The sequence below is a fragment of the Arthrobacter cryoconiti genome (assembly GCF_020905375.1).
Lineage (GTDB): Bacteria > Actinomycetota > Actinomycetes > Actinomycetales > Micrococcaceae > Specibacter > Specibacter cryoconiti.
In genome coordinates this window covers 1-49774 of sequence record NZ_JAJJBU010000011.1, presented here as the reverse complement: position 1 = coordinate 49774, position 49774 = coordinate 1, and the positions used below count along the sequence as shown (strand labels likewise).

Genomic DNA, 49774 nt, shown 5'->3' with positions numbered 1-49774 from the left:
TCCAACAGCTCGGGTGGATCTCGCGCAGGTGGAGCCCGCTCCGGTGGTCCGCGTAGGGCTTCGGCACCGGCGTCGAACCAGCGCCGCGGCCGCTAAGTAACCCTTACGAACTGTCCCGCAGTTGTTGTTGTAAATCCGGCTAATTAGCCGGATTTACAACAACAACTGCGGGACAGTTCGTAAGGGTTACTTAGCGGCCGCGGCGCTGGTTCGACGCCGGTGCCGAAGCCCTACGCGGACCACCGGAGCGGGCTCCACCTGCGCGAGATCCACCCGAGCTGTTGGAGTTGAAACTGCCACCCGAGGTACCGCCGGTGTTTGAGGACCATACAGCACCGGAGCCACTGCCTCGCGAAGCAGAACGTGGGGCGTCATTGCTGTGCGAAGAACCACGGGAACCGGCTCCTTGTGGTGAACGCTTGCCACGGGCGACGTCGCCGTCACGTGCCGGACGTCCGTCACGTGCCGGGCGGCCCTCGCCTGAAGAGCGGCCCTCGCCTGCGGGACGACGTCCCTCTGCGCTAAAGCGAGCCGACTGAGGCGCAGCCTCACGGCGTTCCGAACGATTGCCGTGCGCTGCTGCACTTGAACGGTCATTGGAATCGGCGGAGACACGACCGCGTCCACCCCGGCCACCACGACCGCCAGCCGTAGGGGCAGCACCGGTACGGGCACGCTTACGCTGGGCATTGGCACCGGTGGAGGACCCACCACCTTGAGCTGGTTGTTTTGCGGCGAGCAATGCTGCACGGGTGCGCGGATCAACCTTCTGGGCAACCTCGCCCACCAACGATGCAATCACCGGCGAACTGGCAGTGACGCGCTCAAAGCTCACATCAACACCGGCGGCCTTCATCAGCTTCTTCACGTCGCTCTGCTGCTCCGGCAGAGTCAAGGTGACCACAACGCCGTCGTGCCCGGCGCGGGCGGTACGGCCCGAACGGTGCAGGTACGCCTTGTGTTCCGTCGGCGGATCAACGTGGATAACCAGTTCAATGTCATCAACGTGCACGCCGCGGGCGGCAACGTCAGTGGCGACCAGGACGCGAACCCCGCCGGTGGAGAATTCAGCCAGGTTCCGGTCACGGGCATTCTGTGAGAGGTTTCCATGCAGATCTACTGCGGGGATGCCGGCGTCGGTCAGGGTCTTGGCCAGTTTGCGGGCGTGGTGCTTGGTGCGCATGAAGAGAATGCGTCGGCCGTCGCCCGACGCCAGCTCCACAATGACCTGCTTCTTCACCGTCTGGTCGTTGACCACCAAGACGTGGTGCTCCATGGTGGAGACGGCGGCCTTGGCCTCATCTACTGAATGAGTGAGCTGGTTGGAGAGGTAACGCTGGACGATTTTGTCCACACCGTTGTCCAAGGTCGCGGAGAAGAGCATGCGCTGGCCCTGGGTAGGAGTGGTGTCCAGAAGGCGCTTGACTACCGGCAAGAAACCGAGATCAGCCATGTGATCCGCTTCGTCCAGCACTGTGATCTCAACGTTTTCGAGTGAGATAATGCGCTGCTTCATAAGGTCTTCAAGACGGCCCGGGCAGGCAATAACAATATCGACGCCAGCGCGCAGGGCCTTTTCCTGACGTGCCTGGGAGACCCCGCCGTAAATGACCGTGGTGTTCAAACCCATTGCTTTGGCGAGGGGCTCGATGGTGTTGTTGAGCTGTGTTGCCAACTCACGGGTGGGTGCCAACACCAGGCCCATGGGGCGGCCAGGCTTGCGGAAGTATGGTGCTTCACGCTCGGCCAGTCGGGCTACGAGCGGAATGGCAAAAGCGATGGTCTTACCAGAGCCAGTGCGGCCGCGGCCCAGAACGTCGCGTCCTGCCAGCGTATCCGGCAAGGTCTTGACCTGGATCGGGAATGCTTCCTCGATACCGTTGGCGGCAAGCGAAGCAACAATTTCCTTGGGCGCACCAAGGGCAGCAAAAGTTGTCATGTAAAGAGAGAATCTTTCTTCAAGGCGGTTCAACGTCCCACGGCCAGTTTTGACCACGGGTTCGCCGATTCAATGCCAGAGCGTGTCAACCACCACCCGAAGAGCGGGTCCGAATGCGGAAACGGTGGGACAAGTTGAATGCGTTCATCGACGCAGAATGCGCAATACACGCATTAAGTATTCTCAGCCTACCAGTGGTACGACGCCGGACGGGCACCTTGGTGTCATATCTCACCTTCAAAATGTGGCTGGGGCGCGCTGCAGTGCCCGCCTCGATCGGTCACGGCGTGCCGTATTGGCGACGGCGTGTGAACTTTCATGCCATCCCGCCAGTTCGGCACGCCGTCGGACGAAAGCGGCGCGCGACGACGGGCCGGCACGCGGCGGGTCCGGAATGAGGCGCCGTCCCGAGCGGGCACAGCAGGTCCGCCGTCGACGTAGACCGGCCAGAAACCACCGGTACCCTTAAGGTGATGAGTGAAACCCCAGCTTCCGGACCCGCAGGTCCCGCGTCCCCCGCAGAACAACGAGCTCCACGGACCACAGATGGCACGGCCCGCGAGGTCACCCCCGGCAGTCAGGCAGCCGAAGGCACTTATCGGGCTCAGCCCGTCTCCTTCGTGCGCCGCGGCACTCGCTTACAGGGTCGTCGCCAAAAGGCCTGGGATGATCATTCTGACACCCTCGCCGTGGACGTACCCCGCCACATTTCCGATACCTCGGTACACCCCGACTACGTTTTCGACGCACAGGAGGAGTTTGGCCGCACTGCCCCCCTGGTGGTTGAGATAGGTTCCGGGCTAGGTGACGCGGTGGTCTTCGCGGCAAAGGAAAATCCGGACAAGGACTTCTTGGCCGTGGAGGTCTACACGCCAGGGCTCGCCCAAACCATCCAAAAGATCGTCGCCAACGATCTCAGCAATGTCCGCGTGGTCCAAGCCAACGCCCCGGAAGTCCTCTCCACCATGTTAGAAAAAGCTTCCGTCAGCCAAGTGTGGGTGTTTTTCCCGGATCCATGGCACAAGACAAAACACAATAAACGCCGCATGGTCAAGGACACTTTTGCCCCTCTCGTGGCTCGCGTCCTTGAACCGGGTGGAGTGTGGCGCCTGGCAACTGACTGGTCCACCTACGCCGAACAAATGCGAGATGTCGGCACGGATTCAGAGCTGTTCACCAACGCCCACGAAGGTGAACTGGTGGGCGCACAGAGCCCGCTCACGCAGGCGCGCCTAAGTGGCGTGGACTGCGAACTAAGCGAAGATCCGGACAGTGTTGGTGGTTGGTCCCCCCGCTTCGAGGGGCGTATTCTCACCAGCTTTGAAAACAAGGCACACAAAGCCGGACGCGTCATTTTTGATCTGACATTTAGACGCCTCTAGGCTCACGGGGGCGGGACAAGAAAACTATTTTTTTGCCGGAGTGAACGCAAAGTTCCCGAAAATTGGCATATTTCAAGCAAGAATTAGCGCACCCCTTTGTTGACTATTCTTTTTCTGGTAGAAAACGTGAGAAATGCCCCCTAGTCTGGTGCCATGACTGCTGAACCTTTTGTTGCCGGAGTCGATGGTCCGGCGTCGGACGCGATGTTGAAACTGGGCCGCTTTTTCACCAAATGGGACGAGACCGCCGATTCCCGGGCCGTGTTTCGCGAAGGTGGACGAAAGGGCGATATCTTCTACCGTGACCGGTGGAGTCATGACAAAGTGGTGCGCTCCACCCACGGTGTGAACTGCACGGGTTCTTGCTCGTGGAAGGTGTACGTCAAGGACGGCATCATCACGTGGGAATCGCAGCAGACGGACTACCCGTCAGTTGGTCCGGATAGCCCTGAATATGAGCCCCGTGGCTGTCCCCGCGGCGCAGCGTTCTCTTGGTACACCTATTCCCCCACCCGCGTGCGGTTCCCCTACGCCCGTGGCGTGCTGGTGGAAATGTACCGGGAGGCGAAAAAGCGCCTTGGCGACCCCGTCCTTGCCTTCGCCGAAGTGGCCGGAGATCCGCAAAAGCGCCGCCGCTACCAGAACGCCCGCGGTAAGGGCGGTTTGGTGCGCACCACGTGGGCTGAGGCCTTGGAAATCGCGGCTGCCGCACACGTGAACACCATCAAAACTTACGGCCCCGACCGGGTTTCAGGGTTCTCGCCTATCCCAGCCATGTCTATTGTCAGCCACGCCATCGGCACTCGCTTTGTGCAGTTGATCGGCGGCGTCATGACCTCTTTCTACGACTGGTATGCGGACCTTCCCGTGGCCAGCCCGCAGGTCTTTGGCGACCAGACGGACGTGCCCGAATCTGGCGACTGGTGGGATGCCACCTATCTGATGATGTGGGGCTCCAATGTCCCTGTGACCCGCACCCCGGATGCCCATTGGATGACGGAGGTGCGCTACCGAGGCACCAAGGTCATTGCCATCAGCCCGGACTATGCCGACAACACCAAGTTTGCCGATGAATGGCTTCCCGCCCAGGCAGGTACAGACGCCGCACTGGCCATGGGTATGGGGCATGTGACACTCAAGGAATTCTTTGTGGACCGGCAGGTGCCGTTCTTCCAGAGCTACGTCCGTCAGTTCACAGACCTACCGTTCCTGGTGCGCTTGGTGAAGAACGACGACGGCACGTACAACGCCGGAAAATTCCTCACCGCTGCCTTCGTCCCCGGTCATGAGAACGAAGAGGATGCCGCATTCAAGACGATGCTCTTCGACAAGGTCTCGGGGCAAGCGATCATCCCCAACGGGACCCTAGGTCACAGGTATTCCAAGACTGGTGAAGGCAAGTGGAACCTTGATTTGACCGGGATCGAACCGGCCTTGAGCATGGATGAGGTCACAACTGAATCCGTGGAAATCTTGCTGCCCTGCTTTGAGGATCCAACGGGAACAGGTTCGGTGCTACACCGTGGCGTTCCCACAACAAGGGTGGGCGAGCACTTGGTCACCACCGTGTACGACCTCATGCTGGCCCAATATGGCGTGGGCCGGGACGGCCTACCCGGAGACTGGGCCAAAGACTATAACGACACCAGCACCCCGTACACCCCTGCATGGCAGGAAGAAGTCACCTCGGTTCCGGCGCAGGCCTGTATCCGCGTGGCGCGCGAATTTGCTCGCAACGCAGAACAATCCAAGGGCCGCTCCATGATCATCATGGGCGCCGGGATCTGCCAGTGGTTCCACGGCGACACCACCTACCGTGCTGTCCTGGCCCTGGTCATGTTGACAGGCTGCATGGGCCGCAACGGTGGCGGTTGGGCTCATTATGTGGGCCAGGAGAAGACGCGCCCGCTTACCGGTTGGGTATCGCTAGCCAACGCTTTGGACTGGTCACGTCCACCGCGGACCATGATCGGTACCGGCTACTGGTATATGCACACAGACCAGTGGCGCCAGGACGGATACTCAGCAGATGCACTGAAGTCTCCTCTGTCCACGGGCAGCCTTGACGGCATGCACACAGCGGACGCCCTGGCGCAGTCCGCAAGGTTGGGCTGGATGCCGTTCTACCCGTTCTTCGATAAGAACCCATTGGACATCGCTGATCAAGCGATCGCGGCAGTGGCGGCTGGCGAGGCCCCTGATGAGAAAACATGGGTCGCACAGGCGCTGAAGAACCGCGATCTGGACCTTGCCATCGAGGACATCGACGCACCCGAGAACTGGCCACGCACCCTGATCCTGTGGCGCTCGAACCTCTTTGGTTCCTCTGCCAAGGGAAACGAATATTTCCTACGCAATTTGCTGGGCACACACAACAACGTAATGGGCCAGGACAGCGAGTCCTCGCTGAAGCCAAAAACGGTCAAGTGGCGTGAAAAAGGGCCGGAGGGGAAGCTTGATTTCCTGATGTCCGCGGACTTCCGCATGACCAGCACCACTTTGCTCTCCGACGTCGTCTTCCCCGCAGCCACGTGGTACGAGAAACACGACCTCTCCTCTACAGACATGCACCCGTTTGTGCACGCCTTTACCCCGGCGATTGACCCGCCTTGGGAAACCAAGACTGACTTTGAAATGTTCCATCTACTGGCCGAGGAATTCTCCCGGCAAGCGGCCAAACATTTGGGTACCCGCAAGGACCTGGTGAGCGTGCCGATGATCCACGACACCGTGGGCCAGATCGCCCAACCCGGCGGCGTGGTCCGCGACTGGCGCGAGGACGGCATTGAAGGCGTACCAGGGGCGAACATGCCCAACTTCACTGTTGTGGAGCGGGACTACACGGCGATCGCCCACAAGCTGGCCGCCGTCGGACCTCTGGCAGACAAACTCGGCTTCACGGTCAAGGACGTCAACTACAAACTGGATAAAGCACTCGCACACCTAGCCAAGGCGAACGGCGTCATGATGGGCGGCTTTGCCCACGGGCGCCCGGCGATCGACACCGACGCGAAAATGGCCGAGGCAGTCCTGACGTTCTCCGGAACTTGCAATGGTCAGCTGGCCGTGAGCGGATTCAAGGAACTGGAAAAGCGCACGGGGGTGAAGTTGGCGGATCTGGCGGAAGGATCCGAGGAGAAGATCATTTCGTTCGCCATGACTCAAGCCGGGCCGGTTCCTGTCATCACCTCCCCTGAATGGTCCGGCTCAGAGACGGGCGGGCGGCGCTATTCACCGTTCACGCAGAACATTGAGCGGCTCAAGCCATTCCACACGCTGACCGGGCGCATGCATTTTTTCTTGGATCACGACTGGATCATCGACATTGGCGAGGCCTTGCCGATCTACCGCCCGCCGCTGGATATGCAGCGCCTATTTGGGGAACCGAAGTTCGGTCCCAACGGGGAAAAGGAGGTGGTGGTCCGCTACCTCACCCCGCACTCCAAATGGTCCATTCACTCCGAATATCAGGACAACTTGCTCATGCTCTCGCTTTCACGCGGCGGCCCTACCGTGTGGATGAGTCCGCAGGACGCCAAGTCCATCCAGGTCATGGACAACGACTGGGTGGAAGCCGTGAACATGAACGGCGTATTGGTTGCCCGCGCAGTGGTCAGCCACCGTATGCCAGAGGGTGTGGTGTTCGTTTACCACGCACAGGAACGCACCATCGACGTGCCCAAGTCTGAAGCTACGGGACGTCGCGGCGGCATTCACAACTCCTTGACACGCCTATTGGTTAAGCCCTCCCACTTGATTGGCGCCTACGGGCAGCTGACCTATGCCTTCAATTATCTTGGCCCCACAGGAAACCAGAGAGACAACGTTTCCACCATCCGTCGCCGTTCCCAGGAGGTGCAGTACTAATGCGTGTTATGGCTCAAATGGGCATGGTCATGAACTTGGACAAATGCATTGGCTGCCACACGTGCTCAGTCACGTGCAAGCAGGCATGGACCAACAGGGCCGGGGTGGAATACGTCTGGTTCAACAACGTTGAGACCCGTCCCGGCCAAGGATATCCGCGCCGCTACGAGGACCAAGAGAAGTGGAAGGGCGGCTGGGAGCTGAACAAGCGTGGCCGCCTCAAGCTCAAGGCTGGCGGACGCGTGAAGAAGCTGTTCGGTCTCTTTGCCAACCCCATCCAACCTGAGCTCAAGGACTACTACGAGCCCTGGACCTATGACTACAAGACCCTTGTTGACGCGCCCTTGGGCGATGACTTCCCGGTCGCCAGGCCCAAGTCATTGATCACCGGCAAGGACACGAAGATCACGTGGAGCGCCAACTGGGACGATGACCTGGGTGGCACCGAGCAAATGGGACACTTGGACCCGATCGTGGAGAAGGTGCGCCGCGAGTCCGAGGACAAGATCAAATTTGAATTTGAGCAGACGTTCATGTTCTACCTGCCACGTATTTGCGAGCACTGCCTGAATCCTTCCTGCATGGCTTCCTGCCCATCCGGAGCCATTTACAAACGCGTCGAAGACGGCATTGTTCTGGTTGATCAGGACCAGTGCCGTGGTTGGCGACAGTGCATGACCGGCTGCCCGTACAAGAAGATCTACTTCAACCACAAGACCGGCAAAGCCGAGAAGTGTACGTTCTGCTACCCGCGCATTGAGGTGGGTCTGCCCACCGTGTGCTCGGAGACCTGCGTGGGCCGGCTGCGGTACTTGGGGCTTTTCCTGTACGACGCCGATGCTGTCACCGCAGCTGCCTCCGTCACCGATCCCAAGGATCTGTATCAGGCGCAGATGGATGTGCTGCTGGATCCGAACGATCCGGCCGTCATGGCAGCCGCCCGCGAGCAGGGCATCGCCGAAGACTGGATCGATGCCGCGCAAAAGTCACCCGTGTACGCCCTGACAAAGGTCTACAAGCTGGCTCTTCCGCTGCACCCTGAATACCGCACCATGCCGATGGTTTGGTACATCCCCCCGCTCTCCCCCGTGGTTGATCTGCTCCGCGAGCAGGGCCACGACGCCGAGAATCAGGACGTGCTCTTTGGCGCCATCGATGCCCTGCGTATCCCGGTTGAGTACCTGGCGGAGTTGTTTACGGCGGGGGACACCGAATTGGTCACGGAGGTTCTGCGCAAGCTCGCCGCCATGCGGGCCTACATGCGTGGTATCTCCTTGGGTAACGATCCCGATGAGTCCATTCCCGCCTCAGTAGGCATGGATGGGGCCACCATGTATGAGATGTATCGCCTCATGGCGATCGCCAAGTACGAGGAACGCTATGTGATTCCAAAGGCGCACGCCGAGCAGGCCCATGACTTGGAGGAGATGGGTTGTTCCCTGGACTTCGACGGCGGACCCGGGATGGGTTCCATGGGCAGCTCCCCCTTCGGCGAAGCCAGCGGACGGCCCACCCCCGTTGCCGTGGAAACCTTCAACGCGTTGAAGGACCGTCAAACTTCAGATTCAGTGGCCGGTGCGGATACGTTGAAGGGCCGGGTAAATTTGCTCAACTGGGATGGAAACGGCGCTCCTGCCGGCCTGTTCCCACAACACCACCCAACGGAGCCGCCAGTTGAGGCAAGCGCGGCAACCTCCGAAGGCGGGGGCGGTTCATGAGCCGCGCCGATCAGGTGACATTTCTGGCTGCCGCTTGGTGCCTGTCCTACCCCGACGAACAGCTTGTGGAACGCGTACCGCTCATGCGGGCAGCCCTCGGCGAGTTTGCCGGGGCACTGGCCGCATTTGCCCCCGTTCTCGATGCCCTCGAGAGCAAAGATTTAATGGCGTTGCAGTCTGTGTACGTGAAGGAGTTCGATCTCGGCAAGCGCCACGCCCTCCATCTTTCCTATTGGACCGATGGGGACACCCGTCGGCGCGGCGAAGTGCTAGGCGCTTTCAAGAAGGTGTACCGCGGTTCCGATACCTTGGTCGACACACGCGGGGAACTACCCGATTACTTGCCCATGGTCCTTGAGTACACGGCCACAGTGGACCTGAACGCTGGCAAGGAGTTGCTGCAGCAGTACCGGCCCAGCCTTGAGCTGATCAAGTTCGGTCTCCAACGCGACGACTTGGCGCATTCCGCTATTCTGCAAGCCATCTGCAATACGCTGCCTGGGGCTTCCCCGGCGGATGAACAAGCTGTCATGCGCATGGCTGGCTACGGTCCGCCCACAGAATCCGTAGGGCTTGACCCCTATGACCCGCGCCTGCTGCCGATGAAAGGGGCCTAAAAGTGGACATCTTGTTGTGGGGTGTTTTGCCGTACGTCATGGTTGTCATTCTGGTCGGCGGCTCTATCTGGCGCTATAAATATGACCAATTTGGCTGGACCACCAGATCCTCCCAGCTCTACGAGTCGAAGTTGCTGCGGATCGGCTCTCCCATCTTTCACTTTGGACTTCTAGCTGTCATCGCCGGGCACGTCTTTGGTCTGATCATCCCCAAATCGTGGACTGCAGCTGTCGGAATGAGCGAGGACCTGTACCATTTCAATGCGCTTTTCGTGGGCAGTGTTGCCGGGCTCGGAACTCTTGGCGGAATCATGATCCTCATCTACCGCCGTCGGAAGACTGGTCCGGTCTTCATGGCCACCACCAACAACGACAAGCTCATGTACGTGGTGCTGGTTGCGGCAATCATTTTCGGCCTGTGGACCACCTTGGCGAGCGTATTCTTCGACGAGCACGGACTCACCTACCGCGACACGGTGTCCCCATGGTTCCGCTCGCTGTTCATTTTCTCACCGAACATCACCTCCATGGCAGCCGCACCGTTGTCCTTCCACATCCATACTCTGGTGGGGATGCTGCTGTTCATGGTGTGGCCGTTTACCCGACTGGTGCACGCTTTTACCGCACCTCTGCACTACTTGTTCCGCCCTTATATTGTCTACCGCTCCCGTGACAAGGGACCCAGCGTCCGCAACCGGGCGGGATGGTCCGATGTAGGCACGCACGACCGCGACACACGGCAGCGCTAGCCGCTCGCCAAATACCATCACCGTGGGCACGTCTTAGAGGGAGAGACCATGTCAGAGAAGACCGCGCAAGCGGCAGTAAAAAAGTCGGTCGTCAAAGGCCAAGCCCTAAATCTTACGTTGGCCACGTGTGCCTCCGTGGTGGGATTTTGGGCATGGAACCTCATTGCCACACTGAGTACGTTTTACGCCACCAACATGCACCTTTCCGCAGGAACAATGGGTGCTCTGGTGGCAATGCCAATCTTTGTTGGCTCGCTGGGCCGCATAGTGGTGGGCATCCTCACCGATAAGTACGGCGGACGGGCACTCTTTACGTTTGTCCTCGTTGCCACCATTCCTCCGGTGCTCCTCGTGGCGGTGGGCGGAGTCATCAATTCCTTTGTTCTGGTACTTGTAGCTGGTTTCTTGCTGGGCGTGGCGGGCACTGTATTTGCCGTTGGCATACCATTTGTCAGCTCCTGGTATCCGCCAGCCCGCCGCGGCTTCGCCACTGGCGTATTCGGCGCTGGCATGGGTGGCACCGCCCTGGCCGCTTTCTTGAATCCGCGGCTAAAGGCGTCGATCGGCTACCTGCCCACGCACCTTCTTGTTGCCGCCCTCTTAGCCGTTATGGCTGTGCTGGTCTGGTTCTTCATGAAGAATGCCCCGGGGTGGAAGCCCACTACCGAACCCGTTGTTCCAAGGCTCCTGGATGCTGCCAAGCTCGCTGTGACCTGGAAGATGTGCTTCTTATACGCCGTCGTCTTCGGTGGATTCGTCTCCTTCGCCACGTACCTGCCAACGTACCTGCGTGACGTTTATGCCTTTGATCCCAGCTCCGCCGGTGCCAGAACAGCCGGCTTTGCCCTGGCGGCAGTGATCGCCCGACCCATCGGTGGGATCATCGCGGACAAGATCGGCTCCAAGCCGGTCGTGCTTCTCTCATTGGCCGGCGTTGCCGTTTTGGGCTGGCTCGTAGCTCTAGAGCCTGCCGCGGACGTCCAAGCAGGTCCCATATTTGTTGCCTTGGCTGCGGCTCTTGGGCTCGGCGCAGGCGGCGTATTCGCTTGGGTTGGTGCGCTTTCCCCCGAAGGGAAGGTCGGTAGTGTCAGTGGCATTGTCAGTGCCGCTGGTGGAATGGGCGGTTACTTTCCGCCCCTTATTATGGGCCTGACCTATAATTCCGAGGCCACCAGCTACAAATACGCCATCGGGCTTTCCTTGCTGGTCATCACCGCGGTGGCCGCCCTGGTCTTCACACTTGTGTTTGTACGCAAACCGGCAAAAGCTCCGGTATCTAGCGCAAAATAACTCCAATATCTAGTTCGAGGGCACGGGGAAAGATATCCCCCGTGCCCTCGTTACTTTCGTTCCCGAAGCGTCGCGCACCCGTCAAGGTGAAATAGAGCGTCAATCCCGCGTAGAATTGATTGGATGTGGCCCACCGATTGGGGCCGCACAAATCCGTAAGGAAATAAGCTCTGTGACGTATTCCTCTGCCGGTACGCAATTATTGACGCGGATCGCCGAGTTCACCGAAAAATCGGTTGTGGCGGGCCTGGTCTACACTCACGAGGGCCGAGTAGGCGAGATCACGCTCGAACCTGCCACTGGCCTTCTCTCTGGAAAAGTCATGGGTACCGCGCCCTACCGTTCCACAGCAAAACTAGTGCGAGAGCACGACGGCGTGGTGGCCTGTCGCGTGGGTATCTGCAATTGTCCTGTCCGGCAGAACTGCAAGCATGTGGTGGCTTTGATCGCAGCCGCTGAAGCTGATCCTAATTTCCAGGATTTTTTCGTCCCGGAAGAGACCCCCCACGAACCTACCTACTTGGAAACTCTGCTGGCTAAGGCCAAGGGCGGGCGTGGCGTGGCCAAGTCGCCCGCTGCCAGCGCTTCCCCGGAGGTAACTGCCGGCTGGGAATCAACACTCTCCGAGCTGCTTCCCGCTGCACTATCGACACCAGCAACTGACGCCCCTGCTCTGGGGCTACAATTTGAACTCCAAGTCCCTCCGCCACGCTTTTCTTACCGCGGACACGGGGGAAAAGTACCCTCCGCCCCCGTCCTGAATGTCCGTCCGGTCGTTATGGGTACGCGCGGTAAATGGGTCAAGACTGGTATTAGCTGGAACACGCTGGGTTACCTCAGCTATGGCCGCCAGCACGATCCCGCCCAGCTGGAATGGCTCAGCGAATTCCTTTCTTCCCACAGTCCCCGCCAGTACAGCCACAGCAGCGCCGCTTCCTGGCTGGCAGTGAACGATTTCGCCGGACGCAACTTGTGGCAGCTATTGCGAGAGGCCCGCAAGCACGGCATTTCCTTGATCCAGGCTGGCACCGGCGCCCCCGTCAGGATCTCTACCGATGACGCAGCGATCGCCCTGGACGTCACCCGGGCCACTTCCGGTGGACTGGATGTGGGTCCCTTGATTGAGGCCGCCGGGGTCACCGTCAGCGAAGCGATCGTTGGCACCATCGGTTCCCCCGCACACGGTCTATTCTTTAGCGACGAGCCGGAGACCCTCCTCAATGTGGGCAGCGGCACTTCAGGGCGCAACTCGGTAGTGCGCGGAACCATCACCTTGGCACCGCTGGCGGCCGGTACGTCCTCTTCACTGCTGGACTTTGCCTTGCGCAAGGATCTGGTACATGTACCTGCCGAGGGTGAGGAGAAGTTCCTCACCCAGTTCTATCCGCAGCTAAAACAGACCGCTCCCGTAGTCTCGGCCGATCGTTCCGTAGAGCTGCCAGCTTACGTTGAGCCCACATTGTCCCTGCTGGCAGCCTACGGGGATGACCACACTCTGCGTCTGCACTGGGAATGGCATTACCAAGTGGGCTCGCGCACCAATTCACGGCCACTGTGGCCAGAACCTGGCGAGGCCCCGGTTCGTGATAGCAGCGCCGAAGAACGGATACTCACGCTCGTCGGACAGCCATGGGATGACGTATCTGCCATGGGTGCGGCGGCGAACAACGCTTGGGGTGAGCCACGTCTAGCTGCTTCAGCCACACTCACTGGCCTGGACACCATGACATTTACGCAGACCGTCATGCCGAGGCTGCGAGATCTGCCGGGTGTGAGCGTGGAGACCAGTGGCGATCCGGCCAGCTACCGGGAAGTGACCGAAGCGCCGATCGTGAAGATCTCCACACACGCCACTGACGAGCGCGACTGGTTTGACTTGGGCATCGTCATCACCGTCGAGGGACAGTTCGTCTCTTTTGCCGCCGTGTTCTCCGCTCTGGCCGCAGGAAATTCACGCATGCTCCTACCCAGCGGAGCGTATTTCTCATTGGACCGTCCTGAGCTCCACCAGCTGCGAGCCTTGATCGACGAGGCCAGGGGAATGAACGATTCCAAGGACGGCGAACTCCGGATCAGCCGCTTCCAAGCCGGTTTATGGGACGAGTTGGCCCAGTTGGGGATCGTGGATGAGCAGGCGCAGGCGTGGCGGGCTGCTGTCTCCGGACTGCTCGACGGCGGCCCAACTGACCCGCTGCCGACACCGCCGGCCCTGAACGCAACATTGCGCCCGTACCAGTTGGACGGCTTCAACTGGTTGCACTTTTTGCACTCACACGGGCTGGGCGGAGTCTTAGCCGACGACATGGGTTTGGGAAAGACTGTCCAGACGCTGGCGCTTGTCACGCAGGTCAAGGCCGACGGCGGCAATCTGTTCCCGTTCCTTGTGGTGGCACCTACATCCGTCGTGGGCAACTGGGCCAGTGAAAGCATGAAGTTTGCACCGGGCCTCAAAGTTGTCACGGTCTCTGAGACATTTGCCAAGAGTGGCTTGGATTCGGCCGCGTTCTTTGCTGGAGCGGACATCGTCATCACGTCCTATGCCCTGTTTCGGATCGATTTTGCCGAATACTCCGCCGCGGAATTTGCCGGTCTGATCTTGGACGAGGCCCAGTTCGTCAAGAACCACCAGTCCAAGGCCTACCAGTGCGCACGGAAACTGAACGCACCATTCAAGCTGGCTGTGACAGGTACTCCGCTGGAGAACAACCTCATGGAGTTGTGGACGCTGCTCTCCATTGTGGCTCCGGGCTTGTTTTCCAGCCCCAAGCGTTTTGCCGAGTTCTACCAGCGGCCCATAGAGAGAAACGGCAACTCCGAACTACTCACAAAGCTGCGCGCACGTGTGAAGCCACTCATGCTTCGACGCACTAAGGAACAAGTCATCAAGGACTTGCCCGCCAAACAGGAACAAATCCTTGAAGTGGTCCTGAACCCGCGGCACCAAAAGGTTTACCAGACGCACCTTCAGCGAGAGCGCGCCAAGATCTTAGGGTTGCTGGAGAACGTGAATAAGAATCGTTTCACTATTTTCCAGTCGCTGACTCTGCTGCGCCAGCTGAGCTTGGACGTCTCACTCGTTGACGACGACCAGGCCGGCGTGCGCTCTTCCAAACTCGATGTGCTCTTCGAACAGCTTGAGGATGTTGTCAAAGAAGGCCACCGGGCGCTGATCTTTAGCCAGTTCACGGGCTTTTTAGCTAAGGTCCGGGATCGTCTCACGGCTGAAAACATCCCCTTCACCTATCTTGACGGGTCCACCCGGAACAGGACCGCCGTCGTCGACGAGTTTAAAACTGGCACCGCCCCGCTGTTTTTGATCAGTCTCAAGGCCGGTGGATTTGGACTTAACCTCACCGAGGCTGACTACGTGTTCATCTTGGATCCATGGTGGAATCCTGCTTCTGAGGCGCAGGCTGTGGACCGGACACACCGGATCGGGCAAAAGAAGAACGTCATGGTGTACCGCTTGGTAGCTAAGGACACCATTGAAGAAAAGGTGATGGCGCTCAAAGCTAAGAAATCTCAGCTGTTCACTGACGTCATGAGCGGGGATTCTCTCTCCAGCGGAGCACTGACAGCCACGGATCTAGCAGGCCTGTTCAGCGAATAGACGAACATCTACCGGTGACGGCGTGCCAAAGTGGTGAGGGACCCTGAAATTTCAGGGTCCCTCACCACTTTGGCACGCCGTCAGCGCTGCGGGCGCCAGACGACGACGGCCTGGCTGCGGGCCCGTGGCCGCTGACCACGGGCAAGCGCCACAATGTCGTCCCCGGTCAGCCCAGCAGCGAACACCCGGCTGTTGGGGCGCGGCGGACGCGATTGGACCTCCGCAATGGCGGCTTCAAGCGCATCCCCGAGTTCCACGACCTTGGATCGGAGCGCCTCCACCTGATTCTCCAGCTGCATGATCCGCCGGATCCCTTCCAAGGACACCCCCTCCTGCGAGAGGCGCTGCACTTCACGGAGCATGTCGACGTCGTACTGTGAGTAGCGCCGTGAGCGTCCCGGAGCGCGGTTGGGCTTGACGATGCCGAGGCGATCATACTGACGCAGAGTCTGCGGGTGCATCTCCGCCAATTCTGCTGCCACGGAGATCACGAAGATGGGTGCATAGGGGTCAACTATCATTGCGATCTCCTTTCCTTGCGCTATCTAGTTCGGAAACTGGCTACTAGAGCTTGGCTTTTGCCGCGAGATGGCCGCGGGGGTCCCCGTCAGAGGTCGCTGCGGCGAAGGCCTTGACTGCCTCTTCGGCTTCCTTAGTGAGCTTTTGCGGCACCGCCACGTCAATTGTGACCAGAAGGTCACCGGCACCTTGTTTAGTCTTCACTCCGGCACCCTTGACACGCAGGGTACGCCCAGACGGAGTTCCGGTAGGGACCCGGACTCGGACCGTGTCCCCGGTCAGGGTGGGGACGCTGATGTCCGCACCGAGGGCAGCTTCGGGGAATGTGACCGGAACGTGGATACGAATATTATTGCCGTCACGGACAAAGAAGTCGTGAGGCTTGACGTGCACGCTGACCACCAGATCGCCGGAGCCACCCGAGCCGGACTGCCCTTTTCCTTTGACGCGGACCTTCTGGCCATCCTTGATACCGGCCGGAATACGCACGTCAATGGTTTCCCCACTGGGTTCACGCAGGCCTATCTTGGTTCCGTTGATGGATCCACCGAAGGAAATAGTGGTCGACGCCGTCCGGTCGGCACCCTTCGACGGCGCAGCTTGGAAGCCGCCAAAGCCGCCCCCACCGCCACCAAAGAGGTCGGCGAATTCTGGAGGTAGTCCGGAGCCGCCATATCCTGGGGAACTGCGCCGGGCACCGCCGCGTCCACCACCGAAGATGTCACCAAATACGTCCTCAAAACCCGTCGGACCACCTTGCCCGCCAGCACCTCCGGCGCTGAAACGGGCCCCGCCACCCATGGCACGGATAGCGTCGTACTGTTCGCGGTCCTCTTTATCCGAGAGCACCGAGTACGCCTCTGAAATGTTCTTAAACATTGTTTCAGCTTTGGGGTCCCCGGCGTTGGTGTCAGGGTGATGCTTGCGGGCCAATTTGCGGTACGACTTCTTGATGTCGGCGTCCGACGCATCCTTGGACACCCCAAGGATCTTGTAGAAGTCCTTCTCTGCCCAATCCTGACTTGCCAAGACGCCTCCTGTTCAATAGTTAGTAGTTTGCTGCCGGCGGTCGGGTGCCCTGTGAAAGAGCACGCGACCACCGGGGAGCGCTTGGGTGGGCCCACAGTTCCGAGGGCCCCCGAGTGAGCTTGCGACCACCTGGAACGAACTGGTGGGCCCACAGTTCCGAGGGCCCCCGAGTGAGCTTGCGAGCTCGGGGAGGAACTGGGGACTATTCCGGCACGGAGACGATTACCTGCGCAGCGCGCAGGATCCGGTCCCCAGACTTGTAGCCCTTGCGCAACACCTGACTGACAGTGTCAATCTCGACGTCGGCCGAAGCCTGCTGGATGAGAGCCTCATGGACGGTGGGGTCGAACGGGACACCAACGGCGTCGATCCGTTCTAGACCATACGTCTCTAAAGCAGTTTCCAGCTTAGTCGCGATCGAGGCAAACGGGCCCTGGACAATATCGCCATGGGTTCGCCCAGCGTCAATGTCGTCCAGAACCGGAAGCAGGGAGTTCAAAACGCCGATCACGGCCATCTGTCCGGCAACGGCCCGATCGCGCTCGACGCGCTTGCGGTAGTTGACGTACTCAGCCTGTAGGCGCAGCAGATCGTTTTTCAGTTCTGCTGCATCTCCGGCCGCTCCCTGAACCACTGAGTCCTCCGGCTGTACCTCAACACCGTTGAGGATATCTTCGGCTTGAGAAAGTGCATCGCCTTCGGCGTCGGTGTTCTTGGCAGCAGCGTCGTCGGGATTCTCTTCGGGAATCTCTTCAGAGTTTTGCGAATCAGCCATGACTACTTCTTCTCGTCTGCGTCTTCGTCGATGATCTCTGCATCTACGATGTCTTCTTCGGGAGCGCCATCCGTGGTGGCACCTTCGGTTGCATCGGTGTCAGAGCTTGCACCTTCGGCGGATGCTGCAGCGTAGATAGCCTCGCCCAGCTTCGACTGGGAGGCCTGCAACTTCTCAAACGCTGTCTTCACGGCTGCGTCATCGTCGCCGGCAAGAGCCGTCTTCAACTCGGTCACGTCAGCCTTGACAGTGTCTTTGACGTCTTCTGGCAGCTTGTCATCGTTGTCGGCAAGGATCTTATCCACCGAGTAGTGCAGTTGCTCCGCGGAGTTACGCAGATCGGCTGTCTCACGACGGGCCTTGTCTTCTGCAGCGTGCTCCTCGGCCTCCTGAACCATGCGCTCGATGTCTTCCTTGGACAAGGAAGAACCGCCGGTGATGGTCATGGACTGCTCCACACCGGTGCCCTTGTCCTTAGCGGAGACGTGCACAATTCCGTTGGCGTCGATGTCAAAGGTGACTTCAACCTGCGGGACACCGCGAGGAGCAGGCGCAATGCCTGTCAGCTCGAACGTGCCCAGCGGCTTGTTGTCCCGAGTGAACTGACGCTCACCCTGGAAGACCTGGATGGCCACTGAGGGCTGGTTGTCATCAGCGGTGGTGAAGGTCTCGGAACGCTTGGTGGGGATGGCCGTGTTGCGTTCGATCAGGTTGGTCATCACCCCGCCCTTGGTTTCAATACCTAGGGACAACGGCGTGACGTCGATGAGCAGAACGTCCTTGCGCTCGCCCTTCAGGACACCGGCCTGCAGTGCGGCACCAACGGCCACTACCTCATCCGGGTTGACGCCCTTGTTGGGCTCCTTGCCGCCGGCTAGTTCCTTGACCAATTCAACAACAGCAGGCATACGGGTGGAGCCGCCGACGAGCACGATGTGATCGATGTCAGAAACCTTGATGTTGGCTTCCTTGATGACATCGTTGAACGGCTTCTTGGTGCGCTCGAGCAGGTCCTTGGTCAGGTCCTGGAACTTGGCGCGCGTTAGTTGCTCATCCAAGTGGACCGGACCGTCGGGGGTGACGGAGAGGTACTGCAAGGAGATGTTGGTGCTGGTAGAGGAGGAGAGTTCCTTCTTGGCCTGCTCAGCTGATTCCTTCAGGCGTTGCAAGGCAATCTTGTCTTTGGAGAGGTCGATTCCCTTGACCTTGAGCTGGTTCAGCAGCCAGTCGACCACACGCTGATCCCAGTCGTCGCCGCCGAGACGGTTGTCACCGTACGTAGCGCGGACCTGAATGGTGGAGAAGTCATCTTCGTCTTTGCCAACTTCAAGCAAGGAAACATCGAACGTTCCGCCGCCCAAGTCGAAGACCAAGATGAGTTCGTCCTCTTTACCCTTGTCCAAGCCGTAAGCCAGGGCAGCCGCGGTGGGCTCGTTGACAATGCGCAGTACATTCAGTCCTGCGATCTCTCCGGCTTCCTTGGTAGCCTGACGCTCGGCATCGTTGAAGTAGGCCGGAACCGTGACCACAGCGTCGGTGACTTTCTCGCCCAGGTATGCTTCGGCGTCGTTCTTGAGCTTCATCAAGATACGTGCGGAGATTTCCTGGGGGGTGTACTTCTTCTCATCGATTCCAACGGTCCAGTCAGTGCCCATATGGCGCTTGACGGAAGAGATGGTGCGGTCGATGTTGTTGACTGCTTGGCGCTTGGCGATCTCCCCAACGAGGACGTCGCCGTTCTTGGCGAACGCGACGACGGAAGGTGTGGTGCGGCCGCCTTCAGCGTTCGCAATGACGGTGGGCTCACCACCTTCGAGCACGGAGACGACAGAGTTGGTGGTTCCGAGGTCAATACCTACGGCACGTGACATAAGTGGATCCTTTCATGGGCCGCTGCCTCAACAAGTCCTGAAGCCGGATGGCCCCAAGTTCGCCCAATCAGCGGGTTTGAGCGTTCTGCACTCAACTTTACTCAATCTCATTTCCGTGTCAAATAGAGTTGAGCGTATTCGACTCAACTTTCACGTAGAGCGAACAGCGCGCGGCATAGGGTGGGGTTTCACGTGTCAAGAACGGATGTATTTGGGCCCGCGCCCGCACGGTTCCACAGTGTGGAACCGCTGGCACGGGCTGACGGTGCAGGCGTAGGCTCCCCCCATGAACGCTCACGCCAGCAACGCTCACGCCCGCAACGGCTCCGGTGATGTCTACACACACGGACACCATGAAAGTGTTTTGAGATCCCACCTATCGCGCACAGCAGAGAACTGCGCCGCTTATCTACTCCCGTACCTCCAGCCCGGGATGCGAGTCCTGGATATTGGTTCCGGGCCGGGTACCATCACCACTGACTTTGCCCGGCTGGTGGCACCCGGGCAGGTGGTGGGCATGGACCGTTCCCCGGATGTGGTTGCCGCGGCAACACTGCTGGCCACCGATCAGCACCTGGAGAACCTGAGTTTCACTACCGGCGATGTGTACGCCATGGACTTCGCGGCAGACACCTTTGACGTGGTCCACGCCCATCAGCTTCTGCAGCACGTCAGTGATCCCGTTGCGGCGCTTAGGGAAATGCGCCGCGTTGCTAGAACCGGCGGGGTGGTGGCAGTACGCGACGCCGATTTTCACGCCATGTCCTGGTACCCGCAGCTTCCTGCCATGGATGAGTGGATGGACCTCTATCAGCAGCTGGCCCGACATAACGATGCCGAGCCCGACGCCGGACGGCGACTCATCCATTGGGCGCACGCCGCCGGATTTACTGATGTGGCTCCCTCAAGCAACAACTGGCTGTACGCAACAACTGAGCAGCGCGCATGGCTGGCAGGGGTGTGGTCGGATCGAGTGGAAAAGTCTGCGTTTGCCGAACAGGCCATCGCTTACGGGCTCGCGGACAATGCCGCCTTGGCACGGATTGCAGCGGGATGGCGGGAGTGGGGCCAGTCCCCTGATGGCTGGTTTGTCATGCCAAACGGGCAAATAATCGCTCGAGCCTAATGCGCCGTAGTGTGGCGAAAATGACGCCGTCCTGCAGACCGTAAGCTTGGCTGGTGGAATTTACCTTATGGCTGGGCCTGGTCGGTGCCGGCGCAATGATCAGTCTGACGCCGGGCGCGGGCGCCATCAACACCATGTCCAACGCGCTTTCATCCGGCTTCCGGCGCTCCTTCTGGGGCATCTTGGGCCAGCAGTTGGCCCTGGTAATCCACGTGATCATCGTGGCCGCTGGTGTGGGTCTGCTGGTATCTAGCTCGCCCTTCCTTTTTGCCTTGGTCCGCTATGTGGGCGCCGCGTATCTGGTGTATCTGGGGATTCGTAAATTATTAGCGAAGACCGAGAAGGACGACGCCGGTGACTCACCTGCCGCCGTCGAGTCGGGTTTTTCGATGTTCCGCCGCGGGCTGTGGGTGAACCTTCTCAACCCCAAGGCTATTGTTTTCTTCCTCGCGTTCATGCCTCAGTTCATCCGGCCGGAGCGGCCGTTGATGACACAGTACGTGGAGTTGACGGCCACCGTGGTCGTCATTGACATCCTTGTTATGTGGTTCATTTTTGCGGCGGGCGCCAAGCAACTTAAACACCTGACCACCAGCGATCGCGGGCAGCTGATCCTCAACCGCATCTTCGGCATTTTGTTCATTTGCGTGGGCATTTTGTTAGCACTGATCTAAGCCGGCATGAACGACAGGGCGTTTCCGGTGCTGCCCTGCTCGCAGAACTTGCACAGCTACTGCGTTTCCCGGCAGAATCCACTACGTGAACACCAACGGATTCGGCCATCCCCCCGTGCCTTCAAGTGACGCGGCCAGCCTTCGCGAACCCATGCCGTGGATGAGCCGGCGCCAGACCGGAGGTCCATACCGGCTGCCGGGCCTGCAGTATCCGCTTGGCGCTCTGATTTATGGTCTGGTTTTCGTTTCCTTGGGTATTATTGCCCTGCTCTACACGGCAGGGGCCGGTTCAGAAGGGTTGGCTGCTGGCGTCTGGATATTGCTCATCAGCGCCGGACTCGGCGTCTGGATGATCGTCATCGCGGCAGTCCGTTGGCCCTGGTACCGCAAATACGTCCAGCTACACGGCCATCCACCTTTCTAGAACCTTCGGGCCAACTCGGCTCCTGCGTCTAGATAGACTTTGTTCATGAGGACCCTGTACCGCAGCGACACGCCCTGGAACTCGGCGGCCAGCGGCGCAGCACGTTCCGCCGCCACCCCTGAGTTGCGCGAGCCCACGCGTGACTAATGCCCGCCGCCCGGTCATCATCGCCATCGATGGCCGCTCCGGCTCAGGAAAAACGACGCTCGCCGTGGAACTGGCAGCCCTGTTGCGCCGCCACCGGAGCGTGTCTCTGTTCCACCTTGAGGATATTTACCCGGGCTGGGATGGGCTCGCCGACGGCGTGGACCGCTACATCACCACCGTCTTGACCCCACTGCATCGCGGACTTAGCGCAACCTGGACGGCATGGGACTGGGCCAATGGGAAGGACGGCGCCTCCCGCACTACCGTTGCGGCCGACGTCGTACTGGTGGAAGGGGTGGGGGCTGCTCACCTCGGGGCCAGGGATCTGCTGGATGCGTTCATTTGGGTGGACGCCCCCTCCTCTGTCCGCAAGGAGCGGGCCATGGAACGTGATGGGGACACCTACGCACCGTTTTGGGACCGTTGGGCCACTGCGGAGGAGCTATTTTTTGCCCACGACGCCGCCGCTGCCGCGGACATCGTGGTGGACACCTCGCGCGGGGTTGGTGCGTCACCGGAGCGCGTACTCGCAGCACTGACGGAACTTGCCACACTGGAATCCCTGCTGGCACCGGAACTGGCACGGCGCCGTGGGTTAGAACTTAGCGTGGAGCGGATACAAAACTATCCCGAGCCCGAAGGAATGTTCGCTGCCTTGTATGGGGAATCAGGGAACGCCGTATGGCTGGATAGTTCAATCGCAGACCAGGCGGGCGCGCTCGATCAGCCCACCGGTCGCGCACGTTTTTCCATCATGGCTGATGAATCAGGAAGCTTTGGCCGCACGGCCGAGCACAGCGCTGGCGTCACGACGGTACGTTCCGGCGAAGTCACCACCCGTATCCGGGCACCATTTTTTCGTTGGCTGGATACCGTGTGGGGTAGAAAGGCCGTGCGAGCCCCTGCACACTATCCTGGCGAATTCACACTCGGCTGGCTCGGCTGGCTCGGCTACGAGCTCAAGGAAGAAAGCATGCGGAGAACGCAGAACGCCGCAGATCCTCTAGACCCGGGACCACAGTCTTCGGCAATGCTGCTGTTCGCGGGCCGGGCTCTCGTGTTCGACCACCAGGAGAGGTGTTTGTTCCTGTTGACCCTGGTGGACCCCAATAACCAATCTTCCCCGGACGAGGCAGCTCTTTGGCTGCGGCACGTTCATCGGGTGCTGGCTGCGGCACCCGCTGTCCCTGTTCCTGCCTCTGCCCCCACGCCGCGAACTACTCTGACTCCGTCACCCACTTTTACTCTGCGGGACACGGAGCGCCGCTATAAAGACATGATCGCAGCAGCCCACGAGGAGATTCGGGAGGGAAATTCCTACGAAGTGTGCTTGACCACACAGTTGCGTGCGCACTCCCTGGAACAGATCGATGCGTGGGAAACGTACCGTGCCCTGCGCCGACGCAGTCCGGCACCATTTGCTGCGTTCTTGCGCTTAGGATCGCTGAGCGTGTGCAGCACGTCGCCGGAACGGTTCCTGCGCATGGATTCGGCTGGGCTGATGCGTGCCGAGCCCATTAAGGGTACGCGTCGCCGTGACCGGGACCCAACGGTGGACGCCGCGCTGCGCCACGATCTGTGCACATCGGAAAAGGACCGGGCGGAGAACGTGATGATCGTAGATCTGCTGCGCAACGATCTCTCCCACTTTGCCTTGCCGGATACTCTCACCGTCCCACGACTGTGCGCCCTTGAAAGTTATGCGAGCGTTCATCAGCTGGTGAGCACGATCGAGGCACGGCTGGCTCCGGGGCGCTCACGCGCGCAGGCCCTGGCCGCGGCATTTCCGGCCGGGTCAATGACAGGCGCACCCAAGATACGCACCATGTCCATTTTGGAAGAATTGGAATCTGGGCCCCGCGGAGTATATTCCGGGGCAATCGGCTATTTTTCCCTCAATGCCGCCACGGATCTATCCGTCACGATCCGCACGCTCGTCCTCGTAACGGCCGACGACGGCGGCACGCACCTGTCGCTGGGAGTCGGAGGTGCCATTACGGCCGACTCCGACGACGAAGCGGAGTGGCAGGAGATCCAGGCTAAGGCTTACGGTGTTCTCTCAACGCTCGGGGCAGAGTTCCCAAGCTAGAAACGCCGTGTCCAGGACTTGGACTGTGAGCTGTGAACCGTGCGCCTACTAAGCAACCGTCGCCGTCAGTCGAGCAACGTTGTCAACGTATCTGGCCAGGATGGGCCGGTTTACCCACTCTTCCAAGTTCAGTTCCCGACAAACGCTCCGGTACTCCTCTTCAACCTCGTGCATCTGTTTGACCACATCTTTATCGATCATCATCACGGACACTTCAAGGTTGAGGGAAAAGCTACGCATGTCCATGTTGGAGGAGCCGATGATCGCCACGTCTTGATCAACAGTAAAGTGCTTAGCGTGCAGTACCAGCGGTTTGGGGTACAGGAAGATCCGCACCCCTGCCTTCAACAAGGCCTCGTAATAGGAACGCTGAGCATGATGGACCAAGAACTGATCTCCAACTTCGGACACAAATAGCTCCACGTGGACCCCGCGCTGGGCCGCCGTCGTAATCGCGTAAAGCAGGGAGTCATCCGGCACAAAATACGGGCTGGAGATAGTGACTCGTTCCTGCGCCGAATACAGCAAAGTGTTGAACAGCCGTAAATTGTTTTCAGTGACAAAACCTGGCCCGCTGGGCACAACCTGACACAGCACGCCGCCGGTGAATGAGTTCCAATGGTGCGTCGCGAGCTGCGATTCGAGGTTTTCCTCCGTCTCACTGGACCAGTCGGTGGCGAACATGACGTTCAGCGTCCCCACTATCGGACCTTCCAGCCTGGCCATGAGTTCCACCCATTGACGGCCAATCTTGGCATTGTGTTTCTTGCGATACGTCGGCTCTATGAGGTTTTGTGAACCTGTGTAGCCAACTCGCCCATCCACCACCAGAATTTTGCGGTGATTGCGCAGATCTGGGCGGCGCCATTGACCTCTTACGGGTAGTAGGGGCAGCATACGCCGCCACAAGATCTTGCTGCCTTCCAGACGGCGGATCATCCCACGGTAGCCCGGAACCCGCAGCGAACCGATATGGTCAAAGAGCACGCGGACACGCACGCCACGTTGCGCAGCCGCCTCCAATTCCCGGAACAGGTTCTCCGTTGCCGAGTCTGAGCTCATGATGTAAAACTCAGCGTTAACGTAGTCAGTGGCGGTGCGCACTTCCGCGGCCATGGCGTCCAAAGACTCTTGATAGCCGCGCACTAGCTGTACCTGGTTCCCGCCCAATGCAGGAAAGTACCCCAAGTTCCGGTTAAGTTCGACGGCGGAATTTATCCAGGCTGGACCGTCATAGGCGGGCACCTGCTTAGCAATTTCGGCGGTGCCTTCTACAATGCGGATGTTGACAGAGTCTTGAGTCTGACGCCTGTGCCGCGAAAGCCGGAAATTTCCGAACATGAGGAACAGCAAGAAGCCAATGTAGGGCAGAAAGAAGATGCACAGCAGCCATGCCATCGCTGTCGTGGGGCGGCGATTGCCGGGGATCACACCCAACACGACGATGCGAATAATGAGGTCCGCGAGCACCACCAGCACAGACACCCACGCACTGGGTGTGGGCACTGTCAACGTCGTCCAAATCAAGCAGGCCTCCTGGTCGCCAACGTGGGTGAGCCCAGCCTACCGGCTGGGCGCGATCAGCCTGGTTGTGACGCACCTGAGACACACCTGGGACACACCTGAGACACAGTATGCGCATTATGCTCGCTGTATGACTGTTTTGGTGTTTTTGGATCCCGCATTTTTTGACGGCCGCATTGTCGACGCCCACGTTCCTGCCATCATGGCCACGGATCAGGGGGTAACTCGCGGAGACGGCATCTTTGAATCGCTGCTGGCCGTCAATGGGGTCCCGCGCAAGCTCCAAGCGCATCTTGACCGCTTGGCCGGCTCTGCCCGGTCCATGCAGCTCACCCTTCCGGACGCGGATATCTGGAAGCGTGCCATTGCCACTGCTCTCACCACTTTTGTTGCAGCGTCGCCACAAGCCCCTGATGAGCACGGCAACACGAGTGTGCTCATCAAATTGATATGCACCCGTGGTCCCGAGGGCGAAGAAACCCCGACCGCCTGGGTTGCGGCCTCCGCTGTCTCGCCCGTGTTGGCGGCCCAACGCGAGAAGGGCTTGGACGTGCTGCTGCTGGACCGAGGATACGAGAGCACCATCTCCTCCCGCGCCCCATGGTTGCTGCTTGGCGCCAAGACACTCTCTTACGCTGTGAACATGGCTGCGCTGCGCCACGCACATGCCAACGGCGGCGATGACGTCATCTTCATCAGCGGTGACGGGCAGGTGTTGGAGGGGCCGACGTCGTCCGTCCTGCTGGCGCACGTCAGCAACGACGGTGGAAAAACGCTCAAGAGGCTCATCACACCGAGTCTGGATAACGGAATTTTGCCCGGCACCACCCAGGGAGCTTTGTTTGCCGCGGCAAAGGACGCTGGCTGGGAGTTAGGCTACGGTCCGCTTGAGCCGCGCGACCTTTTCGACGCCGATGCCGTGTGGTTGATTTCCAGCATCAGACTTCTGGCCCCCGTGAACACCATTGACGGGGTGGAAATTGGCACTGCCGATGTCCGGGCAGCCCTGACATCGGAACTTTCTGCGCTGCTGGCACAAACTCACTAAGACTAAGGAACTCACCCGGTGCGGGCTGGGTCCAAGGGCCTGAGGGGACGCAATTTATTTCCGGCTACCAGCAGCACAAAGCTGACAACCAAGAAAGCGAGCGCGATCCCCAAACAGGTCAGTGTTACAGCCTCATAACCCCCAATTGCAGGGTTGAGGAACGGGTAGGCATACCAGGAAGTGGCGGCACCACGGATCAGTGAATAAGCCAAGTAGGCGAGCGGAACCAACACCATAAGGCCTATGCCCCGCAGGGCGAGTGGTTTCCGGGGCGAGAAGATCAACCAGTCCAGCACCACAGCCACTGGCATGACGAAGTGCAGCCACGAATTGATCCACGGCAGCAACGAGCCTAAGTCGACGTTGCGCAAGAGGGCACTAAACACGATTCCCACCAGCGCCATGCACACCACCGAAACGCAACGCAACAGCTGCCAACCAGGACCAAGTTCCTTCCCGCGCCACGTCAGCACGGACTCCACCAGGAGTACGACGCCAGCCAAGAGGTTGGAGAGGTTCGTGAAATAGCTAAAAAAATTGAGCACGTTATAGCCAAGGCTGATGTGAATAAGCAGTTGCGTGCCCACGGCTATTAACGTCACGGCGCCAAACATGAATCGTACTGTGGCAAAGAAGCGGCGGGATCTCATGGCACTCATATTCTCACGTGAGCAAGGCAAAATGTGTCAGCTTTCCATTGCAATGTGCCGCGCCACAAACATTCTGGACATCGCGCCGTATCAGCGGCTCAATCCCAGGCGTGGATACAGGACTTCAAAGCCCTTTTCAAGGCCCCCGTTAAGGGCCCCAATCACATGGCCGCCATTGAGCACTTCGAAGTATGTGGTGTTCATACCGGCGGCTTGGGCGCCAGCGGCGACGTTCGTCGCGGCGGCCACATAGAAAGGATCGTCAGAGCCCACGGTGAAAATGGCGGTGTGGTCCTTGAAGTGTTTGCCCGCCATGATATTCAACGGCTTCTGCGCGTCATAAGCCGCTTGGTCTCCATTGAAGATTTCCGCAAGAGTGGCCCCCGGGTTTTCTGCTCCCGGAAATTCTTCCCCGGAAATATCTAGCACATTGCCGAAGACATGCGGATACTTCGCGGCTAGCGAGATGGCACATTGGCCACCGTTGGAATAGCCTGCAATGCTCCAAAATTTGGGGTCTTGGAGGATGCTCAAATTTTTCTTGGCAAAATCCACCACGTCCTTCATGAGGTACGTTTCGACGTTGCCGTACGTCGTGGTGTCCAAACACAGGGTGTCCTGTTGGTCCGGGCCAATCTGGTCCGCCACCACCACGATGGGAGCCAGTCCCTGGTGGGCGGCGGCGTACCTGTCCAAGACGGCGCCAATGAACGAGGTGTCCGGATTACCCGGTTGACCCATCAACATGATCACCAGCGGCAACCGTGGCGGATTGGCAGTCCTGGCCGCCGGAGGCAAGTAGATTCCTGCCGGCCTGGCAACGAATCCCGACTTGGTGTTGGGAATCTGTTGGACTCCCTGAAGACCCGTGACTGGCATGTCCGCCGGTGGCTTCCAACTTTTCCACAGCGGCACCTTGTCATCGGCGTCACTCTTCTTAGCAGGTTGCGGCAGAGCCATGTTCTCCGTCGTTGAGATGCCGAGCAATGCCCCCAGGTTCCGGTTCAGTCCAAACTCGGCATTGATCCCAATCCCGGCCACCAGCAAGAAAACGGGGATGGACAGAGCTGCCAACCATTTGCGCCACCTTCTGCTCCCGGTAAAACTAACTACGGTCAGCCCTAGTGCGGCAAAGGCTCCAATAAACCAAAATCTCATACCGAACTTGATCGGTACCTTGAATACGTCCCAGACATCAACCATCAGCCAGAGGAGAATCGCTCCAACGATTGCTCCCACACCGACAGCACCTAGTGCCCGCAACGTCCAGCGGCCGCTGGGTCGCATAAAGAGGACGATGAAGAGCACAATTCCGACGGCGGCTGCGCCATAGACGACTTTCGGGCCACTGATGTCAGCACCCAGTAGTGCATTTAGCATTTTCCACTCAATCCCGGGCTGGTTCTTTGTTCGTCATTTGCCGCAGAAATCCAGCGCTTTGGCGTGCTGAGAGCCCCGGCAGGTACGCAGCAGTGATAGCCAATCCGATGGCTGGCAGTGCCAGTGGATCTTGGTAATACATGTACAGCGTTTGATGCATCGGCTGGAAACGAGACTTGAAGGCAGCGAGGGATTTGAAGCCATACATGGGTTCTAGTGCGTTGCCCAGTATGACCAGTACCTTCTCTATTGCCGACGGCTCACCATCGGTCCCCAGAGAGTCAGCATTGGCCAGCGGCGAACCAGAAAGAGAAATCATGGGAACCTGCGCCTTGAAATGAGTGATGGCCGAGGCAATGAGGAATTCCATGACACCCTTAAACCCATCAGTACGCCGTCTCATGAAATCCAGCGTCCAGCCAGAAATCTCCCCCTTTGTAAAAACTGGCAGCCAGCTGGTGACCCCGTGGACCAGTCCATCGTCGTCGACCGCTACACAACATAGAACCTGATCGTCTTTGAGCTCATCAAGTCCACCGAGCGTGAAGCCCATTTCTGGCAAGGACTTATCTGACACCCATTCCTCGGAGATTTCCGCCAGCTGAGCCCGGATACCCGGAGGCATAGCAGAGTAGGCGTACCAGCGGTCTTTGATGCCAAGTTTGTCGGCCCGGTTCAGTGCAGTGCGTACGTTCTGCCATTCCTTGCCTTTGAACGTCATTGCCTCAATATTGAGCAACGTTTCCTCGGCTACCTCTAGCCGATCAAAATTCAAGCTATCCAGAGCCTCCCCCAGCTGACCCGTCGCTGAATAGAAACAGGGGATAAGTCCTTGTTCAATGCAATGAGCCACGAACTCTCCGGCTGCCCCACTTTGTCCCTCCTGCACGCCAAAAGGGCCCGCTACGCTCAGAGCCACGCCATTATGCACTTGGTAGGCCACAGCATTTCTGCCATCTGCGCTGTACCAATAGGCGTTGTTGGCCCACAGAGCCATCCAAGACAGCGAGCCGCCCCCTTCTTGGAGCAACGTGCGCACTTTCGCATCGCCGGCTGCAGTCTTTTGTGTATCGGCGCTGTAGAGACGCAGATTCTGGAAAGCTATCAGCCCAAACACCAGCCAGATGAGCGCGCCGCCAAAACCGTAAATCAGCACGCTGACCAGTCCTTGCGGAAGTTGAACTACAAACGGCAGCGGGAAAGGAATAAGAATATGCGTCAGCTGCGCCAGGAGGTCCGTAACGTTCAGACGTCCCAGATTTCCTTCCGAAAACCACATGATCACATAGAGCAGGGCCACAAGGACTGCCACCCCTACTGTTACGCGTAATAAGTTTTTGGCGGCCAAAATGCCCGATGACACTGGAAACCGCCTCCGGTGCACGAACAGGAGCACGGCGATCGCGGCTGGCACCGCGACCGCAGGCAGGATGTAGATCACCACGAACCGCTTATCCAGATCTGCAAATTCAAGATCGGGAGCTAGAAGAAATTCTACGAAGGCGAACAATGCAACCAACGCAACCAACGCGTTAATCACCAATGCCGTCCACAGTGCTAAACGGCGCCCCCGGCGCAGACCCTCAGAACACATCACCAGCAATAACAACGGAATGAAGGAGAGCACAGTGGCTCCGACACTGCTGACGCCCAGAAGTGACTGCAGCTTCATGCACGCATCATCGAAATCGCACAGTTGACTCAACTCACCTGTGTCCGGACGCGCTTGCAGCGTCAAGAGCCCCACTGTGGACAGCGGACCTACGGCAAACCCTGCCGTGATCTGAGACAAAAACGGCCCAATCGCGAACACGCCGACGATCGTGGCCAGCAGAAACCGCGTCTCACGCAAAGACGGACGAGTGAAGAGCCTGCCCGTGTGGACACGCTGTCCTGTGCCAAGAAGACGGCCAGCGAGAATTCCGAACACTGCCCCGGCCAGAAGTTGAAGTGACTCTGCATTGCCCAGGTACAGGGCGAACATCACGGAGAGCGCCAACAGCCACGTCCGAATGCGATGGCGCCACAAATTGTTCAATGATGCGGTGGCAGCCCCGAGGGCCGCCACACCTCCACCAAAAGCGCCCACCACATAGTTTCCTCCTAGAAAGGCAAGCCATGCGTCATTATTGGCAGTCCCCAACGCCACTATCACCGCCAAGACTGCCGAGCTGACCACACTTCCCAAGACGAACATCGACGCGGCGCGCCAAGAGCCGACTATTCTCTCGGCGATGCCGACGCCTATACCAATGGCGAGCAAGGAAATGATCATGCCCTGCCAGGACGCGGCAAAGAAAGCGCTGGTCAAAAGCGTCCACCACGCCACCCACACATCGTCCAGATCCAGTCCGACGGCGGTGAGCACGTCCTCGGATGGCCCCCCGCTTAGTCCCCCCGTAACTGCCGTGGCAACCATCACCAACAGCAATAGCACGAGAGTTGCCGGAGACTGCCGCGCAACAGAGCTGAGTTTCGCCATCCGCGACCTGGACTCAGCGGCGGCGAGGGGCTCGTTTGTCATCTCGTGTCCTTCGGTGTTCTGCTCGTATCAGGAGATGGCCAGAAACTACGAGCTCCACAAAAAGGATCGTTCATCAACTCTTTGCTCCCATGGCACACCGCCATCTTGGCCATTCTCCCCATCATTGAAAATGATACAGCGCAGCTGTGGGCAGCGCTCCCGCGATCACAAGACAGCCTTGACAAGGATCGATCGCGACTGGTGGATGGTGGTTCTGCGGGGCTTGGCCGCTATCTTGGCCCTGAGCAGTATATTTTCCACGATTAAAGAAAAATAGTTGAAGACCCGCAAAGGCGGGTCTTCAACTATTTATGAAAAAGTGGAGGACATACGGGTCGAACGTATCGAAGGCACCCCAGTGGTGCATCCCCCTCGGTTCTTTTCACACTGTTACGACCACTTTCAATCTGGTCCACGCGTCTAGAACACTTAGACAATAGCACATCACCCGACCCACGAAAGGATCTAGGAGACCAACGGGGCCCTCTGTCACATGGCGCCATAAACGTCTTCGTGACTTCGCTTGGACACTGACCACTGTGTTATTTTTCAAGTGAGTAATGAGCGCCAGCATTAAGCCCTGACTAGCTGGCCGGCAACCCTCTTTCCGGCGGGGTGCCTCAGGTGACTACTCGGCAACCCGGCAATCTATGGCTGTGGCTTGCAAGCGCGAACCCCGATGTGTCCTCAAAATGGGTCCAACCGCCCACGAGCGTCCGCGTGCTGCAACCTCGCCTCTGCACTCAGGAGCACGCATGTCAGCTGATCAATCCCAACTCGCTTACCGGCTCATCACTGGCCCCGATGACCAATCCTTTTGTGAACGGATATCCGCAGCCCTCGGCGAGGGCTATGTGCTCCATGGTTCTCCCGCAGTGACTTTCAACGGCACAAGCGTAATCTGCGCTCAGGCAGTTCTCTTGCCTCATCCGTTGACTTTGGCAGCAGACATTGGGCGGACCAATGAGGTGTCCGCATGAGCTACGCAGGCGATCTGACGCCGGCACAAGCCTGGGAAAAAATTGAAACGGGAGCGGTTTTGGTTGACGTGCGCACAGCTGGCGAATGGACGCACATCGGTATTCCAGATATTTCAGCCCTGGGTTCTGATCCCGTTTTCATTGCATGGAGTTTTGCCACTGGCGAACTAAACCCTGACTTTCTTACCCAGTTGGGCGCCGCGGTGGGCCCGCAGACTCCGGTGGTGCTCCTGTGCCGCTCCGGAGCACGCTCCGTTGCCGCCGCGCAGGCCGCCACGGCTGGCGGGTATACGGCATTCAACGTTCTTGAAGGCTTCGAAGGCGCACCTGACACATACGGGGATCGCGTGATCAACGGTTGGAAAAACCGTCACCTGCCTTGGAAGTAGCACTCTGGACTATCTGCGAGAGCAAAGGAAAAACCCAATTGAGCAATTTTAATGGCAACGCCGCTTCCTGGAAAGAAGATACCCAGGCGGTCCGCGGCGGGCTGGACCGCAGTAACTTCCACGAAACTTCAGAGGCCATCTTCTTGAACTCCGGATTCGTTTACGAGTCAGCGGAGGCCGCAGAAGCATCTTTCACCGGTGAGGTGGATCGGTTTGTGTATTCGCGCTATGGCAACCCGTCGGTGGCCACGTTCCAAGAACGGCTGCGCCTACTTGAAGGAAAGGAAGCCTGCTTCGCGACAGCGTCTGGCATGTCAGCTGTCTTCACGGCCTTAGGCGCGCTGCTCGCTGCCGGGGATCGTGTGGTGGCCTCACGTTCATTGTTTGGCTCCTGCTTTGTAATTCTCAACGAGCTACTCCCCCGTTGGGGCGTCGAAGCCGTGTTTGTTGACGGCGTCGATCTGGAGCAATGGCGGCAGGCACTCTCCGTTCCCACGACCGCAGTCTTTTTTGAATCCCCCTCAAATCCCATGCAGGAAATTATTGATGTGCAGGCGGTGTGCGACCTTGCCCACGCCGCAGGCGCACAGGTGGTGGCTGACAACGTGTTTGCCACGCCGCTGCTCCAACGATGCGGCGATTTCGGGGCCGACATCGTGGTGTACTCAGGTACTAAACACATTGATGGGCAGGGCCGGGTATTGGGTGGTGCCATCCTCGGCAGCAAAGAATTCATCAACGGTCCCGTCAAGAACCTGATGCGTCACACTGGCCCGGCCCTGTCAGCATTCAATGCCTGGGTGCTCACCAAGGGTTTGGAGACCATGGGCCTGCGCGTAGCCCATTCCTGTGCCAGCGCACTGGCCCTGGGCGAATTCCTGCAGTCGGCGCCACAGGTCAGCCGCGTTATCTATCCACACTTGCCTTCCCACCCCCAATACGAGCTGGCTAAGAAGCAGATGAAAGCTGGCGGCACAGTGCTCACCTTCGAGTTGGCCGAGCCTGCCAACGGAACTCGCAAGGATGCGGCGTTCGCCCTGCTCAACGCCTTGCGGATCGTAGACATCTCGAACAACCTCGGCGACACCAAGTCCTTGATCACCCACCCAGCCACCACAACTCACCGCGCCATGGGTCCACAAGGGCGCGCCGCCATCGGCCTCTCCGACGGTTTCCTGCGTCTATCCGTGGGGTTAGAGGACTTGACTGATCTTCAAGCCGATCTGACCCAAGCTCTGGCCGCCATCTGACCCTCGGTTACATCCGGGGCACTTCCACCCAACCCTCGGTTACATCCGGGGCACTTCCACCCAACCCTCGGTTACATCCGGGGCACTTCCACCCAACCCTCGGTTGCTTTTAGCGTGCGCGGAGCGCGGACTCTCGCTTGCCGCCGTCGAACTTTGCCGCCGTCGAACTTTTCAGTCTTGGAAGTACTCGATCTCTGCGCCCACGGTGTTCAGACGCTCGGCCAGGTCCTCGTAACCGCGTTCGATGACGTAGATGTTACGCAGTTCGCTGGTCCCCTTGGCTGCCAGCATCGCTAGCAGGATGCAGGCTGCCGGTCGCAGAGCCGGCGGGCAGCCGATCTCCGCTGCGCGCCACGCGGTGGGCCCCTTGATGTCGATGCGGTGGGGGTCCAGCAGTCGGACCCCGGCCCCAAGGCGGTTCAATTCCGTCAGATAGATCGCCCTGTTCTCATAGACCCAGTCATGAATAAGCGTGGTTCCTTCGGCGCAGGAGGCGATCACTGCGAAGAACGGGAGATTGTCAATGTTCAGACCCGGGAACGGCATGGGATGGATCTTGTCCGTAGCCGCACGCAGCTCGGAAGGCAGCGTCGTAATATCCACCAGTCGTGTCTTGCCATTGCGAGCCGTGTACTCCGCGGACTTGATGTATCGAAGCCCCATTTGCTCGAGGATCTTGAGCTCAATTTCCATGAATTCGATGGGAACGCGGGTAACCGTCACTTCTGACTTAGTCACAATTCCGGCCGTGATCAGGCTCATGGCCTCGATGGGATCTTCGGAGGGAAAGTACTCAATGTCAACGTCAATTCGCGCCACTCCGTGAATGGTCAAAGTTGTGGAGCCAACTCCGTCGACTTTCACGCCCAGCCCTTGGAGGTAGAAGCACAGGTCCTGAACCATGTAGTTGGGACTGGCGTTGCGGATCACAGTGCGGCCTTCGCGATGCGCGGCAGCCATGATGGCATTTTCGGTGACGGTGTCCCCGCGTTCAGTCAACACGAAAGTACGGTCTACGGAGTCGCTGAGCGGAGCTTGCACTTGGTAGAAACCGTTGTGCGCGGTGACGGCGAGACCAAACTCGCGTAGTGCCTGCATGTGTGGCTCGACAGTGCGGGTACCAAGATCGCAGCCTCCAGCGTAGGGAATGCGGTAGGCGTCCTCTTCATCCAGCAGGGGCCCCAGAAGCATGATGACGGAGCGAGTGCGCTTTGCGGCCTCCACATCCATGGCGGCTAGATTCAGGACGGCTGGACGACGGATTTGCAAGTCGTTGGCGTTGAGCCATTTACATTCGACGCCGATACTGGTCAGCAGCTCCACGATCCGGTTAACTTCTTCGATCCGCGCCAGCCGCCGCAAGGTGGTGGTCCCGCGATTGATGAGGCTGGCACATAGGAGTGCCACGCCGGCGTTTTTACTGGAGTTAACCTCCACGCTGCCGGAGAGTTCACGGCCTCCGTGGACTCGAAGGTGCGTCACCACGTTTTTGGATGAATTACCCACGTTGACAATATTGGTCCCCAAGAGGCTTTCCATGCGCTGGATCATCTTCAGGCTCAGATTCTGTTTGCCTTGCTCCATGCGAGCTACCGCGCTTTGGCTGGTGCCTAACTGCGCAGCAAGTTCAAATTGGGTCCAGCCCCTGTCATTCCGGGCATCGCGTACCAATACTCCAACAGTTTCTGCAGCCACTTGATTCATAATGTCTTTTATATCATGAGATGCATATTTCTTGGCAATTTAGACTGAGTCTAGCAAAATTGATCATTTTCTTGTGAATATATTCACTCCATGCGATACACCGATGGGTGTGATCAACAGCTGATGATCCTCCACCGTACTCCTTTTTCTAGAAGCGCCAGCGCAAAACCCGGGATGAGTTTTGCGCTAGGTACACCATGCGTCGAACTCAAGCCGGGTTTCGCGCTGGCTGAAACGCTAGGCAAACACGGGATTCCACGTGCCCAGTACGACGGCGGCCGCCACGGAAGCCGCCGCAATCAGCACTCCCCCTCCTACCACCACAGCATCGCGGGGACCATAACTTGAAACGCGTGCCCACGTACGCTCTCCGGCACCAAAACCCTTCGCTTCCATGGTGACAGCGAGTCTGGACGCCCTCCTGATGGCCTGCACCAAGAGGGCCATGGCTTGGCCAAGTGACGCCTTGAGTCCGCGGAAGAATCCAGGCTCTCCGCCCACTCCGCGTGCTCGACGCGCCATGCCCAAGGTCTGCCATTCGGCCACTAGGAGACCCACAAGCCGCATGGCGGCGAGCGCCCCCAACACAAAGCGGTGCGGTAGCCGCAGCTTTTGAGCCAACGCATCCGCCAAATCGGTGGGGTCAGTACTGGCCAAAACAATGATGCCCGGCAGCGCAATTGCGAGGCCACGCAACGCTATGGCTATGCCGGATCCCACCGAACCGGTGGTGAACAGAATCGGCCCCAGGGAAAGAAGGACCTCACCTGTTTTTGGGGCCAGCAGCGCCGTACCATATCCGCCCACCAAGGCGGCCACGAGGATCGGCCAGCCGCGGCGCAACAATAATCTGGCACCCAGACCAGCCAAGGGAAGAACCGCAATTTCCAGGACTAACGCCACGGTGGAAGATACCCAATCCACGCTGATCAGCAAGACCCCTGTGATGGCTATTCCGGCACCCAGCTTGGCCAGGGGGTTTGCCCCGGCCAACCAAGCAGAGGAGCGCGTGGTTGCCATGACATCCAGGCTCATCGTTGCACCACTTCCCCCGCTGGGATACTCGGCGTTGAGTCAGCAGCCTGCCCCGGTTCTTCACCCAAGACCAACTGTTCCCCACCCAAAACGTGAGTGAAGGCGGCGTCGTGAGTCACGGAGACCACCGCCGTGCCAGCATCAAGCAACTCCGTGAGTAGGGATGCCAACTCAGCCCACGTGTTGGCGTCCTGACCAAAGGTGGGCTCGTCAAGGACCAACACCTGAGGGCTTGCCGCCAACACCGTGGCAACAGAAAGACGCCTCTTTTCTCCGCCTGAAAGCGTGAACGGGTTGGCGTCGCCGACGTGTTCAAGCCGCAGCCGAGCTAACAATCCATCCACGGACTCCGTGCCGCGTCCCAGCAACCGAGGGGCAAAAAGCAGCTCCTCACGAACACTGCCCGCCACGAACTGGTGTTCCGGCTCTTGGAATACCGTACCTATCCGACTAATCAGCTCCCGCCCGCGCCACTTCAACGGCGAAGATCCGGCACCCCGCGCCAACGCAGCTGTGGCTTCCAAGGTCCCTCCTGCGGCTGGCAACAGTCCAGCCAGAGTGAGCGCCAAGGTGGACTTACCCACCCCGTTGGGCCCTGTCACGCTCAGTGCCTCACCCGCGCAAATTCGTACGGAGGGCACGACGGCGACCGGCTCAGCCCGGTGCCGACGGCCGCTTTTCTTTCGTGAGACAGACAGATCCGATGCTTCCAGCAGGAGACGATCGCCGACGTCGTGCTTAATCGTTGCAATGCGCTGACGAACCGCGGGTATACGTCCGGGCAACCAGACACCCGCAGCAGCGAGCATGTCCGCAGCCTGCGTAAGCACTGTGGCCGGTGGCCCGTCCAGCAGTACACCGCCAGGCTCCCCGGCTGCTGATGGAGCCAGCACCACCACCCGATCCACCACATCCAACCAGACTGAGACTCGGTGTTCGACAACCACCAGCGTGGCCCCGGAGGCATCGAGGCTGCGCCGGACGGCATCACGGACTTCCATCACACCCACAGGATCTAAGTTGGCAGTGGGTTCATCCAGAAGGAGCAGGCCGGGCATCATGGCGAGCATGCCGGCCAGACCCAGACGCTGCTTCTGTCCACCGGACAAGGCAGAACTGGAATGCTCCAGCGGGAGCTGAAGACCCACGGCATCCAAAGCGGCACCAACACGTCGCCATATCTCTTCCCGCGGTACGGATAGGTTTTCCGCGCCAAACGCGACGTCGTCACCAATGCGGGACAGAACCACCTGGGAATCGGGGTCTTGCTGCATGAGGCCCGCACGCCCCCGCGACTGCGCTGCCGGCACACCGTCGATCAGGAGCGAACCGAATTCGTCCGCTCCTTCTTCCGAGCCCAACACCCCGGCCAAAGCGTGCAACAGTGTCGATTTGCCAGCGCCGGATGGCCCCAGCAATAGCACCCGTTCACCGGGTGCTATCTCCAAGTCCAGATCATGCACGGCCTGCCCAGCCCGGCCCGCATGCTGCCAGCCCCACCCTTTCGCGCTAATCCGAGCCGGAACAACCGCCGGGATGTTGACGCCCACGGCTATACAACCGGTTCGGTGGCGGCGCCTCGGGAGGGCAAATTGGCCAGTGCCCCCGTGCGCGCCAGTCCACGTACCGCGAGCCATGACAGCAGTCCCGCAATGACCGCCCCTGACACGGCACCCAAAACGCTGTAGAGCAGCTTCCATTCCAGCGCCCACTCAACATTGGCAATCAGGGAATCGATGAGTCCCATCCCCAGGCCGGACAGTGCACCGGCTAGCATCGCCACGGGAAGTGTGAAACGACGGTAGCGCACGAGTGCGAAGATCACTTCTGCGCCCAACCCTTGAACCAAGCCGGAAAGCAACACCGTGAACCCAAAGTGCGTGCCCAGCAGGGCCTCCACCACAGCGGCAACCAACTCGCAATAAAGTGCCGCACCGGGCTTGCGGATTACCAGTCCGCCGATCACCCCAGCGATCAGCCAACCACCGCCATAAAGTCCGCCTAAGGGCGGAAACGCTGCCGTGAACGCTGCGATGAAACCATATCCGGCGGACCACAGCCAGAAGATGACACCAACTGCCACCGCCAGCACAGAGGCCACCACAATATCCACCACCCGCCAGGTGGTCTTGGCGACGGCTTTGGGATTTGCGGGCGTACCCGCGACAAAATTACTCATGTTTCCTCCTTTTCAGGAGGGGCGGCTGCAACGGTATTTCCGCGCAGCCGAAGAGAACTCGACTCCCTTCGCCGGTACTAGCCGGAGCAGGTTCGAGGGTCTGCGGCGAACCGCACTCTCAGCGCCGGATCCTCTTGAAAAGGATGACGCTCCCCTGTCGTGTTGAATTGCAGACTCAGTCTACTCGGGCGTTGCCGGTGCGGCGAATGAGGCAAAACCGCTAGGCTGGCAGTGCACGTTTCGCACCATCTCGTCAGTTGCCACGTTAAGGAGTTATGAAATGAATATTGTGTTCAAGTTGCTTAGCATGGGAGTGAGCCTCGGTGCCGGGATCGTTGCCAGCAAGATTGTTGACACGGCGTGGGAGAAGAGCACCGGGAACAAGCCACCCAAGGACGGCGCAGACTTGGAAAACAGTATGCGCTCGGCGTTGATATTTGCGCTGGTTTCATCAGCCGTTGCTGCGATCATTCAGGTCGTTGCCGGACGCACCACACAAAAGGCAATAGCGCACTTCAACCAGCACCCCGAAGAGGTCTAAACCGCTTCAGAGGTTCGCCTTGAGAGGTAACGGGCGGGCTTTTGCTAGTGGTCAGGGTTCATTGTCGGTGCGGACGTAGGTGCCGCCTTCGCTGCGCCTCCACCGCCGTCGATGACTGCGCCGCCATCAACGACGGCTTCAACCACGGAATGGAGATCGTCGGTGCTCAGCAGTTCGGGGCGTCGGTGCTTACTTCTGTACCCGGCCCGGCCCACCATATGCGCCGAGACGGGAACTGTCAGCAACTGGAACAGCCATGCCACGAGCAGCGCAGGCAGCAGCGCCCATTGGCGCATTTGTAGGCCGACGGCGACCAGCATCAGAAACAGTCCAAGCACCTGTGGCTTCGTGGCCGCATGCATGCGGCTCATCAAATCGGGGAAGCGCAGCAGTCCAACGGCCGCAGCTAGGCTCATTAGGGCTCCTCCCAAAAGCGCGATTGCGCTCAAAATATCGATGACACTCATGCATCCTCCTTCCGGTGGGAGACAAACCTGGCGACAGCGGTGGATCCAATAAATCCGATCACGCTAAGGACCACCAACAGGGCGAGGTTGTCAGTATTTCGACGCAACGCCATTTCAGTAGCGAGCGCTGCGCCAAAAATTGCCAGCAGGACGTCAGCTGCAATTACCCGGTCCAGCAATGAGGGCCCCACGGCGATGCGGTAGATGGTCCCGGCAGCCGCCAAAGTCAGTATGACGGCTACCGCTGCGCCCACCCATTCCATCCCACTCATGGGCTCTCCTTCACATTTGCTGCGGCTTCGCGCTTCAGAGCGGCCAGATCTGCACGGCTTCCCATAACGCGAATCAGCCGCGCTTCAATGTCCTGAATTCCGCGTCGAACCTTCTCCACGCTTTCCGGTGTGGGAGCGTTCATCGCGTGCACGTACAGCGTTGACGTGCCACGATCCACCTCCACGACCAAGGACCCCGGAATGAGCGAGAGCACATGCCCGGTAGCCGTCATTAGCAGGTCTGATCGACTCCGCAAGGGCACGGCAACGATGGCGTTAGAAATACGGGGCCCTTTCACCACGGCCCAATAAAAGACCTCAATGCTGGCCACTGACACTTCTTTCAGGAACCACAGGGCAAACACGACGGCGCGCAGCACGTTCAGGCGCCCACCCAATTCCACGGGGGGCAGATAAAACACTGAAGAAACACCCACGGAGATAAGCAGGCCAAAAGCCAAATTTCCCGGGCTAAAGTCCTGCCACAAGGCTCCCCAAACCACCACCAACCACGCAAGCAGGGGCAGCCTGTTCAAAAGGGCGCGCCAGATGGCACCCTGGTCTGACCCCCTCACGGCGCCACCCCCGCACCAAAGACTGCCGTGATGTAAGGCGTACGGGCCAGCATTGCCGCTGCTGCCTCATGGCTAAGTTCAAACAACGGTCCGGCGAACACGCTCATGGCCACGCCAAGAAGCACCAGCCCCAGAGTGGAATACACCATCATCGGGGGAAGTATCGGTTTCTCAAGCTCGCCAGAAAAACGGCCCTCGGTTGCGTCCACATGTTTGCTGCTGCGCAGAGCACTCATGCTCCGTCCGCCGGATGAGTCCGGAGCCGTAGCAAGAAGGACGGGGTCGGGGTTTTCGGCGTCGGCCGTACTGCGCCAAAACACCCTGTTCCACACCCTCGCCATGACCAGCAACGTCAGCAAGCTGGCCACCACGCCACCGAGCACCAGCGCGTAAGCGAGCGGGGACCCGTCCGCAACGCCGGCTTGCAGAAGACCCAATTTGCCCAGAAACCCGGAAAACGGCGGTATGCCTGAAAGATTCATGGCGGGGATGAAGTACAGGACGGCAAGAATTGGGGAAAGCTTCGCCAGCCCACCCAGGCGGCCAATGGCGGATGTGCCCCCACGCCTCTCGATCAGACCAGTGACCATAAACAGGCTCGTCTGAATGGTGATGTGGTGGATGACGTAGAAAATGGCGGCGCCTAAGCCAAGCACCGAGGAGAGTCCGACGCCGAAGATCATGTACCCGATGTGGCTCACCAAGGTGAAGGAGAGCATGCGCTTAATGTCCGTCTGTGCCACGGCACCAAGGATCCCCACGAGCATGGTCGCCAGCGCCACCCACAACAGCACCGCGTTTAGCTCGTGGCCGGGAAACAGGAGAGTTTCCGTTCGGATGATGGCGTACACGCCCACCTTTGTCAGCAACCCGGCAAAAACGGCTGTCACCGGAGCCGGAGCGGTTGGGTAGGAGTCAGGTAGCCAGAACGACAAAGGAAAAACTGCCGCTTTGATACCGAATGCCACCAAGAGCATCACGTGGAGCAACTGCTGGGTGCCAGGATCTAGTTGGCCTAATTTTACGGCCAGATCTGCCAGCGTCACCGTGCCGGTAGCCCCATAGACCATCGCGATGGCTATCAGGAAGAGCAACGAGGAAATGACACTGACAACTACGTAGGTTATGCCAGCTCGAATCCGAGAACCTGTCCCGCCCAACGTCATCAATACATAGCTGGCGGTCAGCAGGATTTCAAAGCCTACGTAGAGGTTGAATAGATCTCCGGCCAGAAACGCGTTGGACACTCCGGCCACCATGATCAGGTAGGTCGGGTGGAACACTGAGACGGGTCCGCTTTCTTCCCCATCCGCGGCGCCCTGGCCGGACGCGTAAGCCAAGACGGCCAAGCTCACAGCAGAGGAAACCACCAAAAGTAAGGAGGAAAACTCGTCTGCCACCATGACAATGCCAAACGGCGGCGCCCATCCGCCCAAGTGCACGGCAACAGGGCCAAATTGCCACACGAAGACCAGCACACTCACTTCCAGCGCGAGTGTCAGCGCCAGCGTCGCCAGACTCACACGCCGCTGGGCACGCGGGTGATGGATGAGAACAAACGTCAATGCTGCACCCAAGAAAGGCAAGGCTACTGCTAGAGGAGCCAAGGAGGCCACAGTCATGGTTTCGGCTCCTGTTCAGGTTTCCGCCGAGCAGTCCGCTTCAAAGGTACTAACCGTTCATCCTTGCTTTGAACCGGCTCGTGGAAGTCAGAAGTTTCGATCGCGATTTCCGAATCCTCCTCGGCATCGAACAAATCCTGAGAAGCAACGCGGCGGTCCTCGCGGTCATCTTGGATCTGATCTGCCCGGCTCAATAGCCAGGATCTGTAAATCAAGCTGAGCATGAATGCTGTCACCGCGAAGGAAATCACAATGGATGTCAAAATAAAGGCCTGTGGCAGTGGGTCATTATATTCTGTTGCGGGAATATCTTTGTTGAAGATGGGTGCTAAGCCGGCATAGCCGCCCGTTGCAAGCAACAGGAGGTTGGTGGCGTTGGCCAAGAGCATTAGCCCCAAAAGGACCCGCGTCATGCTGCGTTCCAAGATCAGGTAGATACCCACTGCGTACAGCACACCCATCATCAGGAGCAGCGTCAGGTTCACACTCACCGAACCACCTCCAACGGCTCATCGTCCTCGATCAGTGTGATAGCTCCAATGCCGTCTTCTTGATGTTGGTCAATTTCCGAGCCCAAGCTCCGCAGGACATCGATGACGAGCCCCACCACCACCAGGTACACACCAATGTCGAAGAGTGTGGAGCTCACAAATTTCACGTGGCCAAACAATGGCAGGTCGAAGGAGAAAATTGTGCTTTGGAAAACTTCTCCACCAAAAAGTAAGGGAATCATGCCGGTCACCGCGGCCAAGGCAAGCCCCAGACCCAATAGCGTCCCGGCGGAGATTCGCGTGGCTTCTGCCAACTCAAAGCGACCGCCCGCCAAATACCTGATGGTCAGTGCTAGCCCAGCTACCAAGCCCCCGGCAAACCCACCACCTGTTCCGTTGTGCCCGGCCAGTAGCAGGTAGATGGACAGCACAATGATGCTGTGGAAAACTAACCGGGCCACCACCTCGATGATGATGGAACGCTGTTCCGGCGCCAAGGTGCGGCCAGCCACGAGCCACGGGTTGCCGGGGGTCACGGCGAAGCGTTTGGCCAGTTCGACGGCGGGACCTGCGGGAACCGCCGCCCCGTCAATGCGACCAACACTGCCTGTGGCCACCGTTTCCGCACGGGCCAGGCTCTGGCCGCGGCCCCGCACGAAGATCAGGCTGGCCACCCCGGTGGCAGCTATTGCCAGGACAGAGATTTCGCCAAAGGTATCCCACGCGCGAATGTCCACAAGCGTCACATTGACGACGTTGAGACCACCACCGCCACTGTAAGCCAGTGCAGGCAGAGCCAGACTGACAGGCTCTGCAATTCGAGATCCCATGCTCACAATGGCGGCCATCACCATGGCGCCACCAAACGTGACGCCCAAAATAATGCGCACCACCTTATGGTTACCGGGCGTGCGCGCAGGCAGCCGCGCTGGAAGCGACCGCATGGCAAGCACAAACGCCACCAGCACGATCGTTTCCACCAGCATTTGGGTCAGGGCCAGGTCGGGGGCACCCTGGAGGGCAAAGATTAACGCGACCCCGTAGCCGGTGACGGAGACCATCAAAACCGCCATAAATCTTTTGTTTGCGCGGGCGGCGGCAATGGCACCGACCACTATCACCGCTCCAGCAACCATCTGGAAGGGGGACCCGCCATCCAGAAAGTACCTTTGACCAGTCCACTCTTGTTCCGTTGCCAGCAGAACGGCCCCAATAGATGCGATCGCCGTTGCGAGAATAACGGCAAGGTAGAAGAACAATGAACCACGCTGGGTGCGTCCGGTGACCCAGATGGCTACTCGGTCCAAGGCCACAACTAACTGGCGGTACAGCCTTTCAAAATCCAAGACCCCGGGTATCTTTCGTTGGAGCGCTTCGACACGCTCCCGCAGGAAGAACAGCCCCAGCCCTGCGGCCACGACTGCCGCACTCAATGCCAGTGGCACTGTGAAACCATGCCACAACACCAAATGCATACCCTCTTGTGAATATTGGGAGAACTGGGCGCTGTAAGGGGTGATCCACGTTTCCACTATCCACGGGAACATTCCATAGGCGACGGTGAGAGCCGCAAGCAGAGCTGGTGCGCCAAGAAATAACCAATCGACACGTTTGAACGGTGTGGGCGTGAGAAGACCGCTGGCATCTGGCTTGCGTCCGAAGCCACCCCAGAAGAAACGGGCACTATAGGCAAACGTCAAGATCGAGCCCAAGACCATACCCGCCAAAACCACAGTCCCAAGAAGCGTGCCAGCCGGCCCATAGTTGGCATTGGCTACAAAGGCCGTGAACACGGATTCTTTCGCCACAAACCCGGCCAGTGGGGGCAGACCAGCCATGGAGGCAGCACCAATCAGCGCTACAACGCCCAGCTTGGGAGCCGAGCGGAATACGCCCGATAGTTGACGAATGTCACGGGTACCGGACTGGTGGTCGATGATTCCCACGACCAAAAACAAAGTCGCTTTGAACAGACCATGCGCTAAGACCATGGCGATGCCTGCTAAGGCGGCTTCGCGGCTACCCAAGCCCACTATCACCATGATGAATCCGAGCTGGCTCACGGTGCCGTAGGCCAGAATGAGCTTGAGATCATGCTGGAGCAAAGCCCGCCACGCACCCAACAACATGGTGGACAGGCCCAAGATCATGATGGTCAGCTGCCAATAGTCTGTCCCGGAAAATCCGGGGGCAAGCCGCGCAACGAGGTAGATTCCCGCTTTCACCATGGCCGCGGCATGCAGATACGCACTAACGGGAGTAGGTGCGGCCATGGCACCGGGTAGCCAGAAGTGGAAGGGCAACAGTGCTGACTTAGCGACTGCGCCGATGAGGATCAAAAAAATTCCAACGTCCACCACAGTTCCGGGTTTACCCGCGGCAGCAACCAGCTCAGGAGCCTTCGCCAACACTTCCGAAATACTGTAAGTTCCTGCGCTTTCGCCAACCATGATCAGACCCACCAACATGGCCAGCCCGCCAAAGGTGGTCACTATCAAGGCTTGCAGTGCAGCACGCCGGGCGGCGATTCTCGTCCTGGCGTAGCCAATAAGTAGGTAGGAGAGGACGGTGGTCAGTTCCCAGAACACAAACAGCAAGATGAGGTTATCTGCGGTTACGAGCCCAAACATGACCCCGGCGAAAGCTAGAAGTTGGGCACCAAAGCCCCCCAACCCGGCGTCGTCCGTCTTGAAATACCTGGCGCAATAGGCCAGCACCAAGGCACCAATACCCAGAACCAGCAGGGACATCAGCCAGGAGAGCTCATCCAAAACGAATGTCAGGTTCAGCTCAAGTGTGGGGATCCAACGGATATCCAGCGAGGGATTCATACCGGTTGGGGAATACACGTTCCCGTATTGCGCCAAAAGCCAGACGAAGCTGGCAGCCGGGACAGCAGCCAGCACGTAGAACGCGGCACGGCCCAGTCTGGTGAATAAAATGGGCGCGAAAATAGCCACAATGAAATGCGCACATAGGACTATCAACACTGTGGACTCCGCATGGCTCGGGCAAGGACGTCTGAATCACGGGGGGTGGGGGTCGGTTCCCGACGTTGCTAGCTTATCAAGTGGCACCGACGGTGCCTGGATGGAACCGCAGTAGAAATCGGATGTGTTCACAGTCTCACACGGTGAGCCTGTGCGGATAGCATGTGCCGTATGACTGAATACCCGCCGGCAGCAGCCTACATTTCTCCCGGAGACAGCAAGTCCCCCGGCACGCTCGCGCAGATCATCGCCTGGTCCGCTTGGGATTGGGGCGGCGCTGCGTTCAATGCCGTCATGACGACGTTTATTTTCACCGCGCTTTACCTCACCGGGGACGACTTCGGCGGGGCGGATCACGCCACCACGGTCCTGGCGTTCGCCATGTCCATTTCCGGGCTTGTCATCGCTCTCTTGGCACCTGTGGCCGGTCAGAGATCGGACCACAGCGGACGGCGCAAACTGTGGTTGGGCGTCAATACGCTAATTGTGGCAGTGCTGACCGGCGCGTGCTTTTTCGTCCAGCCACACGAATCGTACCTGTTGTTTGGCGCTATGCTCATTGCCGCCGGGCATGTTTTCTTTGAGATCGCAGGCGTGAACTACAACGCCATGCTGCTGCAAATTTCCAATAAACACACCATCGGAAAGATCAGCGGTTTTGGCTGGGCGGCGGGCTATCTGGGCGGCATTGTGGCACTGCTCATTGTCTATTTTGCGCTGATCAAGCCCGACGTCGGCATTTTTGGGATCACCTCAGCTGACGGCATGACCTACAGGGCAGTGGCGGTGTTCTCAGCACTCTGGATCATTGCTTTTTCCATCCCTGTTCTACTGGCCATCCCTGAAACTAAGCCGGACCCGGCCAAGGCGAAAATAGGTTTCTTCGCCTCTTATGGTGAACTTTTTCGCACCGTGGTACATCTGGGACGCACCTCCCCGCACACGCTGTACTTTCTGATTTCCTCTGCAATTTTCCGCGACGGACTGGCCGCGATCTTCACCTTTGGGGCCGTGCTGGCGGTGGGTTCCTTCGGTTTCAAGACAGGAGATGTGCTGATCTTCGCAATCGCCGGAAACGTGGTTGCCGCAGTTGGCGCACTTTCCGCTGGGTTCTTTGATGACAAGTTTGGCCCGAAGGCCGTGATCGTCACGTCGCTGTGCGGCCTACTAGCCTCCGGCGGGGCGCTGCTGTTTTTGGATGGTAAGAACGCGTTCTGGATCTTCGGCCTGACCCTGTGCCTTTTTGTAGGCCCGGCCCAGTCATCGGCCCGCACATTCATGGGGCGGCTGGCTCCCGAGGGCCAAGAAGGTGAACTCTTTGGCCTCTACGCCACCACAGGACGAGCCGTGTCCTTCTTGGCGCCCCAGCTATTTGCTCTGTCCATCATCATCTTTGGCGCCCAACGCTGGGGCATCATAGGTATTCTGGTGGTCCTGGCGCTAGGGCTAGCACTCCTGATTCCAGTCAAGGCTCCGCCCCACGGTGCTGAGCGGATAGAGCGCGCGGAAGCCTAAACGCTGGTGCGGTGGAAGTTCTGGAACGAACGCGATGCCGTGGGCCCGCGCTGGTTCTGATAGCGGCTGCCATAGACACCCGAACCGTATGGGTGCTCTGCCGGGGAAGAAAGCTGGAAGAAACACAATTGGCCAATCTTCATCCCAGGCCACAGCTTGATAGGCAAAGTTGCCACATTGGACAGTTCCAAGGTGACGTGTCCGGAGAATCCGGGGTCGATGAAGCCTGCTGTGGAATGCGTCAATAGACCAAGGCGACCCAGTGACGATTTACCTTCCAGACGTGCCGCGACGTCGTCGGGCAGGGTGATTGCTTCATACGTGGAGGCTAGAGCGAACTCTCCCGGGTGCAAGATGAACGCCTCGTCAGGCGCCACTTCCACCAAGTGCGTCAGCTCGGGCTGCTCCTCCGACGGATCGATGTGAGCGTAACGGTGGTTGTCAAAGAGACGGAAATACCTGTCAATGCGCACGTCAACGCTGGACGGTTGCACCATTGCGGGGTCGTAGGGATCCAAGGCAATGCGTTTGGACTCGATTTCGGCACGTATGTCGCGGTCTGAGATCAGCACCTTCTAAAAATAGCGCACCGTACCGTTGCCGGACTATTTTTCACCGAATTGATGTTACGTCTTGGGTAGGATCACGAAAAAGTGCCCACAGCTAACAGTGCGTGCAAAAGCGCTGCGAATCTAGAGCTCCACTAAGGTAAGAGCATGAATATTGAAGAGACCCCTCTTCCGGGCATCGGCGTCCGCAGAGAACTACGGCTCGCCACAGGACGCCGCATAGGCGTTGTGACGCATCGAGACGGGCACACGGAACTCATTCTTTCCCGCGTGGACGATCCTGATGCCTGCGCCGCGTCCATTCCGTTGAGTGCCGAAGAGGCCTCGGCGCTGGGCTCACTTTTGGGCTCCGCGCAGCTCATTGCCCAGCTCACCGCGGAACAAAAAAACGTTCAAGGTGTCACAACGCACCAAATCATGATTCGCCCCGGATCCCGCTATGACGGCCGCCCGCTGGGTGAGACAGCGATGCGCACCATGACCGGAACATCAATCGTGGCTCTGCTGCGGGAGAACTCCGTGATCGGCTCACCTCGTCCGGATCAAATCCTTCTAAGCGGAGACTTGGTAGTCATCGTGGGCACAGACGACGGATTGATGGAAGCCGCTGCCATCTTGCAAGCCCGAGCATAGTACCGTCGTGGATCCTACCGCTCTTTCCCTCATCCAGCTGGGCGTGGTGTTCTTCGCGCTCGGCTTTTTGGGACGATTAGCGGGACGGATCGGCATGTCACCGGTGCCCCTGTACCTCTTGGGCGGCCTTGCTTTCGGTGATGGAGGCTTCGTCAACCTGGTCGGGATCGACGGCTTCACGCATATCGCCAGTGAAATAGGGGTCATTCTCCTGTTGTTGATGCTGGGACTGGAATACACGGCCAAGGAATTGGTTACCGGTCTGAAACAGTCGTGGATGGCAGGGCTCTTGGACCTAGTGCTGAACATGCTTCCTGGCGTGATCGTGGCCCTGCTTCTAGGCTGGGGACCCGTGGGTGCCCTTGTCATGGCCGGTATCACCTACTCCTCATCCTCGGGCATCATCGCCAAAGTTTTGGGCGATCTTGGCCGCTTAGGAAACCGTGAAACTCCCGTGGTTCTTGCGGTCTTGGTGATTGAGGATCTGGCAATGGCCGCCTACCTGCCTATTTTGACAGCCGTACTTGCTGGGGTGTCACTGGCTGGCGGGCTAACGGCCGTAGGAATTTCACTTTTTGTCATCACGGTAGTGCTCCTGGGAGCTTTTCGCTACGGGCACCTGGTCTCCAGTGTCTTGGACAGCCCCGATAGGGAATCGTTCCTTCTGAAACTTCTCGGCGCGGCACTACTCGTCGCTGGGTTCGCGTCAGCATTGCAAGTTTCCGCTGCCGTTGGCGCATTCTTGCTCGGCATTGCCATTTCCGGTGGCACCGCAGAGAACGCAACACGCGTGCTTGAACCACTACGCGATCTTTTTGCAGCCATGTTCTTTGTCCTTTTTGGTCTGAACACCGATCCCCGATCGATTCCTCCTGTACTGGGCTTTGCGTTGATTCTGGCCGTCGTCTCAGCAGCAACCAAGGTGGCGACGGGCTGGTGGGCGGCCAGACGGCAAGGTATCGCTTTGCTGGGCCGTGCCCGCGCCGGGGCAGCCCTCATTGCTCGTGGAGAATTTTCCATTGTCATTGCCGGACTGGCCGTGGCATCGGGCGCCGTTCCGCCAGAGTTGGCGGCCCTAGCCACCACATATGTGTTGATCATGGCTGTTTTCGGTCCCATTGCCGCCCGCTACGTGGAATCATTGGTCCGTTTGTTCCAGGGCAAAAAGCCAGAACCGGCTTTCTAGAGCTTGTGGCCATTTTCGCCCGTCTTTTGGTCACTTTCTGGTCGGATTTTGGTCGGATTTTGCGGGGTGACTGGCTGGTGAATGGACAGCGCTTGGCCGCCTTCTCTGTTGGGTGCCCACGGCCACCACGCAAACAGCTCGTGCTCCGCGTCGCCTGACGGACCCGCGCGTTTCACGTTCTTGCGCCGGACACGGACCAGCGCAGTGTGCTGACCACCGCAGTTCATCCGTTAGACTTTTCTTCGAAGCACCACCGCAAGATGAAAGTCTTAGTGGATTAGATGCTTCAATGCGGGCGTAGCTCAATGGTAGAGCGCTAGCTTCCCAAGCTCGATACGCGGGTTCGATTCCCGTCGCCCGCTCCATTTTTTCCGTAGCACACCATACCGAAAGTAGCGCCTCAGTCCATGGACTGAGGCGCTAC

40 protein-coding genes, 1 tRNA gene and 2 riboswitches are annotated in these 49774 nt (G+C 59.1%); of the genes, 21 read left to right on the top strand and 20 right to left on the bottom strand.

Annotated elements, in window-relative coordinates:
* Nucleotides 1–190 precede the first annotated feature (190 nt).
* The gene (locus tag LOH53_RS06550; protein ID WP_230066930.1) at nt 191–1939 is read right to left on the bottom strand and encodes a DEAD/DEAH box helicase; all 1749 of its coding nucleotides are present in this window, start codon (nt 1937–1939) and stop codon (nt 191–193) included.
* Between the two features lie 473 nt (nt 1940–2412).
* Here LOH53_RS06550 and trmB point away from each other — a divergent pair, with 473 nt between their 5' ends.
* The 7 genes from trmB to LOH53_RS06515 all read left to right on the top strand — a co-directional run bounded on the left by trmB (nt 2413) and on the right by LOH53_RS06515 (nt 15172).
* On the top strand, nt 2413–3321 hold the full coding sequence (gene trmB / locus LOH53_RS06545) for a tRNA (guanosine(46)-N7)-methyltransferase TrmB (protein ID WP_230066929.1): 909 nt from the start codon (nt 2413–2415) through the stop codon (nt 3319–3321).
* A gap of 153 nt (nt 3322–3474) precedes the next feature.
* Entirely contained in the window at nt 3475–7188 is a 3714-nt protein-coding gene (locus LOH53_RS06540; protein ID WP_230066928.1) for a nitrate reductase subunit alpha, read from the top strand.
* A complete protein-coding gene (gene narH / locus LOH53_RS06535) occupies nt 7188–8906 on the top strand; it encodes a nitrate reductase subunit beta (protein WP_230066927.1) in 1719 nt (572 codons plus the stop codon). Before LOH53_RS06540 ends, narH begins: the two co-directional genes overlap by 1 nt.
* The gene (narJ, locus tag LOH53_RS06530) at nt 8903–9523 is read left to right on the top strand and encodes a nitrate reductase molybdenum cofactor assembly chaperone (protein WP_230066926.1); all 621 of its coding nucleotides are present in this window, start codon (nt 8903–8905) and stop codon (nt 9521–9523) included. The genes narH and narJ overlap by 4 nt, the downstream gene beginning before the upstream one ends.
* 2 nt (nt 9524–9525) lie before the next feature.
* Nucleotides 9526–10272 (top strand): respiratory nitrate reductase subunit gamma, encoded by a 747-nt coding sequence (narI, locus tag LOH53_RS06525; RefSeq protein WP_326832748.1) that lies wholly within the window; start codon nt 9526–9528, stop codon nt 10270–10272.
* 48 nt (nt 10273–10320) lie between these two features.
* Nucleotides 10321–11562, top strand: coding sequence for an MFS transporter (locus LOH53_RS06520; protein ID WP_230066925.1), 1242 nt, complete (start codon nt 10321–10323; stop codon nt 11560–11562).
* Between the two features lie 172 nt (nt 11563–11734).
* A complete protein-coding gene (locus tag LOH53_RS06515) occupies nt 11735–15172 on the top strand; it encodes a DEAD/DEAH box helicase (RefSeq protein ID WP_230066924.1) in 3438 nt (1145 codons plus the stop codon).
* Nucleotides 15173–15252: 80 nt separating this feature from the next.
* Here LOH53_RS06515 and LOH53_RS06510 read toward each other — a convergent pair whose 3' ends face one another.
* The 4 genes from LOH53_RS06510 to dnaK all read right to left on the bottom strand — a co-directional run bounded on the left by LOH53_RS06510 (nt 15253) and on the right by dnaK (nt 19366).
* Entirely contained in the window at nt 15253–15693 is a 441-nt protein-coding gene (locus LOH53_RS06510; protein WP_230066923.1) for a heat shock protein transcriptional repressor HspR, read from the bottom strand.
* A 43-nt stretch (nt 15694–15736) separates the two neighbouring features.
* Entirely contained in the window at nt 15737–16720 is a 984-nt protein-coding gene (locus LOH53_RS06505) for a DnaJ C-terminal domain-containing protein (protein WP_230066922.1), read from the bottom strand.
* A gap of 202 nt (nt 16721–16922) precedes the next feature.
* The gene (locus tag LOH53_RS06500; RefSeq protein WP_230066921.1) at nt 16923–17495 is read right to left on the bottom strand and encodes a nucleotide exchange factor GrpE; all 573 of its coding nucleotides are present in this window, start codon (nt 17493–17495) and stop codon (nt 16923–16925) included.
* Between the two features lie 2 nt (nt 17496–17497).
* Nucleotides 17498–19366: a molecular chaperone DnaK gene (dnaK, locus tag LOH53_RS06495; RefSeq protein WP_230066920.1), complete on the bottom strand. Its 1869-nt coding sequence runs from the start codon at nt 19364–19366 to the stop codon at nt 17498–17500.
* A 286-nt stretch (nt 19367–19652) separates the two neighbouring features.
* Between dnaK and LOH53_RS06490 the strand changes: the two genes are divergently transcribed.
* From LOH53_RS06490 to pabB, 4 genes are all read left to right on the top strand, one after another.
* Entirely contained in the window at nt 19653–20492 is an 840-nt protein-coding gene (locus LOH53_RS06490) for a methyltransferase domain-containing protein (RefSeq protein WP_230066919.1), read from the top strand.
* Between the two features lie 53 nt (nt 20493–20545).
* Nucleotides 20546–21166, top strand: a complete 621-nt coding sequence (locus LOH53_RS06485; RefSeq protein ID WP_230066918.1) for a LysE family transporter — start codon at nt 20546–20548, stop codon at nt 21164–21166.
* Nucleotides 21167–21251: 85 nt separating this feature from the next.
* Nucleotides 21252–21590, top strand: a complete 339-nt coding sequence (locus tag LOH53_RS06480; RefSeq protein ID WP_230066917.1) for a hypothetical protein — start codon at nt 21252–21254, stop codon at nt 21588–21590.
* 139 nt (nt 21591–21729) lie between these two features.
* Nucleotides 21730–23826, top strand: a complete 2097-nt coding sequence (gene pabB / locus LOH53_RS06475; protein WP_230066916.1) for an aminodeoxychorismate synthase component I — start codon at nt 21730–21732, stop codon at nt 23824–23826.
* Nucleotides 23827–23874: 48 nt separating this feature from the next.
* Here pabB and cls read toward each other — a convergent pair whose 3' ends face one another.
* Entirely contained in the window at nt 23875–25353 is a 1479-nt protein-coding gene (cls, locus tag LOH53_RS06470; RefSeq protein WP_268251010.1) for a cardiolipin synthase, read from the bottom strand.
* A gap of 127 nt (nt 25354–25480) precedes the next feature.
* Here cls and LOH53_RS06465 point away from each other — a divergent pair, with 127 nt between their 5' ends.
* Nucleotides 25481–26398: an aminodeoxychorismate lyase gene (locus LOH53_RS06465; RefSeq protein WP_230066915.1), complete on the top strand. Its 918-nt coding sequence runs from the start codon at nt 25481–25483 to the stop codon at nt 26396–26398.
* Between the two features lie 11 nt (nt 26399–26409).
* On the opposite strand, the gene LOH53_RS06460 is transcribed toward LOH53_RS06465, so the two are convergent.
* The 3 genes from LOH53_RS06460 to LOH53_RS06450 all read right to left on the bottom strand — a co-directional run bounded on the left by LOH53_RS06460 (nt 26410) and on the right by LOH53_RS06450 (nt 30952).
* A complete protein-coding gene (locus tag LOH53_RS06460) occupies nt 26410–27057 on the bottom strand; it encodes a Pr6Pr family membrane protein (RefSeq protein WP_230066914.1) in 648 nt (215 codons plus the stop codon).
* Nucleotides 27058–27138: 81 nt separating this feature from the next.
* Nucleotides 27139–28428: an alpha/beta hydrolase gene (locus tag LOH53_RS06455; RefSeq protein WP_230066913.1), complete on the bottom strand. Its 1290-nt coding sequence runs from the start codon at nt 28426–28428 to the stop codon at nt 27139–27141.
* 7 nt (nt 28429–28435) lie between these two features.
* Nucleotides 28436–30952 carry a bifunctional lysylphosphatidylglycerol flippase/synthetase MprF gene (locus LOH53_RS06450; protein ID WP_230066912.1) on the bottom strand — a complete coding sequence of 839 codons (2517 nt, stop codon included), beginning with the start codon at nt 30950–30952 and terminating at the stop codon, nt 28436–28438.
* A gap of 3 nt (nt 30953–30955) precedes the next feature.
* Here LOH53_RS06450 and LOH53_RS06445 point away from each other — a divergent pair, with 3 nt between their 5' ends.
* The 4 genes from LOH53_RS06445 to LOH53_RS06430 all read left to right on the top strand — a co-directional run bounded on the left by LOH53_RS06445 (nt 30956) and on the right by LOH53_RS06430 (nt 33571).
* Nucleotides 30956–31219: a hypothetical protein gene (locus tag LOH53_RS06445; protein ID WP_230066911.1), complete on the top strand. Its 264-nt coding sequence runs from the start codon at nt 30956–30958 to the stop codon at nt 31217–31219.
* 289 nt (nt 31220–31508) lie between these two features.
* Nucleotides 31509–31628: riboswitch (SAM riboswitch) on the top strand.
* A gap of 79 nt (nt 31629–31707) precedes the next feature.
* Nucleotides 31708–31932 carry a DUF1737 domain-containing protein gene (locus LOH53_RS06440; RefSeq protein WP_230066910.1) on the top strand — a complete coding sequence of 75 codons (225 nt, stop codon included), beginning with the start codon at nt 31708–31710 and terminating at the stop codon, nt 31930–31932.
* Entirely contained in the window at nt 31929–32321 is a 393-nt protein-coding gene (locus LOH53_RS06435; protein ID WP_230066909.1) for a rhodanese-like domain-containing protein, read from the top strand. The genes LOH53_RS06440 and LOH53_RS06435 overlap by 4 nt, the downstream gene beginning before the upstream one ends.
* 38 nt (nt 32322–32359) lie before the next feature.
* Entirely contained in the window at nt 32360–33571 is a 1212-nt protein-coding gene (locus tag LOH53_RS06430; RefSeq protein ID WP_230066908.1) for an O-succinylhomoserine sulfhydrylase, read from the top strand.
* 171 nt (nt 33572–33742) lie between these two features.
* On the opposite strand, the gene LOH53_RS06425 is transcribed toward LOH53_RS06430, so the two are convergent.
* The 4 genes from LOH53_RS06425 to LOH53_RS06410 form a co-directional block, all read right to left on the bottom strand.
* A complete protein-coding gene (locus LOH53_RS06425; RefSeq protein ID WP_230066907.1) occupies nt 33743–35275 on the bottom strand; it encodes a UDP-N-acetylglucosamine 1-carboxyvinyltransferase in 1533 nt (510 codons plus the stop codon).
* 237 nt (nt 35276–35512) lie between these two features.
* Entirely contained in the window at nt 35513–36295 is a 783-nt protein-coding gene (locus LOH53_RS06420; protein ID WP_230066906.1) for an energy-coupling factor transporter transmembrane component T family protein, read from the bottom strand.
* An 11-nt stretch (nt 36296–36306) separates the two neighbouring features.
* Nucleotides 36307–37848: an ABC transporter ATP-binding protein gene (locus LOH53_RS06415; protein WP_376991773.1), complete on the bottom strand. Its 1542-nt coding sequence runs from the start codon at nt 37846–37848 to the stop codon at nt 36307–36309.
* A gap of 14 nt (nt 37849–37862) precedes the next feature.
* Complete coding sequence (locus LOH53_RS06410) at nt 37863–38489, bottom strand: ECF transporter S component (protein ID WP_230066904.1); 627 nt, start codon at nt 38487–38489, stop codon at nt 37863–37865.
* A gap of 46 nt (nt 38490–38535) precedes the next feature.
* Nucleotides 38536–38655, bottom strand: a riboswitch (TPP riboswitch).
* Nucleotides 38656–38769: 114 nt separating this feature from the next.
* Between LOH53_RS06410 and LOH53_RS06405 the strand changes: the two genes are divergently transcribed.
* Nucleotides 38770–39030: a DUF4235 domain-containing protein gene (locus tag LOH53_RS06405; protein ID WP_230066903.1), complete on the top strand. Its 261-nt coding sequence runs from the start codon at nt 38770–38772 to the stop codon at nt 39028–39030.
* Nucleotides 39031–39074: 44 nt separating this feature from the next.
* On the opposite strand, the gene mnhG is transcribed toward LOH53_RS06405, so the two are convergent.
* Genes mnhG through LOH53_RS06375 form a run of 6 tightly spaced genes read right to left on the bottom strand, consistent with a single transcriptional unit; the run spans nt 39075 to nt 45447 of the window.
* Complete coding sequence (gene mnhG, locus LOH53_RS06400) at nt 39075–39497, bottom strand: monovalent cation/H(+) antiporter subunit G (protein ID WP_230066902.1); 423 nt, start codon at nt 39495–39497, stop codon at nt 39075–39077.
* Entirely contained in the window at nt 39494–39760 is a 267-nt protein-coding gene (locus LOH53_RS06395; protein ID WP_376991771.1) for a monovalent cation/H+ antiporter complex subunit F, read from the bottom strand. The genes mnhG and LOH53_RS06395 overlap by 4 nt, the downstream gene beginning before the upstream one ends.
* A gap of 5 nt (nt 39761–39765) precedes the next feature.
* On the bottom strand, nt 39766–40344 hold the full coding sequence (locus tag LOH53_RS06390) for a Na+/H+ antiporter subunit E (protein WP_230066900.1): 579 nt from the start codon (nt 40342–40344) through the stop codon (nt 39766–39768).
* Nucleotides 40341–41966, bottom strand: coding sequence for a Na+/H+ antiporter subunit D (locus LOH53_RS06385; protein WP_230066899.1), 1626 nt, complete (start codon nt 41964–41966; stop codon nt 40341–40343). Before LOH53_RS06385 ends, LOH53_RS06390 begins: the two co-directional genes overlap by 4 nt.
* Complete coding sequence (locus LOH53_RS06380; RefSeq protein ID WP_230066898.1) at nt 41963–42457, bottom strand: Na(+)/H(+) antiporter subunit C; 495 nt, start codon at nt 42455–42457, stop codon at nt 41963–41965. The genes LOH53_RS06385 and LOH53_RS06380 overlap by 4 nt, the downstream gene beginning before the upstream one ends.
* Nucleotides 42454–45447 (bottom strand): Na+/H+ antiporter subunit A, encoded by a 2994-nt coding sequence (locus tag LOH53_RS06375; RefSeq protein ID WP_230066897.1) that lies wholly within the window; start codon nt 45445–45447, stop codon nt 42454–42456. The genes LOH53_RS06380 and LOH53_RS06375 overlap by 4 nt, the downstream gene beginning before the upstream one ends.
* Before the next feature lie 171 nt (nt 45448–45618).
* On the opposite strand from LOH53_RS06375, the gene LOH53_RS06370 reads away from it, so the two are divergent.
* Nucleotides 45619–46962, top strand: a complete 1344-nt coding sequence (locus LOH53_RS06370) for an MFS transporter (protein ID WP_230066896.1) — start codon at nt 45619–45621, stop codon at nt 46960–46962.
* Here LOH53_RS06370 and dcd read toward each other — a convergent pair.
* Nucleotides 46959–47534, bottom strand: coding sequence for a dCTP deaminase (gene dcd, locus LOH53_RS06365; RefSeq protein WP_230066895.1), 576 nt, complete (start codon nt 47532–47534; stop codon nt 46959–46961). The two genes, LOH53_RS06370 and dcd, sit on opposite strands and share 4 nt — an antisense overlap.
* A 144-nt stretch (nt 47535–47678) precedes the next feature.
* On the opposite strand from dcd, the gene LOH53_RS06360 reads away from it, so the two are divergent.
* From LOH53_RS06360 to LOH53_RS06350, 3 genes are all read left to right on the top strand, one after another.
* A complete protein-coding gene (locus tag LOH53_RS06360) occupies nt 47679–48164 on the top strand; it encodes a cation:proton antiporter regulatory subunit (protein WP_230066894.1) in 486 nt (161 codons plus the stop codon).
* Nucleotides 48165–48171: 7 nt separating this feature from the next.
* Nucleotides 48172–49350, top strand: a complete 1179-nt coding sequence (locus tag LOH53_RS06355; protein ID WP_230066893.1) for a cation:proton antiporter — start codon at nt 48172–48174, stop codon at nt 49348–49350.
* A gap of 291 nt (nt 49351–49641) precedes the next feature.
* Nucleotides 49642–49715, top strand: a tRNA-Gly gene (locus LOH53_RS06350).
* The last annotated feature ends 59 nt before the right edge of the window (nt 49716–49774 follow it).

What these genes read in the sequence shown, in the direction of transcription:
- LOH53_RS06550 (WP_230066930.1), bottom strand. Translation starts at nt 1,939, where the DNA reads ATGACAACTTTTGCTGCCCTTGGTGCGCCCAAGGAAATTGTTGCTTCG.
- trmB (WP_230066929.1), top strand. Translation starts at nt 2,413, where the DNA reads ATGAGTGAAACCCCAGCTTCCGGACCCGCAGGTCCCGCGTCCCCCGCA.
- LOH53_RS06540 (WP_230066928.1), top strand. Translation starts at nt 3,475, where the DNA reads ATGACTGCTGAACCTTTTGTTGCCGGAGTCGATGGTCCGGCGTCGGAC.
- narH (WP_230066927.1), top strand. Translation starts at nt 7,188, where the DNA reads ATGCGTGTTATGGCTCAAATGGGCATGGTCATGAACTTGGACAAATGC.
- narJ (WP_230066926.1), top strand. Translation starts at nt 8,903, where the DNA reads ATGAGCCGCGCCGATCAGGTGACATTTCTGGCTGCCGCTTGGTGCCTG.
- LOH53_RS06520 (WP_230066925.1), top strand. Translation starts at nt 10,321, where the DNA reads ATGTCAGAGAAGACCGCGCAAGCGGCAGTAAAAAAGTCGGTCGTCAAA.
- LOH53_RS06510 (WP_230066923.1), bottom strand. Translation starts at nt 15,693, where the DNA reads ATGATAGTTGACCCCTATGCACCCATCTTCGTGATCTCCGTGGCAGCA.
- LOH53_RS06500 (WP_230066921.1), bottom strand. Translation starts at nt 17,495, where the DNA reads ATGGCTGATTCGCAAAACTCTGAAGAGATTCCCGAAGAGAATCCCGAC.
- dnaK (WP_230066920.1), bottom strand. Translation starts at nt 19,366, where the DNA reads ATGTCACGTGCCGTAGGTATTGACCTCGGAACCACCAACTCTGTCGTC.
- LOH53_RS06490 (WP_230066919.1), top strand. Translation starts at nt 19,653, where the DNA reads ATGAACGCTCACGCCAGCAACGCTCACGCCCGCAACGGCTCCGGTGAT.
- LOH53_RS06465 (WP_230066915.1), top strand. Translation starts at nt 25,481, where the DNA reads ATGACTGTTTTGGTGTTTTTGGATCCCGCATTTTTTGACGGCCGCATT.
- LOH53_RS06460 (WP_230066914.1), bottom strand. Translation starts at nt 27,057, where the DNA reads ATGAGTGCCATGAGATCCCGCCGCTTCTTTGCCACAGTACGATTCATG.
- LOH53_RS06455 (WP_230066913.1), bottom strand. Translation starts at nt 28,428, where the DNA reads ATGCTAAATGCACTACTGGGTGCTGACATCAGTGGCCCGAAAGTCGTC.
- LOH53_RS06450 (WP_230066912.1), bottom strand. Translation starts at nt 30,952, where the DNA reads ATGACAAACGAGCCCCTCGCCGCCGCTGAGTCCAGGTCGCGGATGGCG.
- LOH53_RS06440 (WP_230066910.1), top strand. Translation starts at nt 31,708, where the DNA reads ATGTCAGCTGATCAATCCCAACTCGCTTACCGGCTCATCACTGGCCCC.
- LOH53_RS06435 (WP_230066909.1), top strand. Translation starts at nt 31,929, where the DNA reads ATGAGCTACGCAGGCGATCTGACGCCGGCACAAGCCTGGGAAAAAATT.
- LOH53_RS06425 (WP_230066907.1), bottom strand. Translation starts at nt 35,275, where the DNA reads ATGAATCAAGTGGCTGCAGAAACTGTTGGAGTATTGGTACGCGATGCC.
- LOH53_RS06420 (WP_230066906.1), bottom strand. Translation starts at nt 36,295, where the DNA reads ATGGCAACCACGCGCTCCTCTGCTTGGTTGGCCGGGGCAAACCCCCTG.
- LOH53_RS06410 (WP_230066904.1), bottom strand. Translation starts at nt 38,489, where the DNA reads ATGAGTAATTTTGTCGCGGGTACGCCCGCAAATCCCAAAGCCGTCGCC.
- LOH53_RS06405 (WP_230066903.1), top strand. Translation starts at nt 38,770, where the DNA reads ATGAATATTGTGTTCAAGTTGCTTAGCATGGGAGTGAGCCTCGGTGCC.
- mnhG (WP_230066902.1), bottom strand. Translation starts at nt 39,497, where the DNA reads ATGAGTGTCATCGATATTTTGAGCGCAATCGCGCTTTTGGGAGGAGCC.
- LOH53_RS06395 (WP_376991771.1), bottom strand. Translation starts at nt 39,760, where the DNA reads ATGGAATGGGTGGGCGCAGCGGTAGCCGTCATACTGACTTTGGCGGCT.
- LOH53_RS06385 (WP_230066899.1), bottom strand. Translation starts at nt 41,966, where the DNA reads ATGACTGTGGCCTCCTTGGCTCCTCTAGCAGTAGCCTTGCCTTTCTTG.
- LOH53_RS06370 (WP_230066896.1), top strand. Translation starts at nt 45,619, where the DNA reads ATGACTGAATACCCGCCGGCAGCAGCCTACATTTCTCCCGGAGACAGC.
- LOH53_RS06360 (WP_230066894.1), top strand. Translation starts at nt 47,679, where the DNA reads ATGAATATTGAAGAGACCCCTCTTCCGGGCATCGGCGTCCGCAGAGAA.